The 57,671-nt window shown below is 29.2% G+C and carries 51 protein-coding genes, 10 tRNA genes, 1 rRNA gene and 2 other annotated features (1 of these 64 running past the window's edge); of the genes, 55 read left to right on the top strand and 7 right to left on the bottom strand.

The annotated features are described in order from the left end of the window. From ACYUEX_RS12485 to hypE, 11 genes are all read left to right on the top strand, one after another. Nucleotides 1-375 carry the 3' portion of a leucyl aminopeptidase gene (locus tag ACYUEX_RS12485; protein WP_460288499.1) on the top strand. The gene continues 1,101 nt to the left of window position 1, outside the view, so the window shows 375 of its 1,476 coding nt (coding positions 1,102-1,476); its start codon lies off the left edge, out of view; it ends in the stop codon at nucleotides 373-375. A 264-nt stretch (nucleotides 376-639) separates the two neighbouring features. Further along, the gene (locus ACYUEX_RS12480; RefSeq protein ID WP_460288498.1) at nucleotides 640-1,707 is read left to right on the top strand and encodes an SIR2 family protein; all 1,068 of its coding nucleotides are present in this window, start codon (nucleotides 640-642) and stop codon (nucleotides 1,705-1,707) included. 263 nt (nucleotides 1,708-1,970) lie between these two features. Then, the gene (locus ACYUEX_RS12475) at nucleotides 1,971-2,786 is read left to right on the top strand and encodes a hydrogenase small subunit (RefSeq protein ID WP_460288604.1); all 816 of its coding nucleotides are present in this window, start codon (nucleotides 1,971-1,973) and stop codon (nucleotides 2,784-2,786) included. Between the two features lie 15 nt (nucleotides 2,787-2,801). After that, entirely contained in the window at nucleotides 2,802-4,208 is a 1,407-nt protein-coding gene (locus ACYUEX_RS12470; protein ID WP_460288497.1) for a nickel-dependent hydrogenase large subunit, read from the top strand. Beyond that, nucleotides 4,208-4,687 carry a hydrogenase maturation protease gene (locus tag ACYUEX_RS12465; RefSeq protein ID WP_460288496.1) on the top strand — a complete coding sequence of 160 codons (480 nt, stop codon included), beginning with the start codon at nucleotides 4,208-4,210 and terminating at the stop codon, nucleotides 4,685-4,687. Before ACYUEX_RS12470 ends, ACYUEX_RS12465 begins: the two co-directional genes overlap by 1 nt. Beyond that, nucleotides 4,680-4,964, top strand: a complete 285-nt coding sequence (locus tag ACYUEX_RS12460) for a hydrogenase maturation nickel metallochaperone HypA/HybF (RefSeq protein ID WP_460288495.1) — start codon at nucleotides 4,680-4,682, stop codon at nucleotides 4,962-4,964. Before ACYUEX_RS12465 ends, ACYUEX_RS12460 begins: the two co-directional genes overlap by 8 nt. Beyond that, entirely contained in the window at nucleotides 4,924-5,589 is a 666-nt protein-coding gene (gene hypB / locus ACYUEX_RS12455; RefSeq protein WP_460288494.1) for a hydrogenase nickel incorporation protein HypB, read from the top strand. Before ACYUEX_RS12460 ends, hypB begins: the two co-directional genes overlap by 41 nt. An 8-nt stretch (nucleotides 5,590-5,597) precedes the next feature. After that, nucleotides 5,598-7,880, top strand: coding sequence for a carbamoyltransferase HypF (gene hypF, locus ACYUEX_RS12450; RefSeq protein WP_460288493.1), 2,283 nt, complete (start codon nucleotides 5,598-5,600; stop codon nucleotides 7,878-7,880). 4 nt (nucleotides 7,881-7,884) lie between these two features. After that, nucleotides 7,885-8,118 (top strand): HypC/HybG/HupF family hydrogenase formation chaperone, encoded by a 234-nt coding sequence (locus tag ACYUEX_RS12445; RefSeq protein ID WP_460288492.1) that lies wholly within the window; start codon nucleotides 7,885-7,887, stop codon nucleotides 8,116-8,118. Then, a complete protein-coding gene (gene hypD, locus ACYUEX_RS12440; protein WP_460288491.1) occupies nucleotides 8,115-9,143 on the top strand; it encodes a hydrogenase formation protein HypD in 1,029 nt (342 codons plus the stop codon). Before ACYUEX_RS12445 ends, hypD begins: the two co-directional genes overlap by 4 nt. 21 nt (nucleotides 9,144-9,164) lie before the next feature. Continuing rightward, the gene (gene hypE / locus ACYUEX_RS12435) at nucleotides 9,165-10,169 is read left to right on the top strand and encodes a hydrogenase expression/formation protein HypE (protein WP_460288490.1); all 1,005 of its coding nucleotides are present in this window, start codon (nucleotides 9,165-9,167) and stop codon (nucleotides 10,167-10,169) included. A 34-nt stretch (nucleotides 10,170-10,203) separates the two neighbouring features. Here the strand turns inward: hypE and ACYUEX_RS12430 are convergent, their stop codons facing one another. Beyond that, complete coding sequence (locus tag ACYUEX_RS12430) at nucleotides 10,204-10,332, bottom strand: hypothetical protein (protein WP_460288489.1); 129 nt, start codon at nucleotides 10,330-10,332, stop codon at nucleotides 10,204-10,206. Between the two features lie 196 nt (nucleotides 10,333-10,528). On the opposite strand from ACYUEX_RS12430, the gene ACYUEX_RS12425 reads away from it, so the two are divergent. Beyond that, a complete protein-coding gene (locus tag ACYUEX_RS12425; RefSeq protein WP_460288487.1) occupies nucleotides 10,529-11,221 on the top strand; it encodes a CDGSH iron-sulfur domain-containing protein in 693 nt (230 codons plus the stop codon). A 104-nt stretch (nucleotides 11,222-11,325) separates the two neighbouring features. Here ACYUEX_RS12425 and asnS read toward each other — a convergent pair whose 3' ends face one another. Beyond that, nucleotides 11,326-12,720 carry an asparagine--tRNA ligase gene (gene asnS, locus ACYUEX_RS12420; RefSeq protein WP_460288485.1) on the bottom strand — a complete coding sequence of 465 codons (1,395 nt, stop codon included), beginning with the start codon at nucleotides 12,718-12,720 and terminating at the stop codon, nucleotides 11,326-11,328. 53 nt (nucleotides 12,721-12,773) lie between these two features. Next, nucleotides 12,774-13,079: a binding site (T-box leader), on the bottom strand. 93 nt (nucleotides 13,080-13,172) lie between these two features. On the opposite strand from asnS, the gene ACYUEX_RS12415 reads away from it, so the two are divergent. Then, complete coding sequence (locus tag ACYUEX_RS12415; protein WP_460288483.1) at nucleotides 13,173-13,583, top strand: cytochrome b5 domain-containing protein; 411 nt, start codon at nucleotides 13,173-13,175, stop codon at nucleotides 13,581-13,583. A 61-nt stretch (nucleotides 13,584-13,644) separates the two neighbouring features. On the opposite strand, the gene ACYUEX_RS12410 is transcribed toward ACYUEX_RS12415, so the two are convergent. Further along, on the bottom strand, nucleotides 13,645-14,343 hold the full coding sequence (locus ACYUEX_RS12410) for a metallophosphoesterase family protein (RefSeq protein ID WP_460288481.1): 699 nt from the start codon (nucleotides 14,341-14,343) through the stop codon (nucleotides 13,645-13,647). 144 nt (nucleotides 14,344-14,487) lie between these two features. On the opposite strand from ACYUEX_RS12410, the gene ACYUEX_RS12405 reads away from it, so the two are divergent. Further along, nucleotides 14,488-15,564 carry a M24 family metallopeptidase gene (locus ACYUEX_RS12405; RefSeq protein WP_460288479.1) on the top strand — a complete coding sequence of 359 codons (1,077 nt, stop codon included), beginning with the start codon at nucleotides 14,488-14,490 and terminating at the stop codon, nucleotides 15,562-15,564. A gap of 83 nt (nucleotides 15,565-15,647) precedes the next feature. Here ACYUEX_RS12405 and ACYUEX_RS12400 read toward each other — a convergent pair whose 3' ends face one another. The 3 genes from ACYUEX_RS12400 to murC all read right to left on the bottom strand — a co-directional run bounded on the left by ACYUEX_RS12400 (nucleotide 15,648) and on the right by murC (nucleotide 19,395). Continuing rightward, on the bottom strand, nucleotides 15,648-16,868 hold the full coding sequence (locus ACYUEX_RS12400) for a NupC/NupG family nucleoside CNT transporter (protein WP_411169461.1): 1,221 nt from the start codon (nucleotides 16,866-16,868) through the stop codon (nucleotides 15,648-15,650). A 56-nt stretch (nucleotides 16,869-16,924) separates the two neighbouring features. Next, entirely contained in the window at nucleotides 16,925-17,743 is an 819-nt protein-coding gene (locus tag ACYUEX_RS12395) for a purine-nucleoside phosphorylase (RefSeq protein WP_411169462.1), read from the bottom strand. A gap of 278 nt (nucleotides 17,744-18,021) precedes the next feature. Beyond that, the gene (murC, locus tag ACYUEX_RS12390) at nucleotides 18,022-19,395 is read right to left on the bottom strand and encodes a UDP-N-acetylmuramate--L-alanine ligase (protein WP_460288476.1); all 1,374 of its coding nucleotides are present in this window, start codon (nucleotides 19,393-19,395) and stop codon (nucleotides 18,022-18,024) included. A 279-nt stretch (nucleotides 19,396-19,674) separates the two neighbouring features. Here murC and purR point away from each other — a divergent pair, with 279 nt between their 5' ends. The 40 genes from purR (at nucleotide 19,675) to murD (ending at nucleotide 56,075) form a co-directional block, all read left to right on the top strand. Beyond that, nucleotides 19,675-20,490 (top strand): pur operon repressor, encoded by an 816-nt coding sequence (gene purR, locus ACYUEX_RS12385; RefSeq protein WP_460288475.1) that lies wholly within the window; start codon nucleotides 19,675-19,677, stop codon nucleotides 20,488-20,490. 132 nt (nucleotides 20,491-20,622) lie between these two features. Next, nucleotides 20,623-20,907, top strand: a complete 285-nt coding sequence (gene spoVG / locus ACYUEX_RS12380) for a septation regulator SpoVG (RefSeq protein ID WP_322459703.1) — start codon at nucleotides 20,623-20,625, stop codon at nucleotides 20,905-20,907. Between the two features lie 233 nt (nucleotides 20,908-21,140). Then, a complete protein-coding gene (gene glmU / locus ACYUEX_RS12375) occupies nucleotides 21,141-22,511 on the top strand; it encodes a bifunctional UDP-N-acetylglucosamine diphosphorylase/glucosamine-1-phosphate N-acetyltransferase GlmU (RefSeq protein ID WP_460288472.1) in 1,371 nt (456 codons plus the stop codon). A 48-nt stretch (nucleotides 22,512-22,559) separates the two neighbouring features. Further along, nucleotides 22,560-23,519, top strand: coding sequence for a ribose-phosphate diphosphokinase (locus ACYUEX_RS12370; RefSeq protein WP_411169466.1), 960 nt, complete (start codon nucleotides 22,560-22,562; stop codon nucleotides 23,517-23,519). 168 nt (nucleotides 23,520-23,687) lie between these two features. Beyond that, nucleotides 23,688-24,374 (top strand): response regulator, encoded by a 687-nt coding sequence (locus tag ACYUEX_RS12365; protein WP_460288470.1) that lies wholly within the window; start codon nucleotides 23,688-23,690, stop codon nucleotides 24,372-24,374. Next, a complete protein-coding gene (locus ACYUEX_RS12360) occupies nucleotides 24,374-25,795 on the top strand; it encodes a sensor histidine kinase (protein WP_460288468.1) in 1,422 nt (473 codons plus the stop codon). Before ACYUEX_RS12365 ends, ACYUEX_RS12360 begins: the two co-directional genes overlap by 1 nt. A 29-nt stretch (nucleotides 25,796-25,824) precedes the next feature. Continuing rightward, nucleotides 25,825-26,964, top strand: a complete 1,140-nt coding sequence (locus ACYUEX_RS12355; protein WP_460288466.1) for a S1C family serine protease — start codon at nucleotides 25,825-25,827, stop codon at nucleotides 26,962-26,964. A 117-nt stretch (nucleotides 26,965-27,081) separates the two neighbouring features. Next, complete coding sequence (gene pth, locus ACYUEX_RS12350; RefSeq protein ID WP_411169470.1) at nucleotides 27,082-27,657, top strand: aminoacyl-tRNA hydrolase; 576 nt, start codon at nucleotides 27,082-27,084, stop codon at nucleotides 27,655-27,657. 20 nt (nucleotides 27,658-27,677) lie between these two features. Further along, nucleotides 27,678-31,184 carry a transcription-repair coupling factor gene (gene mfd, locus ACYUEX_RS12345; protein ID WP_460288464.1) on the top strand — a complete coding sequence of 1,169 codons (3,507 nt, stop codon included), beginning with the start codon at nucleotides 27,678-27,680 and terminating at the stop codon, nucleotides 31,182-31,184. A gap of 75 nt (nucleotides 31,185-31,259) precedes the next feature. Beyond that, entirely contained in the window at nucleotides 31,260-32,261 is a 1,002-nt protein-coding gene (locus ACYUEX_RS12340; protein ID WP_460288462.1) for a peptidylprolyl isomerase, read from the top strand. A 171-nt stretch (nucleotides 32,262-32,432) separates the two neighbouring features. After that, the gene (gene spoVT / locus ACYUEX_RS12335; RefSeq protein WP_411169473.1) at nucleotides 32,433-32,981 is read left to right on the top strand and encodes a stage V sporulation protein T; all 549 of its coding nucleotides are present in this window, start codon (nucleotides 32,433-32,435) and stop codon (nucleotides 32,979-32,981) included. A 107-nt stretch (nucleotides 32,982-33,088) separates the two neighbouring features. Next, nucleotides 33,089-34,627, top strand: a complete 1,539-nt coding sequence (locus ACYUEX_RS12330) for a putative polysaccharide biosynthesis protein (RefSeq protein WP_460288460.1) — start codon at nucleotides 33,089-33,091, stop codon at nucleotides 34,625-34,627. A 15-nt stretch (nucleotides 34,628-34,642) separates the two neighbouring features. After that, nucleotides 34,643-36,115, top strand: a complete 1,473-nt coding sequence (gene yabN / locus ACYUEX_RS12325) for a bifunctional methyltransferase/pyrophosphohydrolase YabN (protein ID WP_460288458.1) — start codon at nucleotides 34,643-34,645, stop codon at nucleotides 36,113-36,115. Between the two features lie 204 nt (nucleotides 36,116-36,319). Further along, nucleotides 36,320-36,595 (top strand): HU family DNA-binding protein, encoded by a 276-nt coding sequence (locus ACYUEX_RS12320; RefSeq protein WP_016206851.1) that lies wholly within the window; start codon nucleotides 36,320-36,322, stop codon nucleotides 36,593-36,595. A gap of 62 nt (nucleotides 36,596-36,657) precedes the next feature. Then, the gene (locus tag ACYUEX_RS12315) at nucleotides 36,658-36,918 is read left to right on the top strand and encodes an RNA-binding S4 domain-containing protein (protein ID WP_460288455.1); all 261 of its coding nucleotides are present in this window, start codon (nucleotides 36,658-36,660) and stop codon (nucleotides 36,916-36,918) included. A 51-nt stretch (nucleotides 36,919-36,969) separates the two neighbouring features. Then, nucleotides 36,970-37,263 (top strand): sporulation protein YabP, encoded by a 294-nt coding sequence (gene yabP, locus ACYUEX_RS12310; RefSeq protein ID WP_411169477.1) that lies wholly within the window; start codon nucleotides 36,970-36,972, stop codon nucleotides 37,261-37,263. Nucleotides 37,264-37,271: 8 nt separating this feature from the next. After that, the gene (gene yabQ / locus ACYUEX_RS12305) at nucleotides 37,272-37,661 is read left to right on the top strand and encodes a spore cortex biosynthesis protein YabQ (protein WP_411169478.1); all 390 of its coding nucleotides are present in this window, start codon (nucleotides 37,272-37,274) and stop codon (nucleotides 37,659-37,661) included. 83 nt (nucleotides 37,662-37,744) lie between these two features. Next, the gene (locus ACYUEX_RS12300; RefSeq protein ID WP_322379399.1) at nucleotides 37,745-38,029 is read left to right on the top strand and encodes an FtsB family cell division protein; all 285 of its coding nucleotides are present in this window, start codon (nucleotides 37,745-37,747) and stop codon (nucleotides 38,027-38,029) included. An 82-nt stretch (nucleotides 38,030-38,111) separates the two neighbouring features. Next, a complete protein-coding gene (locus ACYUEX_RS12295) occupies nucleotides 38,112-38,522 on the top strand; it encodes a S1 domain-containing RNA-binding protein (protein WP_460288453.1) in 411 nt (136 codons plus the stop codon). A gap of 187 nt (nucleotides 38,523-38,709) precedes the next feature. Next, nucleotides 38,710-38,796 (top strand) — tRNA-Leu (locus ACYUEX_RS12290). Nucleotides 38,797-38,818: 22 nt separating this feature from the next. Continuing rightward, nucleotides 38,819-38,894, top strand: a tRNA-Met gene (locus ACYUEX_RS12285). A gap of 6 nt (nucleotides 38,895-38,900) precedes the next feature. Further along, a tRNA-Met gene (locus tag ACYUEX_RS12280) sits at nucleotides 38,901-38,977 on the top strand. A gap of 5 nt (nucleotides 38,978-38,982) precedes the next feature. Next, nucleotides 38,983-39,069 (top strand) — tRNA-Leu (locus ACYUEX_RS12275). Nucleotides 39,070-39,091: 22 nt separating this feature from the next. After that, nucleotides 39,092-39,167, top strand: a tRNA-Met gene (locus tag ACYUEX_RS12270). Between the two features lie 6 nt (nucleotides 39,168-39,173). After that, nucleotides 39,174-39,250 (top strand) — tRNA-Met (locus ACYUEX_RS12265). 5 nt (nucleotides 39,251-39,255) lie between these two features. Beyond that, nucleotides 39,256-39,342 (top strand) — tRNA-Leu (locus ACYUEX_RS12260). A 503-nt stretch (nucleotides 39,343-39,845) separates the two neighbouring features. Continuing rightward, complete coding sequence (gene spoIIE, locus ACYUEX_RS12255) at nucleotides 39,846-42,230, top strand: stage II sporulation protein E (RefSeq protein ID WP_460288452.1); 2,385 nt, start codon at nucleotides 39,846-39,848, stop codon at nucleotides 42,228-42,230. 158 nt (nucleotides 42,231-42,388) lie between these two features. Then, the gene (gene tilS, locus ACYUEX_RS12250; protein ID WP_460288451.1) at nucleotides 42,389-43,783 is read left to right on the top strand and encodes a tRNA lysidine(34) synthetase TilS; all 1,395 of its coding nucleotides are present in this window, start codon (nucleotides 42,389-42,391) and stop codon (nucleotides 43,781-43,783) included. A 4-nt stretch (nucleotides 43,784-43,787) separates the two neighbouring features. Further along, entirely contained in the window at nucleotides 43,788-44,327 is a 540-nt protein-coding gene (gene hpt / locus ACYUEX_RS12245) for a hypoxanthine phosphoribosyltransferase (protein WP_411169482.1), read from the top strand. Nucleotides 44,328-44,375: 48 nt separating this feature from the next. Further along, nucleotides 44,376-46,178 carry an ATP-dependent zinc metalloprotease FtsH gene (gene ftsH, locus ACYUEX_RS12240; RefSeq protein ID WP_411169483.1) on the top strand — a complete coding sequence of 601 codons (1,803 nt, stop codon included), beginning with the start codon at nucleotides 44,376-44,378 and terminating at the stop codon, nucleotides 46,176-46,178. Between the two features lie 337 nt (nucleotides 46,179-46,515). Continuing rightward, the gene (locus ACYUEX_RS12235; protein ID WP_460288449.1) at nucleotides 46,516-48,186 is read left to right on the top strand and encodes a formate--tetrahydrofolate ligase; all 1,671 of its coding nucleotides are present in this window, start codon (nucleotides 46,516-46,518) and stop codon (nucleotides 48,184-48,186) included. Nucleotides 48,187-48,319: 133 nt separating this feature from the next. Then, nucleotides 48,320-49,099: a type III pantothenate kinase gene (locus ACYUEX_RS12230; RefSeq protein WP_411169485.1), complete on the top strand. Its 780-nt coding sequence runs from the start codon at nucleotides 48,320-48,322 to the stop codon at nucleotides 49,097-49,099. A 6-nt stretch (nucleotides 49,100-49,105) separates the two neighbouring features. Next, nucleotides 49,106-50,083 (top strand): tRNA dihydrouridine synthase DusB, encoded by a 978-nt coding sequence (gene dusB, locus ACYUEX_RS12225; RefSeq protein WP_460288448.1) that lies wholly within the window; start codon nucleotides 49,106-49,108, stop codon nucleotides 50,081-50,083. Between the two features lie 208 nt (nucleotides 50,084-50,291). Further along, entirely contained in the window at nucleotides 50,292-50,774 is a 483-nt protein-coding gene (greA, locus tag ACYUEX_RS12220) for a transcription elongation factor GreA (RefSeq protein WP_411169487.1), read from the top strand. A 14-nt stretch (nucleotides 50,775-50,788) separates the two neighbouring features. Continuing rightward, nucleotides 50,789-52,294, top strand: coding sequence for a lysine--tRNA ligase (gene lysS, locus ACYUEX_RS12215; RefSeq protein ID WP_460288447.1), 1,506 nt, complete (start codon nucleotides 50,789-50,791; stop codon nucleotides 52,292-52,294). A 138-nt stretch (nucleotides 52,295-52,432) separates the two neighbouring features. Further along, nucleotides 52,433-52,507 (top strand) — tRNA-Asn (locus ACYUEX_RS12210). A gap of 31 nt (nucleotides 52,508-52,538) precedes the next feature. Next, a tRNA-Asn gene (locus ACYUEX_RS12205) sits at nucleotides 52,539-52,613 on the top strand. Nucleotides 52,614-52,644: 31 nt separating this feature from the next. Further along, a tRNA-Asn gene (locus ACYUEX_RS12200) sits at nucleotides 52,645-52,719 on the top strand. Nucleotides 52,720-52,821: 102 nt separating this feature from the next. Next, nucleotides 52,822-52,988, top strand: a binding site (T-box leader). A 43-nt stretch (nucleotides 52,989-53,031) separates the two neighbouring features. After that, complete coding sequence (locus tag ACYUEX_RS12195) at nucleotides 53,032-54,423, top strand: glycine--tRNA ligase (RefSeq protein ID WP_460288445.1); 1,392 nt, start codon at nucleotides 53,032-53,034, stop codon at nucleotides 54,421-54,423. A 272-nt stretch (nucleotides 54,424-54,695) separates the two neighbouring features. Then, nucleotides 54,696-56,075, top strand: a complete 1,380-nt coding sequence (murD, locus tag ACYUEX_RS12190) for a UDP-N-acetylmuramoyl-L-alanine--D-glutamate ligase (protein WP_460288442.1) — start codon at nucleotides 54,696-54,698, stop codon at nucleotides 56,073-56,075. Between the two features lie 29 nt (nucleotides 56,076-56,104). Here the strand turns inward: murD and ACYUEX_RS12185 are convergent, their stop codons facing one another. Beyond that, on the bottom strand, nucleotides 56,105-57,106 hold the full coding sequence (locus ACYUEX_RS12185; protein ID WP_460288440.1) for a DUF5050 domain-containing protein: 1,002 nt from the start codon (nucleotides 57,104-57,106) through the stop codon (nucleotides 56,105-56,107). A gap of 496 nt (nucleotides 57,107-57,602) precedes the next feature. Here ACYUEX_RS12185 and ACYUEX_RS12180 point away from each other — a divergent pair. Further along, nucleotides 57,603-57,671 (top strand): 16S ribosomal RNA (locus ACYUEX_RS12180); the annotation flags it as partial.

Below are 57,671 nucleotides of genomic sequence, written 5' to 3'. Positions count from 1 at the left end.
ACATTAACAGGTGCTGCATTAGTTGCTCTAGGTGAAACTACAACAGCAGTTGTTACAAATAATGATGAATTCTATGGAGAGCTTAAATCTGCTTCAGAATACACTGGAGAAAAGATTTGGCAATTACCAGCTTTTGATGAATATAAAAAAATAATTAAATCTGATATAGCAGATTTAAAAAATAGTGGTGGAAGATTTGCAGGAACAATAACAGCTGGGTTATTTATAGAAGCATTTGTTCAAGACAAACCTTGGTTACACTTAGATATAGCTGGAACAGCTTGGGCATCAAAAAACAGTGATTTAGGAGTAAAAGGTGGAACAGGAACTCCAGTTCATACATTATATGAATTAATAAAGAGAAGAAGTAAGTAATTATAATTGAGAATCACTATAAAATAGAGATTTTGGCAAGTTAAAAAAACTCTATAGAACAGACTATTTTAAAAAGTCTACTCTATAGAGTTTTTTATATTTAGAAGTTTAATCTAAAGATTTTGTTATAATAATTAATAGAAAAATTAATATAGCTAATAAAGTGATTAGTACTTAGAAAATCTAAATCTAATAAATTATAATATATTAAATAATAAAATATAGATGCTTAATAAAATTACGAAAGGAGGGTTTGATAGAAAAATGGATAATGAAAATAAAAGTACGTTTAATAATAAAGAGTTAACTAATAGTGGGAATTATTTTGAGTCATTAGTTTTAAATGCTATATTAAGTGAAAATAATGATAATTGGAAAAAAGTAAGAGAAGAAAGGATCAAAGAGCTTAAGGATATTTATAAAAGAGATAAATTGGTATTATTCCTGGGAGCAGGAATATCTAAAGAAGCTGGAATAAGCGATTGGAATGATTTGATGTCAGACTTATTAATATTTATGATAATGAATAAGTTAAAAGAAAAAAATATTAAAATTTCTCCTGAAGAAGCAGATTTTCTTATAAAAAAAATGAAAGAAACAAATAATAAATCACCTTTATTACAATCAGCATTTATAAAGGCTGCATTAGGAGATTCCTTTGAAGAAAATTTAGCTAACTTACTTTATAAAAATATTAATAATGGAAAGGGAACTTCAGAACTATTAAATAGTATTTCAAGGTTATGTTTAACAAGGAAAAATGGAACTGGAATAAAAGCTATTGTTACATATAATTTTGATGATTTATTAGAAGAAAACTTTAACAAATATAATATACAATATGACTCATTATATAGTGAATTAGATTATACAACTTCATATAAATTGGGAATTTATCATGTACATGGGTTCTTACCTCGTAATCCTAATAAATATCAGCGACTATATGAAGGATTATTGGTATTTTCAGAAGATAGATATCATAGCCTTTATAATGATCCTTATTCATGGACTAATATAACACAATTAAACTTTTTAAGGGAAAACACTACATTAATGCTTGGGCTATCCTTAACTGATCCTAATTTAAGAAGACTTTTATCAATAAGCAATAGAAAGAATAAGATGAAAAAGCATTATGCAATTATGAGAAAAAAAGATTTTAAGAAATCTCCAGAGGATGATAATATAAAAGGCGATATTCTTAAATCGTTTAATATTATAAATAATGATTTATATGAAAAATCCTTTGAGCAATTAGGAATAAGTATTATATGGGTAGAAGATCATGATGATATACCTGCTATAATAGATAGCATTAGATCTGTGTAGAATAAAACTAGGTAAAATATATCTTTATGATTTATTGTTAAATAAACTAAGAATTAATTATAATAATGCATAATTTAATATTTGTAAGTATAGTAGGAAGATTTACACTTGTAAGGTCTTCTTATTTTTTATTAAAAATAAAGTTATCTTGAATTTAGCCGTATAAAGTATAGTCATAAAATTATTAAAATAGGAATAAAGTTTATAAAACAATAAATATAGAAGGTGTGACATTGGCGAAGAAAAGATGTCCAAGAGAAGTAATAGCTTCAACTTTAAGTAGAATACAAGATAATAGCTTAAAAAAGATAAATCTTATTTGGTTAGAGGCTTGTGGCTGCTCAGGAAATATTATTTCACTTTTAGATGCTAATACTCCAGATATACCGTATTTATTAACTCAGATAGTAAATATGACTTACAATAATAGTATTATGGGAGCAGAAGGGCAGAGAGCTTTTGAGAAATTTCTTGAAACATTAGACACTGAATTTATTTTAGTTGTAGAAGGAGCTGTAACATCAAGAGATAATGGGTTTTATAATATAATAGCTCAATATAATGGGAAAGTTATTTCAGGGGCAGAGGCTATAACACTTGCAGCGGGAAAAGCAAAGCACGTTTTAGCTGTTGGTACATGTGCATCATATGGTGGTATATCTTCAGCAAATTCCAACCCGTCTTTAAGCAAAAGCGTCTCAGATTTTTTAACTAGGGAAGTTATAAGAATTCCTGGTTGCCCTGCTAATCCTCAGTGGGTAATAAGTACTATAGCTCATCTAATTTCATATGGATTGCCAGAATTGGATTCAGAGGGTCGCCCTTTATTTTTATACGAAGAAACTATACACACTTATTGTTCTAGAAGATCATTTTTTGATAAAGGAAATTTTGCTACAAAGCTGGGGGATAAGGAGTGTATGTTTCAATTAGGGTGCAGAGGTCCAATTACAAAGACAAATTGTCCACTTAGAAAATGGAATGATAGGGTAAATTGGCCTATAGAGGATAATACACCTTGTATTGGTTGCGCAAATGAGGGGTTCCCTGACAAAATTGAGCCCTTTATAAATTTTTAGTTGTGGAGAAAATATATGAGTGAAAAGATTATAATAAATCCAATTACAAGAATAAGTGGTTTTTTGCAAATAGAGGTTACTATAGAAAAAAATATAGTAACAAATGCTAGAAATACTGGATTTCTTTTTAGAGGATTTGAAGAAATGCTAAAGGGGAGATCACCATTTGACGCCATTTATTTCACTGAGAGAATATGTGGTATATGTTCAACAGCACATGGGTTTGTATCAACAGTTTCTTTAGAAAATGCTTTAAACATTACCCCAAATGAGAATGGAAGTATATTGAGACAAATAATGCATGCATGTGAGTTTTTACAAAATCATATAAGACATTTTTATCAATTTGCAATACCTGATTATGTACAAATAGATATTAAACCTGGAAATAATACTGAAGGAAGAAAATATAAATTACCAAAAGATATTAATGATAGATTGAATAATCATTATATTGAAGCTTTTAAATATAGTAGAGATGCCCATAAGATGTTAGCCATATTAGGAGGAAAGGCTCCACATAATCATGGAATTTTTGTTGGAGGTGCAACAGTTAATATCGATGTAGCAAAAGTGGTTGAACTTAAATCTATATTATATTCAATTAGAAATTTTGTTAATAATGTAATGATTGAGGATATAAATATAATTTCTAAATACTATCCTGAGGATTTTAAAAATGGAGGGGGATATGGTAACTTTTTAAGTTATGGAGCATTTGATAGTGATTTTAATGAGCCTAACGGCTATGTAAAAAGCGGAGTTATTATAAATAATTTGAGAGAGAAATTTGATATAAATAATATAAGTGAAGATATTGTCTACTCTTACTACTCAGATTCTAAGAATGTTTTAACACAGGAAGATAGAAATTGGAAACCAGACACAAATAAAAAGAATGCTTATAGCTGGGTTAAGGCAGCAAGATATAAGGGTCTTCCTATGGAAGTAGGACCACTTGCTAGACTATGGCTAAATGGGGAATATACTAAAGGAATATCTACTTTAGATAGAACTATGGCCAGAGTTATTGAAGCTAAAAGAATATGTGATATAATCGAAGATCTTTTAAATAAAGTTAAGCTTGAACCATCTGTACAAAAACAATGGGAAATACCAGAATATGCAAATGGAGTTGGAGTGAGTGATACCACGAGAGGAGCTTTGGGACATTGGGTGACAATTAAAGAAAAGAAAATTGAAAGTTATAACATAATAACACCATCATCTTGGAATATATCACCTGAAGACTCTGTAGGAAATAAAGGAGTTGTAGAGAAGGCATTAATAGGAACTTATATAGAGGATATAAAAAATCCTTCTGAAGTTGGGAGAATAATAAGATCTTTTGACCCTTGTGTTTCCTGTGCAACTCATATTATAAGTGATAAATTTAGGGATTTTAGTATGAGGGTTGTTTAATGATTAAGGTTATTGGAATAGGGAACCTATTAATGGGTGATGATAGTATATCACTTAAGATAATTGATTCAATAGAAGAAGAATTAAAGAAATTAAATTTAAGTATAGAGTGTATAAAAGCAGAAACTGATTTTAATTATGCTTTAGATAATATACAAAATGGTGACCTTCTATTTATTTTAGATAGCACACTATTAGGATTAGAATGTGGACAAATAACTAAAATTTCATTAAATGAAGCCGAAAAATATTCAAGTAATTTACTATCAATACATGGTATGAGCCTACTTTCACTAATTAATTATTCCAATACTGAAATCGAAGGTTTCATTTTAGGAATTGAGGTAATAGAAGTAGGTTTTAGTTTAGAGATTACTAATGAGTTAAAGACAAAATTTAAAGAAATATGTAGTGAAGTCTATAAAATTATTAAAGATAATAGCTTAGAGTATATGGAAAAGGGTGAAACTAGTGCATGAATCATCAATAGCATTTGAGATATATAGCATAGTAGATGAAAATATCAAGAGATACAAGCTTAAAAATGTAAGCCTAATAATTATTAAAGTTGGTAGTTTTAATGGAATAGATGAGGAATCTCTTAAATTTGCTTTTAGAGCACTAAGTAAAGGAACAAAGTGTGAAGGTGCAGCAATAATTATAGAGGTAGTAGGGGGATTTGAACTACTTGTTGAAAGGATAGAGGGGGAAGAGGATGAAGAGTATATCAATACAAAGAAGGATACTACAATCTAATACTGAATTTGCAGAAAAAAATAGAAAGCTTCTAAAAGAAAAAGATATATTCACTATAAATATATTTGGATCTCCGGGGGCAGGAAAAACTTCAATTCTTGAAAAGATAATAAAAAATATGAAAGATACAATTTCTATTGGGGTAATAGAAGGAGATTTATATACTACAAAAGATGGAGAAAGAATAGAAGGGCAAGGTATACCTGTTGTTCAAATAAATACCTGTGGTGCATGTCACTTAGATGCTGCTATGATAGAAAATTCTATTGAAAATATGGATTTAGAAGATTTAGATTTAATTTTTATAGAAAACATAGGAAATTTAGTATGTCCTGCTTCCTATGATTTAGGAGAAGACTGTAGAATAACAGTTTTAAGTATTACAGAAGGAAATGATAAGCCACTTAAATACCCTTTTATATTCCAACAATCAGAAGCAGTTGTTTTAAATAAAATAGATATTATAAATTTTACAGACTTTAATATAGATGAGTTTTATGAAGATATTTACTCTTTAAATAAGGATATTAAGGTGTTCGTTATATCAGCTCGCAATGGGAAGGGAATAGAAGAATTATGTCATTACTTAATAGATAAGATTAATGTCAGAAGGGAGCTTTCTTAGAGAATACTATGATTAGAAAATATATATTGGTAAAGGGATTAGTACAAGGTATAGGGTTTAGACCTTTCGTATATAAAATAGCATTAAAAAATCATGTAAATGGATTTATAAAAAATAGTAGCACAGGTGTAATTATAGATGTTGAAGGAAATAAAAAATCTATATATAACTTTATAAATGATTTAAAAAATCCATCCTTAGAGCTTTTAAATATTGAGAAATTTATAATAGAAGATAGAGAATTAGTGAACTATAAAGCTTTTAATATAGAAGGAAGTATTAATGAAAGCAAGGGAATGACATTTATTACACATGATTTAGGGATTTGTAAAGATTGCTATAAAGATATTATAGATAAAAAAAGTAACAGATATTTATATCCTTTTACTAACTGTACAAACTGTGGACCAAGGTATTCAATAATAAAGTCACTTCCTTATGATAGATCATCAACAACTATGAATGATTTCAAAATGTGTAAATCTTGTAATGAAGAATATAATAATGTATTTAGCAGAAGATTTCATGCACAGCCTAATTGTTGTTATAAATGTGGACCAGAATTAGAGCTAGTTGATAAAAAAGGAAACAAAGTAGATACAGAAAATCCAATTAAAGAAACTATTAAGCTAATAAAGGAAGGGAAAATATTATCCATTAAAGGTATAGGAGGATTTCATTTAGTTTGTGATGGTAAAAATGAATATATAATAAATAACCTTAGAAAGAAAAAGAATAGATTAACGAAGCCATTTGCTTTAATGATGAAAGATATTGGAACTGTAAAAAAATATTGTTTTTTATCTATAGATGAAGAAAAAATATTGTTGAGTAATAAAAAACCTATATTGATTCTTAATAAAAAGGAAGAAATATTACCTTACAATATAGCTCTAGGTAACAAGACCTTAGGTATTATGCTTCCCTACACTCCATTGCACTATCTTCTCTTTGATGAAGATTTAGATACACTTATTATGACAAGTGCAAATATTAATGGGATGCCAATAATTTATGATAACAAAAAAGCTATAGTAGAGTTAAGTAGCATAGTAGATTATCATCTTATTAACAATAGAGATATTTACACTTCAGTAGATGACTCTGTAACTAGATTTATTTTAGAAGGGGAAAGGGTTGTTAGACTAGGAAGAGGTTATTCACCGTTATATTTAAAGGGAGAAAATTTTAAAGAAAGCCTAAGTCTTGGTTCGCATTTAAAAAATACATTTTGTTTTTGTAAGGATGAAAATATAATTTTAAGCCAATACATAGGTGATTTAGAAAATTTAGAAACCTTAAATAGATATGACGAGGCTATAGATACACTAAAAAATATTTATAATATAAATCCAAGGTTAGTAGCTTATGATTTTCATCCCAATATTTTTTCATCTGAATATCTAAAAAAATTTAAGGGGAAAAAGATAGGTGTCTACCATCATCATGCTCACATTGTTAGTGTTTTATTTGAGAATAAAATAAAAAATAAAGTTATTGGTGTTGCTTACGATGGAGCAGGTTATGGGAATGATGGAACTATATGGGGAGGGGAATTTTTATTAGCTAATTGTAAGGATTTTAAAAGAGGTGGACATTTAAATTTAGTAGCTATGCCTGGAGGAGATATAGCAGCTAGAAATCCTATTAGAATGGCTATTTCTTATCTTTACAAGACTTATGGGGATAAGGTAAAGGAAAATTTAAAAGAGATATGTAATTTAAATTATAATAAAACGTCATCTATAGAAGAAAAAGAAATTGAAATATGTATTGATATGATTAAAAAAGATATAAATTCTCCAAAAACATCAAGTATGGGACGATTGTTTGATGCAGTTGCTTATATTCTAGGTTTTAACAAAAGAGTGACCTTTGAGGGGGAAGCTGCTATTTATTTAGAAAATATAGCTTCAGGTAATAATGTAGGTAGCTATAAGTTTAGTATAGATTTTATAAATGAAAACTATATTATAAACACAGATAATATAATTACTGGAATAATTGCAGATTTAAAAAAACAAACTTCAAAGGAAGTTATTTCTATGCGCTTTCATAATACTATAATTAATTTTACATTAGATGTTTGTGAAAAGTTATCAAAGGATTATGGAATTAAAAAAGTTGCACTTAGTGGAGGAGTATTTCAAAATAAAATTCTTCTTAATGGAATATATAATGCTTTAAGAAAAAGGTCCTTTAGTGTTTATATAAATAAACAAATACCTTGTAACGATCAAGGTATTTCATTAGGTCAGCTAGTAATAGCAAATGAAAGGGAGATGAATTAAAAACATGTGTATTGCAGTTCCGCTTGAGGTTATTGAAATATATAATGAGGAAGCAATGGTACATTATAATGGTGTTAGGATGAAGGTGAATATAGCTCTTTTAGATGATGTGGATATAGGAGACTACCTTCTTGTTCATTCAGGTTGTGCAATAGAAAAATTAGATAGAGAACAAGGAAAAATTACACAAGAATTATTTGATAAATTATTTAGTTCTGAATATGAAGGTGAAATATGAAAGGTTTAGAAATAGATAGGGAAATAAGAATAATGGAGATTTGCGGAACTCACACTATGTCAATTTTAAGAAGTGGAATAAAGAACATTTTACCTAATAATATAAAATTAATTAGTGGTCCAGGATGTCCTGTATGTGTAACAAGTCAAGGCTATATAGATGCAGCTATAAAGTTAAGTGAAAGAAAAGATATAATAATAACAACATTTGGGGATATGATCAATACTCCAGGAACTAATGGTTCTCTAAATCTTCAGAAAGCTTTAGGTATGGATATAAGAGTAATATATTCGCCATTAGAAGCAGTAAATGTTGCTAGAAAAAACCCTGATAATGAAGTTGTATTTTTAGCAATAGGATTTGAAACCACAGCACCAACTATTGCTCTTGCTATAGAAAAGGCTTATATGAGAAATTTAAGAAACTTTAGTGTGTTTAGTGCTTTAAAAACTATGCCTCAAGCTATTAAATATTTAATTAGTGATAAGGATGTCAAGGTAGATGGTATCATTTGTCCAGGGAATGTAGGTACTATTATTGGTGAAAGAGACTTTAGTTTTATTAGCGAAGAACTAAAAATACCATCAGTTATAGCTGGTTTTGATGACCAGGATGTTATGGCAGCCATTTATTTATTAGTAGATATGATAAGGGAAAATCAGATTAATTTAAGGAATATTTACGGCAGATTTGTTAGATATGAAGGAAATAAAAAAGCTAAAGAGTTGATGAATAAGGTTTTTGATAATTATAATGGCAACTGGAGAGGTCTTGGATTCATTGAAAATAGTGGATTACAGATTAATAGTGAATATAGTGACTATGATGCAGAAGTTAAGTTTAATATAAAAGTTAAAGAGAGTAAGGCTTTAAAAGGATGTATTTGTGAATACATAATACAGGGAAAGAAAGCTCCAGAGGATTGTAAATTTTTTTGTAATAAATGTACTCCTTCTAATCCTGTAGGAGTTTGTATGGTGTCTAGAGAGGGAACTTGTAGAATACATTATATGTATTTAAACTAATAATAAAAGAGGTTGTTGAATATGGATATTATTACTTTATCTCATGGAAGTGGTGGAAGGAAAACTAATGAACTTATTAATAAAATTTTTTATAAACATTTTAATAATGAAATACTTCTAGAGCAAGGAGATTCTAGTATAATTAAAAATTTAGATGAGAAAATTGCTATAACAACTGATTCATATGTAATAAATCCAATATTTTTTCCAGGAGGAGATATAGGTAAATTATCCATATGTGGGACAGTAAATGATTTAGCTGTCAGTGGGGCAAAACCTCTTTATATTACAGTTGGATTTATAATTGAAGAAGGGTTAAGAATTAGTGATTTAGAGAGAATTGTTAAATCCATGGCTAAAACTGCAAAGCAATGTTGTGTTAAAATAGTTGCAGGGGATACCAAGGTAGTGGAAAGAGGTAAGGGAGATAAGGTTTATATTAATACTACAGGCATAGGCGTATTTGAAAATAATTTAAATCTATCTAGTCAAAGGATTGAAGAAGGAGATAAGGTTATTGCAAGTGGTACATTAGGAGATCATGGAATAACTATACTATGTGCGAGGGAGGAGCTAAATCTAGAGTCTGAAATACAAAGTGATTGCAATGCACTACATTTACTAGTTAGAGATATTTTAAAGGCTAGTAAAAAAGTTAAATTTATTAGGGATATTACAAGAGGTGGACTTGCTACAACTTTAAATGAAGTAATAGAAGAAAAGAGCATAAGTATATTATTAAATCAAAACTCTATCCCAGTAAGAGAGGATGTTAGCGCTATTTGTGAAATATTAGGAGTCGATCCATTATATATAGCAAATGAGGGCAAAATCGTATTGATCGTTTCAAAGGAAGATTCAGAGGGGGTTATTAAAGTCATGAAAAATAATCCTTTAGGAAAAAATGCAGCTTTAATAGGAGAAGTAGTAAAGGATGACCGAGGAAAGGTGTATTTAAAAACTAAAATTAATGGTACAAGAATATTAGGTATGTTGGAGGAAGATATTATACCTAGAATATGCTAACCCCTAGCTTGCTATAAATAAACTAGTAGGTTAATTATAATACTGATAATGTAGTACCTACCATTAAAAGAGATGCCAATGTAATAGTTAATATTTCTAGATCAAATTGTTGTTTAAAGGATATTTCAACATAAAATTCTAAGTTTGTGTTAAAGTTATGCAAAATAGTATAAAACTTTATGAATCCTTGACAACCACAGATATTTTTCAATATAATGTTAAAAATATCAAATAATATAAGACTCTTCTTAAAAACTCATGACTTCAATTTCATGACAAATAACATTATGTAGTATTTTAAAATTGTAAAATACAAATTTACTTTTAACCATTAATTATGATATAAAAGGAGTTTTTTAATGAATTATTATGAAAGAATAGAAGAAAATTTAAATAAAATTTGTTTAGAATGTAAATTTTACAACACAAACCAATGTATACCATTCAAGTGCAATATAGGATTTGCTAAAAATGCTGTAGAAGCTACCAAGAAAAATGGATTGAAGATAATTAGTGATGGGATTAAATTAATACCTAAAAATGACATAAAAGTATATAACGAAAATCTGACTGCTAAAAGCATAGCAAGTGTATGCAGGTTGTGTAAAGAATGCAAGCAAGATCATGATGAAAATTGTATAATATCATTAAGTAGAAAATCATTAGAAAGTACATATTTTAAAGATGATGTTATTTATCCCGGAAATATATTAATGTATCTAGTTAATGTAGCTAAGCAGGATCAAAAGCTTGCTAATAAAATAAAGGCTGAATATGATGAAATTATTAAAGAACATTCACAAGAAATCGTTATGGACAAGTCTTTAATAGCGAAAAAGCATCCTATTTTAGTGGAGTTAAAAGAAGATCAAACATACTTTTGGTGCACATGTGGAAAAAGTTCAAGTATACCATTTTGTAATGGTGCACATGTAGGTACATCATTTACACCTTTAACTTTTATTGCTAAAAAAAGTGAGAAGGCGCATTTATGCGCTTGTAATCACACTAAAAATCCACCATTTTGTGATGGATCACATTTAAAACTTTAAGTGTAAAAATAACACAATAAACTTTATGTAATAAAAATGTTTCTAAATTGATTAACTTAATTAAACAAACCTAGTAAGCAAGCTGTTTACTAGGTTTTGTTTTATTAGAAATCAGATTGTCCTGTAGTTCTTGGGAATGGTATTACGTCTCTGATGTTTGACATTCCTGTAATGTACATTATTAGTCTTTCAAAACCTAATCCAAATCCAGCGTGCTTAGTTTCTCCGTATTTTCTAAGCTCTAAATACCACCAGTAATCTTCTTCTTTAAGTCCAAGTTCAGCCATTCTCTTAATTAAGATGTCTAACCTCTCTTCTCTTTGGCTACCACCTATAAGTTCTCCTATACCTGGAACTAAAAGGTCTGTTGCAGCAACTGTGTTTCCATCATCATTCAGCCTCATATAGAATGCTTTTATATCCTTTGGATAATCAGTCACAAATACAGGTCTTTTAAAATGTTCTTCAGTAAGATATCTTTCGTGTTCTGTTTGTAAGTCAATTCCCCATTCAACAGGGTATTCAAACTTCTTATCAGCTTTCTTTAGTATTTCAACTGCATCTGTATAAGTTACTTTACCAAAGTCAGATGAAATTACATGATTTAATCTATCTAGTATTCCTTTATCAACAAATTGATTAAAGAATGCCATTTCTTCTGGACATTCAGCTAAAACATATTCTAAAACATACTTAAGCATATCTTCAGCTAATTCCATATCATCTTGTAAATCAGCAAATGCTATTTCAGGTTCTATCATCCAGAACTCTGCAGCATGTCTTGCTGTATTTGAGTTTTCAGCTCTAAAAGTAGGTCCAAAAGTATAAATGTTTCTAAATGCTAATGCATAGCATTCACCATTTAATTGGCCTGATACTGTAAGATTACTTTCTTTACCAAAGAAGTCTTGTTTAAAATCTATAGCGCCTTCTTCAGTTTTTGGAACGTTGTGTAAGTCTAGAGTTGTAACTTTAAACATTTCACCGGCACCTTCAGCATCACTTCCAGTAATTAAAGGTGTGTGAGTATAAACAAAACCTCTTTCTTGGAAGAATTTGTGTATAGCATAAGCAGCTACTGAACGTACTCTAAATACAGCTGAAAATGCATTGCTTCTAGGTCTTAAATGAGCTATTGTTCTAAGGTATTCAAAACTATGTCTTTTCTTTTGAAGAGGGTAATCTGATTGAGACATACCTTCTATAACTATTTCATTAGCTTGAATTTCAAAAGGTTGCTTAGCTTCTGGAGTAGCAACTAAAGTACCTATAACAGTTATTGATGAACTAATAGGTAGTTTTGATACTTCCTTAAAATTAGCAAGTTTATTATCAAAAACAACTTGAACATTCTTAAAGAATGTACCATCATTTACTTCAATAAATCCAAAAGCATTTGACGCTCTTAAAGTTTTTATCCAACCAGAAATTTTTATTTCTTTAGATAAATATTCATCTTGATTTCTGTAAAGTGATTTTACTAAACTAACTTTATCCATTATTGTTCCTCCTAAGATAAATTTTTATAAAATAAAAAAACCTCTCATCCCTAAAAAGGGACGAAAGGATAATTTCGCGGTACCACCCAAATTGCTATAAATAGCCACTCAATTGACACAGATAATGCCATTCAAATTATAACGGTTTGACTCCGTCTAAGTCTACTTAAGTGAGACTAAAAATTTTAATTTTGTTAGTCGAACTTACACCTTTAACATAAGGAAAAGGTGATCATTTTTCACTTGTTCGGTTAGAAACTCAGAGATGTTCTTCACTAAAGGCTTCGTATAAGGCTTACACCATTCCTTACTCGCTAAGACTACTTCCGTATAGCTACTCTTCTCATCACAGTAATAAAATTATAATGTTTATTACGATTTTACACCAATTCGCTAACATTTGCAACTTTAAATCATAAGATAATTTGAGGAAGCATTTTATGGAGGATTATATGAGCAATAGAGGTTTCTTAGAAGAAAAATTTATTGAATTAAATAAACTAAAAAGCATGCTAGTAACATATCCTGAAGAATACAAGGAAAATATATTACAAGTTATGGACAAGGTTTGCAATCAAATAAATTCTTATTTGAATGAAGTTACATTTCACAATAAGAAAAGAGATAATGGATTACTTGAATTAACTATAGAAGAATTAGCTAAATATAATGGGAAAAATGGAATACCAGCTTATGTTGCTATAAATGGTACTATATATGATGTTAGTGCTATACCACAATGGAAAAGTGGAGTACATTTTGGAGTTAAAGCAGGACTAGATAACACAGATGCTTTTAAAAAGTGTCATAGCATTAGGAGATTAAATAAACTTCCTATAGTAGGATATATAAAGGATGAATAAAAGGCGACCTTTGGTTAAGAATTAAAATTGCTACGATTTATTATTAACCGTAGCAATTTTTTTACTCATTTCCACTTTCATAGGATGAAATTAACTGTGGAGGAAAGTTAAGCATTTTAGAGTCCTTGACTATTCTTTTAAATTCATATTCTAATTCTCTAAATTTAACATCTATATTTTTATTTTCATCAATATTAATTAAGCAATATGTAGCGTTAGGTCTTCCTATTTTAGGCTTACCAACACTTCCAACGTTAATAAAGGTTTTTTGGTCGAATTTTTTGTAAGAAGGAATATGTGTATGAGCACAAACTAACACATCTTCTTTAAGATTTTTCATTATATCTTCTGTATTTTGCCCATCTTGGAAAAGATATTCATTTATTATATTAGGACTACCATGGGTAAATTTAATTTTTACTCCATTTATATCATAGTCTAAAAATGTTGGCAGTTGTGATAAATAATATTTATTTGAGGCTCTAACTTCTTCACATGCCCAAGGAAGTGCAAATGAATTAACTGAATTATCTCTTATAAAAGTAAAGCCTTCATCTACTACTGATGCATCATAGTTTCCCTTTAGACAGGGGATTTCTCTTCTTTTTATTAAAGCAATAACCTCATTTGGATGAGGACCATAGCCAACTAAATCACCAAGGCAAACTATTAAGTCAACTCTTTGTTCATCTATATCCTCTAGTACCTTAAGTAGTGAGTAAATATTTCCGTGTATATCCGAAATTGCAGCTATTTTCATAAGTATATCCTCCTAAATAATATATTTTATATTATATCACTTAAAATATTTAGGATAAATAATTTTAATATGATTATAATAAATAGATATTATTTCATCCATAAGGTATATTATATTTATAGGTTAAAAAAAGGAGGTACAGATATGAAGCTAAATAGAGTACAAAATGTATTAAAAGCTATGGAGGAACAAGGATTAAATCAAATAATAGTATCATCTCCACCAGCAATTTTTTACTTAACAGGAAAGTGGATTTCACCAGGTGAGAGAATGATTGCTTTATATTTAAACACAAATGGTAATCATAAATTTATAGTTAATAAATTATTTCCTATATATGAGGATTTGGGTGTAGATTTGATTTGGTATTCAGATATAGAGGATCCAATAAACATATTATGCACAGTTGTGGACAAAGAAAAGACCTTAGGTGTGGATAAAAATTGGCCAGCACATTTTTTAATAAAGCTTATGAATAATAATGGGGCAAAAGCTTTTGTTAATTCATCACCTATAATAGATAGATTAAGAATGATAAAAGACCAAGAGGAAATAGCCTTAATGAAAAAGTCTTCTGAAATTAATGATAAGGTTATGCTTGAACTTTGGGATAACTTAAAAGAAGGAAAAACAGAAAAATATTATGCTAACCTTTTAACTGAATTATATGAAAGTTATGGAGTAAATGAGTTTTCATTTTCACCTATAATTGCTGTTAGTCCTAATGGAGCCGACCCGCATCATCATTCTAGTAATGATACTATAAAGAAAGGGCATAGTATAGTTCTAGATATTGGTGGTGTGTACAATTCATATTGTTCAGATATGACAAGAACAGTATTTTTTGGTGAAGCACCTAATGAAAGGCATGCAAAGATTTATAATACAGTTAAGGAAGCAAATCAAAGTGCTATAAGAAAAGTAAAAGAAGGAATGAAATTCTCTGATATAGATAAAGCAGCTAGATCTTATATAGAAGCAGCTGGATATGGTGAATATTTTACTCATAGAACAGGTCATAGTATAGGAATAGAAGACCATGATTTTGGAGACGTTAGTTCTGTAAATAATGAGGAAATAAAAGCAGGTATGATATTTTCTATAGAACCTGGAATATACCTAAAAGATGACTTTGGTGTAAGAATAGAAGATTTAGTATTAGTAACTAAGGATGGGTGCGAAGTATTAAACTCTGTAAGTAAGGAGATAACTATAATTTAAAAATAAGGCTGAGTTTTAGATATTATCTAAAACTCAGCCTTATTATATTTAAAGAAAATTATAATAAATTTTTTAGCTAAATACTAAAATAGTACACCAGCTATTGTTGCTGTTAAGCAGGTTGCTAATACACCACCTATAAGAGCTTTAAAGCCTAGTTTAGCAATAGTAGATTTCTTTTCAGGTGCTAGACCACCTATACCTGCTATTTGAATTGCAATAGAGCTAAAGTTAGCAAATCCACATAAAGCATATGTTAACATCATCACAGTCTTTGGCTGTAGTACATTAGCTGCTATTAATTTTCCAAGCTCAGAGTATGCAACAAATTCATTTAATATTATTTTTTGACCAAGTAAACTACCAGCAGCTGAAATATCTGATAAAGGTACTCCCATAACAAATGCTAATGGAGAGAATAATTTTCCTAAAATCCATTGAAAACTTAACTCAGGAAATCCAAATAAACCCCCTATAGCACCTATTAAGAAATTAACTAAAGCTAATAAGGCTATAAATGCTAGTAACATAGCACCAACATTTAATGCTAATCCTAAGCCATCACTTGCTCCATTTGCAGCAGCTTCAACTAAGTTAGATGAAGTATTTTCAACTACTATATCAGAAGAATTTTTAGTTTTACTTTCTTCTGTTTCTGGGATTATAATTTTTGCTAAAACTAATCCAGCAGGAGCAGCCATTATGCTTGCAGCTAAAAGGTGACCAGCATTAACTCCCATTGCTACATAACCAGCCATTACACCACCAGCAACAGTTGCCATTCCACCTATCATTATAGCTAAAAGTTCAGACCTAGTCATATCCTTTACAAAAGGCTTAACAAGAAGTGGAGCTTCAGTTTGACCTAAAAATATGTTTCCAACTGCACTTAATGTTTCAGAACCACTAGTTCCAAGTAACTTAGCTATAAACTTAGCTATAAATTTAACTATAAATTGCATTATTCCAAGATAGTATAACACTCCCATTAATGCTGAAAAGAATATTATTGTAGGTAAAATTTGAACTACCCACACAAATCCTATTCCACTTACATCGGCAAGTGGTCCAAATAAGAAGTTTGTACCCTCTTTAGTAAAGTCTAGTAGTTTTGTTATTGCACTACTAGCACTTTCAAATACTCTTCTACCAACTGGAACTTTTAATATTAATATAGCAAATATTATTTGTAATCCTAAACCAGATACAACTAAACGCCAATTGATTTTCTTTTTGTTTTCTGAAAGTAAAAAAGCTATTCCTAATATAACAATAATTCCTAGTATTCCAACAAATCTTTCCAAGTTTAATTTCTCCTTCGTTTGGTTATAAAATTTTCTTTAGTAAAATAGTTAAATAATTAAATAACTTCAATTATTTTATTCATAAATGAAGTGAATTTCTCTTTTACCATATTAGAAGTTTCTACTACTTCTTCGTGGTTTAAAGGTTGCTCTAAAATTCCAGCAGCCATATTAGTTAAACATGATATTCCTAATACCTTCATTCCTGAATGATTTGCAATTATTACTTCTGGAGCTGTAGACATACCTACTGCATCACCACCAAGTATTCTTGCCATTCTAACTTCAGCAGGAGTTTCGTAAGTAGGACCACTAAACATCATATATACTCCTTGCTTAATATCAATGTTTAGATCTTTTGCAACTTCTAAAGCCTTACTTCTAAGCTCTGGATCGTAGGCAGTAGACATATCTGGAAATCTAGGTCCAAACTCTTTAAGGTTTCTACCTATTAGAGGGTTATCTCCAGAGAAGTTTATGTGATCAGTTATAAGCATTAAATCCCCAGGTTTAAAGCTTGTGTTAGCAGCTCCAGCAGCGTTAGTAACGATTAATTTATTAACTCCAATTAATTTCATTACTCTAACTGGGAAAGTTACTTCGTTATAGCAGTATCCCTCATAGTAATGGAATCTACCTTGCATTGCAACAACACATTTTCCATTTAACATACCTATAACTAATCTTCCAGCATGACCTTCAACAGTTGATATTGGAAAGTGTGGAAGGTCTTCATAAGGGTAAAATTCAGGATTTTCTATAGAGTCAGCTAATGATCCTAATCCAGATCCTAAAATTAAACCGATTTCAGGTTTGTATTTAGATTTTTGTAATATAAAATCTGCAGCACTTTGAATTTTGTTTGATAATTCCATGAAATCACCTCTACTCTAAAATTTGTATTTTATATAATTTTAAATATATAAGAATATTATATAAAAATACTTATAGTTCTCGTAAATTATAAAATAAACCTAGATAAAAATAAATATAAAAAGCAAACAATATCAATATTATTAGGATATTAGTCAAAAGAAAACAAAATAAATACTATAAGGAAATAGAACAATACCAAATAATATTAGCATATAAGTTCTATGTCCATATAGTATTTACTAATAAAGTAATAATATAAGTAAAAATTTGATATCTATTATTTTAAAATTAAGTCGGCAACTTTAACTACATCTCCAGCACCAATAGTTAAAACAATGTCATCTTTAGTGATTTTACTTTTTAAATAATTAGCAGCTTCTTTGTGACTGTGAACATTAATACACTTTATACCTTTAGCTCTTATTGCATCTCCAAGATCATTAGAGCTTACAATTCCAGTATCTTTTTCTCTTGCTGCATATATATCCATAAGTAGCAGTTCATCTGAGTTAGAAAAGCATTCAGTAAAATCATTAAATAATGTTTTTGTTCTTGTATAAGTATGAGGTTGAAATACTGCATAAATATTTTTGTGTGGAATTATATTAGCAGTATCTAAAGTAGCTTTAATTTCTACTGGATGATGTGCATAGTCATCTATTATAGTTGAGCCATTAAATTCCCCTTTGTATTCAAATCTTTTATGAGCTCCCTTACATTCAGCTAATCCTTCAATTATTGAAGAATGAGGTAAGTTAAATATTAATCCAACACAAATAGTTGATAAGGCATTTAATATATTGTGTTTACCTGTAGTATTTAGTGTAATATCAAATAACTCTATGTTATCTCTGCACACAGTAAAACTAGCACAGCCTTTATTATTAAAGGAAATATTTTTAGCTGTTACATCACCTTTATTTATTCCGTAGCTAATAGTATTACAATGAGCTTTATTTAATATTTCATTTACATTTTCATCTTCACAATATCCGATTAAATATCCATCAGAAGGAATTATATTAGAGAACTTTTCAAAAGTCTCTTTTATATGATTTAGATCTCTGTAGTAATCTAAATGATCTGCATCTATATTTAAAATTATTCCTATATAAGGATAGAATTTTAAAAATGATTCTTTATATTCACAAGCTTCTGTTAAGAAGTACTCACTGTTTCCAATTTTAAAGTTTCCATCTATTACATCTAAATCTCCACCAACTAGTATAGTGGGATCTAAATTTGCTTTTAAGGTTATATGAGAAAGCATGGATGTACAAGTTGTCTTTCCATGAGTACCGGAAACAGCAACATTATATTTATGTCCATTCATAATTAAACCTAAAAATTCTGCTCTGTCCATCATCTCTATTTCTTTTTCCTTAGCCTCTAATATCTCAGGGTTATCTGATGGAATAGCAGCTGTATAAACTACTAAGTCAACATTTTTCAAGTTATTTCTATTATGACCTATGTAAATTTCAGCACCTTCAGATTTTAATTTATTAGTAATGCCAGATTCTTTCGAATCAGAACCGGATACCTTAAACCCCTTAGTTAATAAAACAGCAGCAAGACCACTCATGCTAACTCCGCCAATACCTATAAAATGAACCTTCTTATTTAAATCTTTGTTAAGATCAAAAGACAAAAAAATCAACCCCTTTATTATTAAGAATTCTTTACAAATTTATTGTAAATAGTTTTCACCTTATAATTATATACAAATTTAAGAAAATGAACACATAAAAAAGCAGTATATTAAATAATTTAGTGAAAAACATTAAAAAAAGTGACAATTATAAATAAATTTAGAGAGATAACTGTTTAAAATGTATTGATATTGAGAAGGATATAGAATAAAATATGAATATTAGATGCTTGAAATTAACGAATAATTCGGAAAAAATAAAGATGTGGGTGATATATTTTGGAAAAGTTAAGCAGAAATAGTAGAGTAGTAGCTATTACAAAAATTTTAACTGAAAATCCCAATAAGGTTATAGGATTAAATAAATTTTCAGATTTATTAAATGCAGCAAAGTCGACTATAAGTGAAGATATAGTGATAGTTAGAGAAGTTTTAGAAAAATTAGAAATGGGAAGAGTTGAAACTATATCAGGTGCAGCAGGGGGAATAAAATATATTCCTGGAATAGAAACTGAAAGCAGAAAAAAATTTGCAGAGGATATTTGTGAACTTTTAAAGGATGAGAGTAGAATAGTTCCAGGGAATTTTATATACATGACAGATTTAATGTATAATCCTCAAATAATAAGTAAGGCCGGAGTTATTTTATCTACAGAATTTTATGATAAGGAAGTAGATTATGTAGTAACAGTAGAAACAAAAGGTATTCCACTTGCTTATGAAGTTGCAAGGAATTTAGGTATTCCATTAGTTATAATAAGAAGAGATAGCAAAGTAACAGAGGGATCTACTGTTACAATAAATTATGTATCAGGTACTAGTGGAAGAATTCAACAGATGTCACTTTCAAAGAAGTCTATGAAAGCTAAAAGTAAATGTATATTTATAGATGACTTCTTAAGAGGTGGTGGTACAGCTCAAGGAATAAAGGATTTATTAAAAGAGTTTGAAAGTGAGTTAATAGGAATAGGAGTGTTAGTAGATAATATAGGTGTATTACAAAAGAGAGTTTCAGATTATATATCTATAGTTGAACTTAAACATTTAGGGGAGTCAAAAGATTTAGAGGTTAGGCCTTCAAATATTATTATATAAAAATATATTCTTTGCTAATATAGATGGAAAATTGTAAAATTTGAAAAAATTTAAAAAATTTAAAAATAAAAAAAGGATTTTTATGTTTTTTATAGAATTTATTATCTATCAGAGCAACGGAGGTGTAGTGCAATGACAATAACTGATGTAAGAATTAGAAAGATAGCTTCAGATGGAAAGATGAAAGCTATAGTTTCTGTTACATTTGACAACGAATTTGTAGTTCATGACATCAAGGTAATCGAAGGACAAAATGGATTATTTATAGCTATGCCAAGTAGAAAGACACCAGATGGAGAGTTTAAGGATATAGCGCATCCTATTAACACAGACACTAGAGAAAAGATTCAGACGTCAATACTTGAAGCTTATGAAAAAGCTAGAGTTGAAGATGAAGCTGAAGTTATAGTTGGCTAATTTATATTGTTTAAAAATAAAAGGGGTATGCCCTTTTATTTTTTTTGTCATATTTTAGAGAAGTGTTTGTATATTAAATTGTATTTTAGCAATAAATTGATATAAAGATATGTAATGGGATAAATAAGGTTGAAATACTTATTCTAATACAATATAATATAATGAGATGTTTACGAATGTTTTTTAAATTAATTATAAATTTGTCCTTAACATTTTATAGTGAGGTGTTTTTTATGTATAAGTGTGCATTAATTTTAGCAGCTGGTCAAGGAACAAGAATAAAATCCGACTTACCAAAGGTTCTACATAAAGTTTGTGGAAAAGAGATGGTAAATCATGTTATAGATACTATGAGAAAAGCTAACATAGAAGATATAGATGTAATTGTTGGAAAGGGAGCAGAGTTAGTAAAAGAAAAAACTGCTTTAAAAAATGTTAGTTATTCATTACAAGAAGAGCAATTAGGTACAGGTCATGCTGTAAAATGTGCTATTGAATTTTTAAAAGGAAAAAAAGGTGTTGTAGGTGTTTTTTGCGGAGATGCACCTTTAATTAAGCCAGAAACAGTTGAAAGTTTATTTAAAACACATATAGAAAATAATAATAGTGCTACATTATTAAGTTCAATAGTTGATGATCCAACTGGTTATGGAAGAGTTGTAAGAGAAAATGACGAGGTTTTAAAAATCGTTGAGCATAAAGATTGCACTGAAGAAGAATTAAAAATAAATGAAATGAATGCGGCTATATATTGCTTTGATATAGAATTATTACTAAATTCTTTAGATAAATTATCAAATAATAATAATCAAGGTGAATACTATTTAACAGATGTTATTGGAATTTTAAAAGAAGAAGGTAAAAAGGTTGGGGCTGTTGTAATAGACTATGAGGAAACTATAGGTGTTAATTCAAGGGCTCAACTAGCGCAAGCAGAAGAAATTTTAAGAAAAAGAATAAATTTAAGACACATGATAAATGGTGTAACGTTAATAGATCCAAATTCTACATATATAGGTGATGATGTTGAGATTGAAAGAGATACTATAATATATCCAGGTAATGTTATAGAAGGAAATACTAAAATTGGAGAAGGTGTTATATTATATCCAAACTCAAGAATTTCCAATAGTATTATTTCAAATAATGTTGAAATACAATCGTCAGTTATTATAGATAGTAAAATTGGGGAAAGAACAACTGTTGGTCCGTTTGCATACATAAGACCAGAATCAGTAATTGGAAGTGGTGCTAGAATAGGTGATTTTGTAGAGATTAAAAAATCAACTATAGGTGACAATACAAAAGTATCACATTTAACTTACATAGGAGATGCTTCAGTAGGTAAAAACTGTAATTTTGGTTGTGGAACAGTAGTTGTTAATTATGATGGACAAAAGAAACATAAAACAGAAATAGGGAATAACAGTTTTATAGGTTGTAATGCAAATTTAGTATCACCAGTTAAAGTAGAAGATAATACCTATATAGCAGCAGGATCAACTATAACTAACGATGTAAAAGAAGGAGAACTTGCAGTTGCAAGAGCGAAACAAAGAAATATCGAAGGTTGGGTTGATAAAAAAGGTCTTACTAACAAATAGTTATTTAGATAAACAAAAGTGCCAAAAATTTAAGGAGGTCTTCACACAATGATAACCCATGGAAAAAATATTAAAATATTTACTGGAAACTCACATCCAGAATTAGCAAAAGAAATTGCAGATATTTTAGGATTGCCACTAGGTAAAGCTAAAGTTTCAACATTTAGTGATGGAGAAATATCAGTTGATATAGCAGAAACTGTAAGAGGAACAGATGTATTTTTAGTACAATCAACTAGCTCACCTGTTAATAATAATTTAATGGAGCTTTTAATAATGATAGATGCATTTAAGAGAGCTTCAGCTGGAAGAATTACAGTTGTTATGCCTTACTATGGATATGCAAGACAAGATAGAAAGGCTAAGTCAAGAGATCCAATAACAGCTAAACTAGTTGCAGATTTATTAACAGCAGCAGGAGCTCACAGAGTGTTAACTATGGATTTACATGCAGCACAAATACAAGGATACTTTAATATACCAGTTGATCATCTATTAGGATCACCAATTTTAGCAAAATACTTTGTAGAAAAAGGATTTGATGATAGAGATGATGTTGTAGTTGTTTCACCTGATTTAGGAAGTGTGACTAGAGCTAGAAAGTTTGCAGACAGATTACATGCACCAATAGCAATTATAGATAAGAGAAGACCAAAGGCAAATGTATCAGAAATAATGAACATAATAGGTGACATTGAAGGCAAGAAATGTATATTAATAGATGATATGATAGATACTGCAGGAACTATTGCAAATGCGGCAAATGCTTTAAAGGATTTAGGAGCAACAAATGTATATGCATGCTGCACTCATGGAGTTTTATCAGGTCCTGCCTTTGAAAGAATAAATGACTCTTCTATAGAAGAATTAGTTATGCTAAATACAGTTAAATTACCTGAAAAAGATAATTTAGTAAAGTTTAAGGCGTTATCAGTTGCACCATTATTTGCAGAAGCAATAAAAAGAATATATGATGATGAACCGATAAGTAAACTATTTGAAGTTTAATACATAATAGGATAAAAGCCCTCTAAGAAGCACAAACTTTTTAGGGGCTTTTTAATTACAAATAATAGTTAATAAATTGTTACAATTATTAATTATTATTTATAATTAATGTAAAAAGCTAAAAATAAGATATAAATCAATTATAATAAAAATAAGGAGAGTGTTATTATGGATAATAGATTAGGTAGAGTATTAATTGTAGATGATGATGAAAATATATGTGAAGTTATAAATATGTATTTATTAAGTTCTGGGTATGAAACAAGAATTTGTCATAATGGAAGAGAAGCTAGTAGTGTTTTTGATGAGTTTGAGCCAGATTTAGTGCTTTTAGATATTATGTTACCAGGTATGGATGGAATAGAAGTTTTAAAGTGGATTAGAAAGTTTAGTCAAATACCTGTAATTATGTTAACTGCGAAAGGAGATACTTTTGATAAGGTTTTAGCCTTAGAATTAGGAGCAGATGACTATGTAGTAAAGCCTTTTGAGCCGAAAGAGTTGTTAGCAAGAGTTAAAGCAGTTATGAGGAGATATAACTATGATGAAAAAGACACTGAGGTAGTTAATTATCCTGACTTAGTTGTAGATTCAGCTTCTTATAATGTTATATATAAAGATGTAGAAATAAAAATGCCTCCTAAAGAATTTGAATTACTTCATTATTTAGCAAGTAATAAAAATAAAGTCTTCACAAGAGAACAATTGCTTTGCGAGGTTTGGGGGTATGATTATCCAGGTGATTCTAGGACGGTGGATGTTCATATTAAAAGATTAAGAGAAAAAATTAGTGGTGGAGATAACTGGCAAATAGAGACAGTTTGGGGAGTTGGATATAAATTTGAGGTGAAATAATGAAGAGAAAAAGTGTTATATACAAAATTTTAATTGCTTTTTCATCTATTACTTCAATAATACTAATATTAGTGGGAATGATTCTATCAGCATTTATTAATAGAGAATATTCAAATAAAAGAACTGAGCTTGCAAATAAGTATATAGAGTTAATTCAAGATTCTACATTAGAATATTTAAATCAGAATAATGAAACTTCATATGATGATTTAAGAAATACAATGAAGATGGTTAAAATATCAGTTAATATGGACTCTATAATTTTAGATAATCAAGGTTATGTATATGCTGTATCTAATGATAACCTTTCTTATTTAAAATATAGTAAGCTAAGTATATCAGATTCAGAGATGAAGCTATTAAAATCTGGACAAATGATAGAAAAAGAGTTTTTTGATAAGGATAACAAAAAACTTAAAGCATACTCAAAACCATTATTTAATGAAGAGAATTTTAATGGATCAGTAGTTCTTATAGAAAATAATCAAAATATTAGTGAATCAAAAAAAATATATATTATAATTTGGATATCTGTAATAGTTGCAGTTATCTTGTCTAGCATAGTAACTTATTACTTCGCTCAGAAAATATTAATAAATCCTTTATCTGAAATAAATAATGCTGCAAAAAGGTTAGCTAAAGGAGAAGTTGAAAAGAGAGTTTATATAGATTCTCAAGACGAGATAGGTGAGCTAGCTAATTCATTTAACATAATGGCAGAATCTTTAGAGAAAGTAGATAACATAAGGAGAGAATTTATTTCAAATGTATCTCATGAATTAAGGTCACCTATAACATCTATTAAGGGTTTTATAACAGGGATTATAGATGGAGTTATTCCTAAAGATAAAGAAAACTACTATTTAAATATAGTAAATGATGAAGTTTGCAGACTATCAAGACTTGTGAATGATCTTTTAGATATATCATCTATGGAGTCAGGAAAATTTAATTTGAATATTGTTAAATTAGATATAAATGAAATTATCACTTTATGTACCTTAAATTTAGAAGGAAAGATAAAGCAAAAGAAAATTAATGTTGAAGTAATATTTAATAATAGTCATGAGTATTGTATTGCAGATAGAGATAGAATAATACAAGTTGTAACTAATCTTCTTGAAAATGCAATAAAGTATGGAATAGAAAGTGGAAAAATTCAAATAGAAACATATGCTAAAGGTGAATTGGTTTATGTAAGTATATTTAATAGTGGACCTAATATTTCTAAAGAAGATATAAATAAAATATGGGATAGATTCTATAAAAGGGATAAGTCCAGAACAAACAAAGTAAGTACTGGCCTAGGATTGCCTATTGTTAGATTAATATTATCACAGCATAATCAGGATATTTGGGTTAATAATATTCCTGATAAAGGTGTTAAATTTACATTTACTCTTAGAAGACAGGTTAAGTAGAGAGACAAAGTATAGGAGGAATGAAATCTATGAATAAAAATATAAAAGACAAACAAAATAAAGAAAAATTTATGGATGAAAGTTTTCCTTCAATACAGTTTAAAAGGAAAAAAATAAAATCTAACATTAAGATAGGTGGCAAGATTATATGTTTATTTATTATAGCTGGATTATCAGGGGTATTGTTTTCTAATTTAATTATAGAAAAAAAATATAAAGATATGTCTAATAAAATAAATAAAAATATAGAAAATGGTGATTCTTCTATAGATTACTCTAGATTGGCAGAAAAGTTAAAAAAGTCATTAGTTACAATAAGTGATAGTAAAGAGCATTTAACTGAAAACTTATATTTTGATAATAATTCAACAGGAATAATAATAGATAATGATGGCAAAATACTAACGAATTATTCCAAGGTAAAAGATTTAAGACAAATATATGTTAAGTTATCATCAATGGATAGCGATCCAATTAGTGCAGAATTTATTGTAGGAAATGAAGAACTTGATATGGCAATAATACAAGTCAATTATAGTGATGAATTAGTACCAATTAAATTTGCTCCAAAAGCAGAGAAATTTGAAGGACAAAGAATTGCTCTTATCAGCAATTCGGTGGGTGATGACTATATAGATAATATAATACCAGGGATTATTACATCAACTAATAGAAATTTAAAAGTAAAAGATAATACTTATGAATTATTGGAGCTTAATACACCGATAACACCTATAAATACAGGTGGAATAATAAGTAATTTAAATGGAGAGCTTATAGGAATTGCTAGCTATAAGATAACTAGTGATATGAAACAAAACGGATTATATTATGCTGTTGATGTAAGCTCCTTAGAGGAGATAATAAATTCTACAAATGAAGTTAAAGATATACTTGGTGTTTTAGAAGGTGGCTTTATTAATGGAAAAGATAAATTTACTGTAGTTGGTTTTTATGTAGCGCGTATAAAGCGTGATAGCAATTCATATAAATCAGGGCTAAGGCCTACTGATATAATATTTAATATAGATGGAAATGAAATAACAAGTATAAGTCAAGTATCTAAAATACTAAAAAATAAAAAAAATGGAGATACTTTAAATTGTAAGGTAATGAGAGCGGGGGAAGTTAGAAATCTACAAATAAAACTAGATAGTATTAGCCAATAGATGTATAATAGTTGCAACTCAATTAAAGGGTTGCAATTTTATTTTAAAGGACTTTTATTATTGTAAAAAAATAGTATAATAATAAATATGCCGATAGTAATTAGGAGGTTTCAGGATATGTTTTTAATTGTTGGACTAGGAAATCCAGGAAAGGAATACGAAGGCACTAGACATAATATAGGATTTGAAGCTATAGATTATATTTCAAATAAGTATAATATAGATATAAATAGGATAAAATTTAAAGGGGTATACGGTGAAGGCTTTATAAATAATAATAAAGTTATTTTATTAAAACCTACTACATATATGAATTTAAGTGGAGAAAGTATAAGAGAAGTTATGAATTTCTATAAACTAAAAGATGATGAAGTTATAGTGATTTATGATGATATTAGTTTAGAGATTGGAAAACTAAGAATTAGAGAAAAGGGAAGTGCAGGGGGGCACAATGGCATTAAAAGTATAATAGCTAACATAGGTGGAGATGTTTTCCCAAGGATTAAGATAGGCGTAGGACAACCTAATGGTGATTTAGTTTCGCATGTTTTAGGTAGGTTTAGTAAGGAAGAATCAGAAGTCTTAATGGAAGTTATAGAAGCTTCTTTAATTGGTGTAGAAGGAATAATTAAAGATGGAACTAAGGAAGCAATGAATAAATTAAATGGTTTTAAAGCATCAAAAAAACAATAGATTAAGGACGGTGTAGATTAATGAGATTAAAGGGGGTATTGCAGCCTTTAAGGGACAGCTCTGCTTTTAATGAAATAATATCAAGTATTAAGAAAAAAAGATACCCAATTAATATAAATGGATTATCAGATTCAGGAAAAAGCTATAGTATTTATGGAATATACGAAAACTTAGAATCATCCATGATAATACTTACTCATAGTGATATGGAAGCTAAAAATATATATGAAGATTTGAGCTTTTATACAAATGATATTTACTACTTTCCTGCAAAAGAAGTAGTTTTTTATAATATAGACGCTATTTCAGGAGATTTAAGATGGGCTAGGTTAAAAGTAATTAAGGAAATTTTAAATAACAAAAATAAAATAATAGTAACATCTATAGACTCACTAACCTCTATTTATACTCCAAAGGAATTATTTTTAGAGTACACTTTTAAACTTGAGGTTGATAATGAGGTTAACTTTAAGGAGTTATCTAAAAAGCTAGTAGAAAGTGGTTATGAAAGAGTAGAGGCAGTAGAAGGAAAAGGTGAATTTTCTTTAAGAGGAGGAATACTAGATGTATTTCCACCAACTTCTACTTACCCATATAGAATAGAGCTTTTTGGAGATTTTATAGAATCTATAAGAACTTTTAATACAGAATCTCAAAGAAGTATTGAGAAGGTTAACAGTGTAGAGATATTTCCAGCTAAAGAAGTTATCTTAAGTGAAGAATCTTTAAGCAGAGGAAAAGAAAATATGCTTAGAGAATTAGAAGTTATTAAAGCTTCTTCTAATGAAAAGGATGAAAGAATTCAAAAGTTGGAATCTATAGTAAATGCTAATATAGAATCACTAATTGAAACTTTAACATTTGAAACTTTAGATAGTTATTTACCTTATTTTTATGATAAGCCAGATAGCTTTTTTAACTATGTAAAAGACTATACATATATAGTGGATGATGTTAAAAAATGTGAAGGAAAGTTAGAAAGCTGCTATTTTGAATTTAATGAAAACTATGAAGCCTTTTTGCAAAGAGGTGGTATTTTACCTTCACAAAATAGGCTTTTAATAGAAAAAGAAAAATTAACTGAAAAGCTAGAAACACAAAAAGTTATAACTTTAGATGTATTTGCAGTTAATACCAAGATGTTAAATCCAATAGACAGATATTCAATTAAGGAAATTACACTTAATAGTTATCAAGGTCAATTAGACTTATTAATAGAGGATATTAAAGATAAGAAGTCAAAGGGATACAAAACAATAATATTATCAGGAACAAGAACAAGAGGAGAGAGACTTGTAAATACATTAAGAGATAGAGAGATAGAAAGTTCATATAGAGAGGATATAAAATCAATAGAATTTGGGGAGGTTGTAATAACTTTTGGAAACTTACTAAAAGGATTCGAATACCCAGATTTAAAGTTATGCATAATTTCTGATAAAGATGTTTTTGGAGAAGCTAAAAGAAAAATATCCCAAAAGGCAAGTACACGAAAAGGTATAGCAAAGATAAAAAGTTTTGCAGAACTTAAACTTGGAGATTATGTTGTTCATGCTAATCATGGTGTGGGTGTCTATAAAGGTATAAAGCAAATTGAAGTAGGAGGCCATAAGAGGGACTACTTAGATATTATCTATGATAAAGGTGATAAGTTATATGTGCCTGTTGATCAACTTGACTTAGTTCAAAAATATATAGGGAGTGAAGGTAAGACTCCTAAGGTAAATAAACTTGGAAGTAATGAGTGGAACAAGGCAAAGGCAAAAGTTAAAAAGTCAATAAATGAAATAGCAGAAGACTTAGTAAAGCTTTATGCAGCAAGAGCCACATTAAAGGGACATAAATTTAGAAAAGATACAGAATGGCAAAAACAATTTGAAGATGAATTTCCATTTGAAGAAACACCAGACCAACTAACATCTCTGGAAGAAATAAAGGTAGATATGGAATCAGATAAGCCTATGGACAGACTTTTGTGTGGTGATGTTGGTTATGGAAAAACGGAAGTAGCTATTAGAGCAGCATTTAAGGCTGTTATGGATGGAAAGCAAGTGGCATTTTTAGTTCCTACCACTATATTAGCGGAGCAGCATTATAAAAATATGACAAAAAGATTTTCAGATTTCCCAATAAAAATAGATATGATAAGTAGATTCAGAAGTGCAAAAGAACAAAAGAGTACACTTCAATCTGCTAAAGAAGGAAATGTTGACTTATTAATAGGAACACATAGACTTGTTTCTAAAGATATTGTATTTAAAGATTTAGGTCTTTTAATAATAGATGAGGAACAAAGATTTGGAGTTGCTCAAAAGGAAAAGATAAAGAGCCTAAAGAAAAATGTAGATGTGTTAACTTTAAGTGCAACGCCAATACCTAGAACTTTGCATATGTCATTAACAGGAGCAAGAGATATATCTGTAATAGAAACTCCACCTGAAGAAAGATATCCAATTCAAACTTATGTAGTTGAGCAAAATGATCAACTGGTAAGAGATGCAATATTAAGAGAAGTAAATAGAAGTGGCCAAGTTTACTATGTATATAACAGAGTTGAAAGTATAGAAGGAATGGCTAAATATATAAGTGAGCTAGTACCTGAATGCAAGGTTGGAATTATACATGGGCAAATGACAGAAAGACAGTTAGAAAAAGAAATGGTAAGTTTCATGAATAGGGAATATGATATATTAGTTTGTACTACAATTATAGAAACTGGTATAGATATACCAAATGTTAATACTATGATAATTCATGATTCAGATAAGATGGGATTATCACAGCTTTATCAATTAAGAGGTAGAGTAGGAAGATCAAATAGAATAGCATATGCATATTTTATGTACACAAAAGATAAAATTTTAACAGAAGTAGCTGAAAAGAGATTGAAGGCACTTAAGGATTTTACAGAACTAGGATCTGGATTCAAGATAGCTATGAGAGATTTAGAGATTAGAGGAGCAGGGAATATGATGGGCTCGTCTCAACATGGACATATGGCTGCGATAGGGTATGATTTATATTGTAGAATGCTAGAAGATACAATAAAAATTATAAAGGGAGAAATAGAAAAGGAACCTATTGAAACAACAGTTGATATAAAAGTAGATGCATATATACCAGGAACTTATATTGAAGATGAAATACAAAAGATAGAGGTTTATAAAAAGATTGCTGCAATAGATGGATTAGAGGACTACATGGATATAAAATCTGAATTAGAAGATAGATATTCAGAAGTTCCAGAACCTGTTTATAATTTAATGGATATAGCTTATATAAAGAGTAGAGCTAAAATTCTTTCTATAGAAGAAATAAAAGAAACGCCAAAAGAGGTTAAATTTATATTTGCAGAGGGAATTAGAGATTTAAACAGTATATATAAGTATTTACTAGAAAACTACAAAGATAAAGTGTTCTTAATGTTTGGTGAAAAACCTTATTTTGCAGTAAGAGATTCAGAGATTAAGAAAACTTCTTTAGCATTTTATAAAGAAATGTTGGATAATTTAACAAAAAATATGTAAAGATATTTTTATAAATTGAATAACTGTCACAATATTGATATACTAATTAAGTATAATGGTATTGAAACAAATTAAATGAGAAATGAGGGAACATCATTGATTAAAATTAAAAAAATTATAGCTGCAGGAGCTTTAAGTATATTTGCTTTTTCAGCAGTTGGATGTGAAATGATACAAAAGACACCAGAAGCAATTAAAAACACAGTTGTAGCAAAGGTGGGGAATACTAAGATTACAAAGGGAGATGTAGATGAAATTGTAAATCCATATATGGAACAACAATATGGAAAAGATTTTGAAAAAAATGCTCAGCTTGCAGAACAAATAAAAACTGTGAAAACTCAAGCTTTAAACATGTTAGTTGACGAAAAAATCATGACGAAAAAAGCTGAAGACCTAGGTCTAGCTCCAACTCAAGAAGAAGTTGATACTGAAACTAAAAAGTATATTGATAGTATAAAGGCAAATTATGGCGGAGAAGAAGGATTGAATAAAGCTCTTGAAGCTACTGGTATGACATTAGATGAATATACTACTAAGCTTAGTGAAGGTATGAAAAATCAATTAATATCAACTAAGGTGGCAGAAGAGATATTTAAAGATATAAATATATCTGATGAAGATATAAAAACATATTACGATGAAAATAAAGATAGTTTCGGGGAGGCTAATGTAGCCCATATATTAATATCTGATGAAGCAAAGGCTAAAGAAATAAGAGAAAGAGCTGCAAAGGGTGAAGATTTTGCTGCATTAGCAAAAGAATTTTCAGAAGATCCAGGAACAAAAGATGCTGGTGGAAGTTTAGGAGTTGTACCTTATAATTCAACTCAATATGTTGCAGAATTCGTGGCTGGCGTTAAAAACCTTAAAGAGGGAGAAATATCAGAACCAGTAAAGAGTAAGTTTGGATATCATATAATTAAAGCAACAGATGTAAAACAAAAGACTTTTGATGAATCAAAAGACTCTATAAAAACTACTTTAGAGAATCAAAAGAAGAATGAAGTGTATAAAGATTCGCTTGAACAATGGAAAAAAGATTATAAGGTAAAGACATACGAAGATAAACTTTAGTAAACTAAATAAGCCTAGCTAATTTATATAAAAATTAGCTGGGCTTATTTTTATATAAACTTTCAAATATTGAATTTTATAAAATTTGGTTATATGGGTATAAAATTTCTAAGAAGTCAAATAATAATATTGCAACTAATTATTATTAATAAAAGGAGGTATCTCACAATAATGAAGGCAACAGGAATTGTTAGACGTATTGATGACTTAGGCAGAGTTGTTATACCAAAAGAAATAAGAAGAACTTTAAGAATTAGAGAAGGTGATCCGCTAGAGATTTTCACTGATAGAGAAGGTGGGGTTATTTTAAAAAAATATTCACCGATTGGAGAATTAACAGATTTCTCTAAAGAATATGCAGAAAGCTTACAACAAGCAATTGGACATATTGTTTTAATAGCAGACAAAGATGCATTTATATCAGTTAGCGGTGCTCCTAAGCGAGATTATATGGAAAGAAAGGTTAGCGTAGAACTAGAAAAAATAATGGAAGATAGAAGAGCTATACTTATAACAGAACAATCAAAAACTATTCCATTACATAATGATGATGAAGCAGGAAAATATGCTAGCCAAGTAATATCTCCAATAATAGCAGAAGGCGATGCAATTGGAGCAGTAATAATATTATCTAAAGAATCTGGAGAAAAACTGGGAGAAGTAGAATTAAAGTTATCTGAAACAGCTTCAGCTTTCTTAGGTAAGCAAATGGAACAATAAAAATAAATATTTAATCAAATATAAAGTTATCAATAAAATAAAGTAATAATACCTCTAAACTTACAATACAAATTTACTAAAGCCTATTTGAAGTTTGGAGGTATTTTATGAGAAAACAATCATTAATTAAAGCAAGTTTAGTACTTGGAATAGCTGGAATAGTTGCAAGATTTCTAGGATTATTTTTTAGATGGCCATTAATAATGCTTATAGGAGACGAAGGTGTTGGATACTATCAAATGTCATATCCGCTATATATGTTTTTCGTTGCTATGGCATCAGGAGTACCAGTAGCTATTTCAAAAATGATATCAGAAAAAAAAGCAAAGGGAGATATACAAGGAGTCTTTGAAATTGTAAAGGAATCAACAATTTTAATGATGTTTTTAGGTGTTGGTACAACCCTTATATTATTCTTTTTTGCTAAACCTATTATTAATTTTGTTCAATGGGATGCAAAATCATATTATGCATTACTTGGAATCTCCTTTGCACCATTTATAATATCTATAATGACAATATATAGAGGTTTTTTTCAAGGATTACAAAATATGACTCCGTCGGGAGTATCCCAAATACTTGAACAAATAGGAAGAGTTATAATAGGAGTTGGACTTGCCATATTACTTTTACCAAAGGGAATAGAATATGCAGCAGGGGGAGCAGCCTTTGGTGCAGCAGCAGGAGGAGTAATAGGAGCAACATATCTTTATGAAAAATACAAAAAAGTAAAGAAACAAATGTGGAATAAAAAAGTTAAAAGCAATCCAGAAGTATTGACTTCTATATTAAGGATAGCATTACCTATTTCTGTAGGTACAACTGTTGGAACAATTATGAGTTTAATTGACTCTATATTAGTTCCTCAAAAGCTTTTACAAGCAGGATTAACCTCAGAAGGAGCAACGATTTTATATGCTCAATTAACAGGGAAAGCAAATGTAATAACCAATATACCACTAACATTATCTATGGCATTAGGAACTTCTTTAATTCCTATAATAGCAGAAAATTATATAATGAATAAAAGAAAGGATTTAGAATCAAAAGTTCAATTGTCATTAAAATTATCTATGTTAATAGCAATGCCTTGTACTATGGGATTGTTTTTCTTAGCAGGACCTATAATGAAAGTTATATTCCCTGGAAAGTGGGATGGCATATTAATACTTAAGTATTTATCTTTATCTGTTCCTTTTATAATAATAACTCAAACAACAACATCTATTATGCAAGGAATAGGTCATTATATAAGACCTATAATAAATTTGTTTATAGGATGTATAGTAAAGGTTATATTAACCTTTACACTAGTACCAATGGCTAATATTAATATATATGGAGCTGTAATAGCAAGCATATCAGCATACCTAGTATCAACTATACTAAATTTAGTATCACTAAAAAAGAGATTGAAACTAAGGTTAAGTATATATCAAACATTTATTAAGCCAATTATTGCTTCCTTAGCTATGATAGCTGGCGTATTAGCCACATATTTATTTTTATTTAATAAGACATCTAGCAATGGATTTTCTTGCTTAGTAGCTATATTTTTGGGTATTATTATATATATGGTATTAATACTAATATTAAAAGTATTTAGTATAGATGAAATAAAAAGTAAAGTCATAAAAATTAATTAGTAAGGAGAGGACCTAATGATAAAGATAATAGGGTTGGGACCAGGAGCACCAGAAGCCTTAACAATAGGAGCAGTTAAAGCTTTAGAAGAAGGAAAGAATATATACTTTAGAACAGAAAAACATCCTACAGTAGATTATTTAAAAGGAAAGATAAAAGAGTTTAAAACATATGATAATTATTATGAAATATCTGATAGCTTTGATGAGGTGTATGAAAATATAGCAAAGGATATAGTAAGTAAATATTTAGATACTAAAGAAATGATATATGCAGTTCCAGGACATCCTTTAGTAGCAGAAAAATCGGTTTTTAATCTTATAAATTTATGTGAAGAAAAAGGGATAGAATATACTATATTACCAGCCGTAAGTTTTATAGATGCTATGATGGATGTATTAAAAATAGATCCTATAGAAGGGTTAAAGGTTATAGATGCATTTGATATGAAAAATCAAATTTTAGATAAGAGAATAGGAACTATAATAACTCAAGTATATAACCCATTAATAGCCTCTGAGGTAAAGTTAAAATTATTAGAATATTATAATGATGATACTGAGATATATTATGTTAGAGCAGCTGGAATAGTTTCAGAAGAATCTATAAGAAAAATTCCAATATATGAGTTAGATATGCAAGATGATATAGATTATTTAACATCTATATATATACCTAAAGATATTAATAATAAAAAAGATTTTAATGATTTAGTTGAAATAATAGATACTTTAAGAGGAGAAAATGGGTGTCCTTGGGATATAGAGCAAACTCATGAAAGCATAAAAAATCAACTTTTAGAAGAAGCATATGAAGTTATAGATAGCATAAATAATGATGATATAGATGGTATGATTGAGGAATTAGGAGATGTTTTATTGCATGTAGTATTTCATGGATCTATAGGAAAGGATGACGGATACTTTAACGTTTATGATATAATTGAATCTATATGCAATAAGATGATATATAGGCATCCTCATGTATTCGGTGAAGGTAAGGCTGATAATAGTGGTGAGGTTCTTAGCAACTGGGAAGAGCTTAAGAAAATGGAAAAGAGCTTTACTACAGTAACGGAAGAAATGAATGCTATAGCTAATGCACTACCATCTTTAATTAGGGCACATAAGGTGCAAAAAAAGGCTTCTAAGGTAGGTTTTGATTGGGATAATGTAGAAGATGCAGCTTTAAAAGTAAAAGAAGAATTAAAAGAGGTATTAGATGTATATAAATCCAATAATAAGGAAAAAATAAAAGATGAAGTAGGAGACTTAATATTCGCATGTGTTAATGTAGCCAGAATACTAAATGTTGATGAAGAGGAAGCAGTTAATTCAACTATACAAAAATTCATAAAACGATTTTCATTTATAGAAGAAACAGCTTTAAAATCTAATAAAATTTTAAGTGAAATGACATTAGAAGAAATGGATGAACTATGGAATAAGGCAAAAAGTAAAGAATTTTACGAAAATAAGAAGGATTTATAAGATGTTTGAAGAATAATATATAATGGTTTATACTATACTATAAATAACTTATTGTAATAAATAGCTTTTATAACAAAAAAATCATAATCTTATAGACTAGTATTAAAAGACGATATATAATAAGAGAATGTAGTTATAGTACATATTAACAGAAATAGTTAACTACTAAAAATATATAACGGGTTATTTAAGGAGGATGTAATTGTGAATAAAGCAGAATTAATCACTAGCATGTCAGAAAAAAGTAAATTAACTAAAAAGGATGCTGAGTTAGCTCTAAAAGCATTTATAGAAAGCGTTGAAGAAGCTTTAGAAAAAGGTGAGAAAGTTCAATTAGTTGGATTCGGAACTTTCGAAACAAGAGAAAGAGCTGCAAGAGAAGGAAGAAATCCAAGAACTAAAGAAACTATAAACATTCCAGCTTCAACAGTTCCAGTATTTAAAGCTGGTAAAGAATTTAAAGAAAAAGTTAATAAATAGTATAATAGGACCCGAGATTTCTCGGGTTCTTTTAATAATATAAATTAATAAGGAGATTAACTATGAGGTTAGATAAATATCTTAAAGTTTCAAGAATAATAAAAAGAAGAACAGTAGCAAAGGAAGTATGTGAGGGTGGGAGAGTTTCTATTAATGATAAGGTAGCTAAGCCATCTACAGTTGTAAAAGAAGGTGATATAATAGAAATTCAATTTGCTAATAGATCATTAAAAGCTAGAATAATAAATATTGTAGAGCATGTTAAAAAAGAAAATGCAAAAGAAATGTACGAGATACTAGAAGGAGAAGAAGATAAAGAATAAAAATACTATCTCATTCATATATTTTTATAAAGAATATGTGGAGGAGATAAAATGGAAAAGAAGAATGAAAATAAGTTAGAAGAGCCAAGGGGTAATATAACTTTAGAGAATAGAAAAAAATTAATACTTACTGGAGTAGAAGAAGTAATAAGTTTCGATGATGAAAAGATATTATTAAATACAAAATTAGGGTTTTTAACAATCAAGGGATCGGAATTGAAAATGAATAAGCTAGATGTGCAAAATGGTGATGTTATAATTATAGGAAATATATCCTCTATAGTATATAGTAGTAAAGAAGTTAAAAAAGAAAAAGAAAATATAATTTCTAAGTTATTTAAGTAGGAGATTATATGCCTTTATCAATAGAAGCTCAATTTGACATAGTTATGTATTCAATTATTTCCGGAATATTAATAGGAATTATGTTTGATCTTTACAACATAATAAGAGGAGTAAAAATACCTAAGATAATAATTATCATACAAGATATATTATTTTGGATATTAACTGCTATTATAGTGTTTACTTTTTTACTATACACCAATTATGCCTTCTTAGGACCATATGTATATATTTTCATGACTATAACTTTGATTATTTACTTAAGATTTGTTAGTCCTATAGTTTTAAAATTAGAGAGAAGTATAATAGATAAATTAAGTAGAGTTATAAGAGTAATTTTAAAAAATTTAATTTATCCTATAAAAATTATATATTCTAATATTTCAGGAAAAAAATAAGGAAAAAGTGTGAACATAAAAAAATAGCTTGAATAAAATATATATAGTGTTTAAAATATAATATATAATATATTTTAAAGAGGGTGAGAGCAATTAAAAAGCAATTAACTCTTAAAAGATTAGTTATAGTTTTTATTTTTGCAATTTTTATATTTAATTATATTAAACAGGAAATTACAATGAAAAGAATTCAAGAGGATATTTCTATTAGTCAAAAACAATTAGAGGAGCTTAAAGATAAAAATAGTAAATTAGAGGCTGATTTAAAAAAAGTCGAATCTGATGAATATATAGAAAAGCTTATTAGAGAAAGATTAGGAATGACAAAAGAAGGAGAAAAAGTTGTAAATTCCCAGAAGCAAAATTAAAGAATATGTTTTAAAATTATAGAAAAAGGTTATTATTATAATAACATATATTATTTAATTTTTAAGGAGGAATCTTTGTAAAATGACCTTAATGGCAGGAAACATATTAGAGGGTACAGTAGTTAATATTACTAGTTTTGGAGCTTTCGTAGAAATTGAGGGTAAAACAGGATTAGTTCATATTTCAGAAGTGGCAGATTCATTTGTAAAAGATATTAGACAACATCTTAATGAACAAGATAAGGTTAAGGTAAAAGTAATATCAATCGATGATAATGGAAAAATAAGCTTATCAATAAAGCAAGCTAATGTTCAAAAAAAATCAATTAAGCCTGTCGAAATAGATTGGGCTTCAGAGAACAAAAAAACTAGTTCTAATGCAGGAAATTTTGAAGATATAATGTCAAGATTTTTAAAAGATAGCGAAGAAAGAATGCAAGATGTTAAGAAGAATCAAGATTTTAAATCTAAAAGTGGAAGAAAAAGCTTTTAGTTAAATAGTTAGAGACATCATATAAATTTAATATATAAATCTATATAAAAGGCTAAGTGCTTTATGCATAATAGCCTTTTATAATGTAAATTACATAATGTTAGTATAAAAAAACAAAAAATATGTTGACACTATATAAAACATAATATATAATTAATTTTGTCGTTGAAGGACGGCGAAAAAATATGCTGAAGTGGCGGAACAGGCAGACGCACAGGACTTAAAATCCTGCGGTAGCGATACCGTACCGGTTCGATTCCGGTCTTCAGCACCAAGCTAAATTCAACTTATAATATCGCGGGGTGGAGCAGTTGGCAGCTCGTCGGGCTCATAACCCGAAGGTCGTAGGTTCAAGTCCTGCCCCCGCAACCATAATATGGCGGAATAGCTCAGCTGGCTAGAGCACTCGGTTCATACCCGGGGTGTCGTAGGTTCAAGTCCTATTTCCGCTACCATATATGCTGGAGTGGCGGAACAGGCAGACGCACAGGACTTAAAATCCTGCGGTAGCGATACCGTACCGGTTCGATTCCGGTCTTCAGCACCAAGTTGAATTTAGCTTATAATATCGCGGGGTGGAGCAGTTGGCAGCTCGTCGGGCTCATAACCCGAAGGTCGTAGGTTCAAGTCCTGCCCCCGCAACCATAATATGGCGGAATAGCTCAGCTGGCTAGAGCACTCGGTTCATACCCGAGGTGTCGTAGGTTCAAGTCCTATTTCCGCTACCATATATGCTGGAGTGGCGGAACAGGCAGACGCACAGGACTTAAAATCCTGCGGTAGCGATACCGTACCGGTTCGATTCCGGTCTTCAGCACCAAAGCACTTAAGAATATTCTTAAGTGCTTTTTTTATATTTGTTTTATACTTTCCTTACCTTCAGTTTGTAGGTGGACATATGTAAATTTGCGTTGACTTGGAGCGGAGCGACGGAATAAGTAAATTTACATATGTCTACTTTTTTATAATGAGTGATAAGTGTAAAATAAATTATATGATAACTAAAATATATTTATTAATATTTTTGAAATGTTTATTCTTCATAAAAATAGCTATAGTGACAAATTTATATTGAAAAAAGTTTATATAAATACAAAGGCTATTTTATTTAAAATAAACGTAATGCTTTACAATATATAGATTTTTAGAATGTATATATTAATTTTAAATATATATACATATAGAAATTATTTATCTATGTATAAGGAATTTTATACATTATTGTCCAACGAAAAAAAGTAATAGGGTACATCATATGACATATATTTCTACAATGCAATGATATAATTTTAATTACATTTTATGGAAGTTGGAGGTAAATATATGCAATACGGAGTGGATATATCAACATACAAGAGATTGGAGAATAGAAGCAATAAAAAAGAATTAAGGTTACAAAGAACACCGATTAAATCAATTGCATTTTTTATAATGGGTTTTTTACTGAGTAGAGTTTTATTATCTGTAACAATAGAAATGGGAATAGCACCTTTTGGAATTGCATATCTTATAGGAATAAAAAAAGAAAAGAGCAAAGATATACTTTTATCACTATTAGGAATTATAATGGGTTATTTATCTATATATAGAAGTTTAGAAGGGGCTATAGCATACTGTATAGTAGCTGTAATTGTAATGGGTTATATTGAAATATGTAACAATTTAGAGTTAAAGCAAAGAGATGTAATAACATTTGGATCAATATTTTTAACGTTTTTTATATATAATTGGGCTACATATAGTCAACCTGTAGGTGTAAATTTAACATTTTCTGCTTTAAAGGTATTAAGTATAATACCAGTAAAATATATACTTAATTATGCGTTTAACTGTATAGATGAATTAGAAAGTAATTATTTTTTCTCAACAGAAGAATTAATAAGTATAGGAATACTAGTATGTTTATTAATTTCGGGAGTAGGTAATGTAAGTATTTTAGGGATTTATATTAGAAATATATTTGCATTATTTACAATAGCTATTTTTTCATATGTAGGAGGCGTTGGATTAGGATCTGCAATAGGAATTTCAATGGGATTTGTAATAGGAATAACTAATAATGATATAGTTACATCCATTAGTTTATATAGCTTATGTGGACTTATTGTTGGAGTGTTTAAGGATACTGGGAGAGTATTTTCTTCACTAGCATATTTCGTTAGTTACTTTATAATATCCATGTATTCTAATAGGCTTACTATCAATGGAGGTCTAGAAGTTTTATTTGCTTTATGTATATTTATTGCTATTCCTAAAATGATTATAGAATCTATAAGTAAGGAGTTTAATCAAGAGAAAAAGGCTGAGGTTATTAACGATATACACTTAAATGGTGTGAAAAATGAATTTGTAGATAGATTAAATTCTATGAAATCTATATTATCAAGTCTATCTGCTTCTGTATTAAATTTAGGTGAAAATGATATATTATCTCTAAATAATAAAGGAACTGCTATGGTGGAAAGTTTAGCAGATAGAGTATGTTATAATTGTGAGCTTAAGCAAAGATGTTGGGATAGAAATTTACATTCTACGTTTGAGGGATTTTCAGAACTTATAAGTAGTTGTGAAAATAATGATGTATATTTTCCTCAGGATTTAGAGAAAAAATGTGTTAAAAAAAGAAGTTTAATTAAAAACGCTCAAGAGATTGTAAATAATTATACTGTAAATGAGGCTTTGAAGACTAGATTAAGTGAAGGTAGAAATTTAATAGCAAATCATATAAATAATATATCATCTACCATGGGTGATATGATTAGAGATTTTGAAAAAGATATATCTGTTTGTTCAGAAATAGATAAGGTTTTAAGAAAGGCTTTAAATAAAAATAAAATAGAATATAAAGATGTATTTTGTTATCTTGATAGAAAAGGAAGAATGAAAATAAAAATTACTTTAAGTAATTGTGAAGGTGGAAATTACTGCAGTAAAAATATTCTATCTGTTATAAATGGTTTAGTTAGAGTTCCTGTATCTATATCTAGCGAAGGATGTAGAATTAATCCTGATACAGATGAATGCTCAATTATAATAGAGGAAACTCCTAAATATCACATGTCTTCATATGCAGCTATTAGGGCTAAGGAGGGGGAAACTTCTACAGGAGACAGCTACAGTTTTTCTAAGAACACTGATGGAACTTATTTAACTATAGTTAGTGATGGTATGGGATCAGGACCAGAAGCTGGAGTAGAAAGTGGGCTAGCTGTAGATTTAATTGAGAAATTCACAGAAAATGGATTTAGCGAAAAAACAGCTATAAATACAGTAAACTCTATAATGGCAATGAAATTTAATGAAGATGAAAAATTTACAACAATGGATTTAAATATAATAGATTTGTATACGGGAGAAGCAGAATTTATAAAAATTGGTGGGGTTGTTAGCTTTATAAAGAGTGGAGAAGAAGTAAAAGTTATAAAATCTAACAGTTTACCTTTTGGTATATTGGATAGTGTTGACGTAAGTTCAAACAAAATGAAATTAAAGCATGGTGATATAATAGTTTCTATTAGTGATGGTGTATTAGATATAGATAAAAATAATGTTGGTAGCTATTCTTGGTTAGAAGAGTACTTGAGATATTCAGACACTAATCCATCGGCGTTATCTAGAGATATTCTTGAAAAGGCTGTAGTTTTAAGTGGTGGAAAAGTATGGGATGACATGACTGTACTAGTATCTAAGATGTATTCTGTATATTAATGAAAGATTTGAAAGTAAAGAGGATGGGAACTGATTTTAGTGTCTCATCTTCTTCAATTTTAAATGTTGTAAAAATTAACTAATTATAAATATTTACATATATAGATGTTAAGGTTATTATATTATATATTAAAATAATTATACTAAGGAGTTTTGATGTGATAAACAAAGTAAAAGATTTTATCTTACAAAACAATCTTATAGATAAAAATGATAAAGTATTAGTTGCTTTATCTGGAGGGCCTGATTCAGTTTGTTTACTTCATGTACTTTACAAAATTAAAGATAGCCTAAATATAGAAATTGGTGCAGCCCATGTAAATCATATGCTAAGAGGTGAAGAGGCTTTAAAAGATGAAGCTTACGCAGAAAGTTTATGTAAGAACATGGGAATACAGTTCTATTCTACGAGAGTAGATATAAATTCTATAGCAAAAGAAAAAAATATATCTCATGAAATGGCAGGTAGAGATGAACGATATAAATTTTTTAATGACATAAAATATACACATAATTATAGTAAAATTGCAGTAGCTCATAATTCTAATGATCAAGCTGAAACAGTGCTTATGAATATGATGAGAGGTACTGGAATAGAGGGCCTTTGTGGAATTAGGAGCAAAAGAAATAATGGTATAATAAGACCTATATTGTGTCTTTCAAGAAGTGAAATAGAAAATTATTGCAAAGAAAACAATTTAAATCCTAGAATAGATAAAACTAATTTAGAAAAGATATATAGTAGAAACAAAGTTAGGTTAGATATATTACCATATATGCAAGAAAATTTTAACGAAGATATTATAGATACAATAAATAGAATGTCAAGATTATTACAAATAGATAATGACTTTATAGAAAAACAATGTAATAATAGTTATAAAAAGTATTGTATAACTAAAAATAAATTTATAGTTATATCAAAAGATGCCTTTTTGCTAGATAAAGCAATATTGACAAGGCTTATAAAGAAATCATTTATAGAATTTACAGGAAAGCACAACAACTTTGAAATGAAACATATTTATGAAGTTATTGATTTATCTAAAAATACGACTAATAAAAAGATAGATTTGCCTAATGGCATAATGGCAGAAAATATTTATGGTGATATATATTTAAAAAATAAAGAATATAACCATGAAAAATACGAAGATATAGAAGTCTTAATAAATAAAGATAAGTTAGATAAATATTCTTTTGATTATAATAATTGCAAGGTTCATTTTGAAGTCATAAAAGACAAAAATAATATAGAATTTTCTAATAATGTATTAATAAAATATTTCGATTATGATAATATAAAAGAAGGGCTAGTTATTAGAAAAAGAAAAAATGGGGATAAAATCACTCCTTTAGGAATGAAAGGCAATAAGAAATTAAAAGATATATTTATAGACTTAAAAGTGCCTGTGGAATTAAGAGATCAAATTCCTATTTTATGTTTTGATGATGAAATAGCTTGGATAGTAGGGTATAAGGTTTCGGATAAATTTAAAATAACCAATGAAACAAAAAAGATAATAAAAATTACTTTTACTAGAAAGGAATAAAGGAATGATAAGAGACATAAAAAAAATATTAATAAGTGAAGAGGAAATATTAAAAAAAGTTAAAGATTTAGGAAGTAAAATTAGTGAGGATTATAAAGAAAAAGACTTATTAATTGTAGGAATTTTAAAAGGGTCAGTAGTATTTACATCTGATCTTATTAAGAATATAACTATACCATGTGAAATTGATTTTATGGCTGTATCTAGTTATGGAAGTTCTTCAGAAACTTCTGGTGTTGTTAGAATATTAAAGGATTTAGATCATGGCATTGAAGGAAAAGACATAATTATAGTAGAAGATATAATAGATAGTGGAGTAACATTAGATTATCTATTGAAATATCTAAAAACTAGAAAGGCTAATAGTATAGAAATAATATCTTTACTAACTAAGCCATCTAGAAGAAGAGTTGATATAAATGTTAAATATTGTGGATTTGAAGTTCCTGATGAGTTCCTAGTTGGTTATGGGTTAGATTATTCAGAGAAATATAGAAACTTACCTTTTATAGGTATATTGAAAGAAGAAATATATATAAATTAAAAGAAAATGCAATATAATAAAAAAACTAGAAGAAAGGGGGGCTCTTGAATGAAAAAATATTCAAGTGCAACAGTATGGATATTTGTAATTTTAATACTTTTCTTATCTGCAACATTCCTATGGAATAGCGGTAAGATGGCAGATGAAATATCATACAGTGATTTCCAACAAAAATGGGTTAATGATGAGATTGAGAGTGTTATGGTTCATCCTGATAAAATGATAATTTCAGGAAAAACTACATCCAATAAACAGTTTACTACATATGCACCAAGTGAAATGGTACAAATGTTAATGACTCAAAATCCTAAAGACAATATAAAGATAGAATTCAAACAACCTTCAAATAGTAGTATATGGATTAGTATAATTCCTACATTAATGTTAATGGTTTTAGTTTTTGTGTTCTTCTTTATGATGACACAGCAGTCACAAGGCGGCGGTGGAGGAAGAGGTGTTATGAACTTTGGAAAAAGTAGAGCCAAAATAATGCCTCCAGATGCAAAGAGAGTTACATTTGATGATGTAGCAGGAGCTGATGAAGAGAAGCAAGAACTAGAAGAAATAGTTGATTTCTTAAAGCAACCATCAAGATATACTGAAATGGGAGCTAGAATACCTAAAGGTGTTTTATTAGTTGGTCCTCCAGGAACGGGAAAAACTTTATTAGCAAAAGCGATAGCTGGTGAAGCTGGTGTTCCTTTTTATAGTATATCAGGATCAGATTTTGTTGAGATGTTCGTTGGGGTTGGTGCTTCAAGAGTTAGAGACCTTTTTGAGCAAGCTAAGAAAAGTGCACCATCACTTGTGTTTATAGATGAAATTGATGCTGTAGGTAGACAAAGAGGAGCAGGTCTTGGTGGAGGCCATGATGAAAGAGAACAAACATTAAATCAACTATTAGTTGAAATGGATGGATTTGGAGCAAATGAAGGAATAATAATGATTGCAGCAACTAATAGACCAGATATATTAGATCCAGCTTTATTAAGACCTGGAAGATTTGATAGACAAATAGTTGTTGGAGCTCCTGATGTAAAAGGAAGAGAAGAAATATTAAAGGTTCATACTAAAAAGAAACCTTTATCCGAAGATGTAGAACTAAAAGTTTTAGCTAAGAGAACCCCTGGGTTTAGTGGAGCAGACTTAGAGAATTTAGCAAATGAAGCAGCTCTTTTAGCTGTTAGAAAAAATGAAAAGCTAATAGGAATGCTGGATTTTGAAGAAGCTATAACAAGAGTAATAGCTGGTCCTGAAAAGAAGAGTAGAGCAATAAGTGAACACGATAGAAAATTAACTGCTTATCATGAAGCAGGGCATGCAGTTGTAATGAAGCTATTAGAACATGCCGACCCAGTACATGAAATAAGTATAATACCAAGAGGAATGGCCGGTGGATATACAATGCACTTGCCTAGGGAAGATAGGGCTTACACTTCAAAGGAAAAGTTAAGAGATGATATGGTAGGGTTACTTGGAGGAAGATTAGCTGAAAAGATAATACTATCAGATATAAGTACTGGTGCTAAGAATGATATTGATAGAGCTAGTGCTATTGCAAGAGCTATGGTAATGGAGTATGGAATGAGCGAAAAGCTTGGAACTATTTCTTATGGAAATGATAATAATGAAGTGTTTATAGGTAGGAACTTAGGAAGAAGTAGAAACTTCAGTGAAGAAGTTGGAGCTGAAATTGATAAAGAAGTTAAGAGATTTATTGATGAGGCATATGAGAGAGCACAAACATTATTAAGCCAAAATATAAGTAAATTACATGCAGTAGCAGAAACTTTATTAGAAAAAGAAAAAATAGATGGAGAAGAATTCGAAAGAATTTTTAGCCAAAGTTAATAAAGAGCAGTCTATAGACTGCTCTTTTTCATATATAAAAAAGTATAAAAGTTTAAAGTTTTGAAAATGTGATTATATAATATTTTTAATAATCGAATGTGGAAAAGTATATTTATTTTATGCTTATAAAAGATTTCTAAGAATTAAACAATATAAAATACGAACTATATATAATAATGAAGCTAGACAATTGCGAAAACAGTAAAATATACGAAGGATTATTGATATAAAAATATAAACGTTCGAATTAATATTTGAATGTTATAGATTAGATGATATAATTTATGTATAAAATAACAATAGAAAATAATTTTAAAAGAAGTGGGAGTGTATTGGTATGAAGAGTGATATACAAATAGCTCAAGAAGCTAAGATGGAGCATATAACTAAAATTGCTCAAAAGCTAAACTTAACAGAAGATGATATAGAACAATATGGAAAGTATAAATGCAAATTATCATTAGATATATTTGAAAAAAACAAGAACAAAGAAAATGGAAAGTTAGTATTAGTAACAGCTATAAATCCTACACCAGCAGGAGAAGGTAAATCAACAGTTACAGTTGGGTTAGGGCAAGCACTTTGCAAAATGGGTAAAAATGCAGTTATCGCTTTAAGAGAACCTTCACTTGGACCGGTTTTTGGGATAAAGGGTGGAGCAGCTGGTGGTGGATATGCTCAAGTAGTACCTATGGAAGATATAAATTTACATTTCACAGGGGATATGCATGCTATTACTAGTGCTAATAATTTATTGGCGGCAGCGATCGATAATCATATACATCAAGGAAATGATTTAAGAATTGATTCAAGAAGAATAATATTTAAGAGAGTTATAGATATAAATGATAGGTCTCTTAGAAATATAGTTGTGGGGTTAGGTGGAAAACTTAATGGATTCTTAAGAGAAGACGGTTTTATGATAACTGTAGCATCAGAAATAATGGCTATATTATGCTTAGCAAATAGTTTATCAGATCTTAAAGAAAGAATGGGGAATATATTAATAGCCTATGATTTAGATGGCAACCCAGTATATGCAAAGAAGTTAGATATACAAGGAGCGATGGCATTACTTATGAAGGATGCTATAAAGCCTAACTTGGTTCAAACATTAGAAAATACACCTGCAATAATACATGGTGGACCTTTTGCTAATATAGCACATGGATGTAATTCAATAATAGCAACTAAGATGGCTCTTAAATTAGGTGATATAGTTGTAACAGAAGCTGGGTTTGGAGCAGATTTAGGTGCGGAAAAGTTCTTAAATATTAAGTGTAGATATGGAGAGTTAAGCCCAGATTGTGTTGTTATTGTTGCAACAGTAAGAGCATTAAAAAATCATGGAGGAGTAAATAAGGAACAGTTAAATATACCTAATGTAGAAGCTTTATCAAAAGGAATTTCAAACTTAGAAAAGCAAATTGAAAATATTAAGAAGTTTAATGTTCCAGTTGTCGTAGCTATTAATAAATTCTCAACAGACTCTGATGAAGAAGTTAAATTTATAAAAGAGTACTGCAATAATCTTGGAGTAAAGGTTGCTTTATCAGATGTATGGTCTAAAGGTGGAGAAGGTGGAGTGGAACTTGGTGAGATAGTATGTGATACACTAGAAAAAGATGAGGCTAAATACAAGCCGATTTACGATTTGAATGATAGTATAGAAAATAAAATACTTACAATAGCTAAAGAAATATATGGAGCTAAAGGTATAGTTATTACACCTAATGCTAAAAAGCAGATAAAAGAGCTAGAAAAGTTCAACTTAGATAAATTACCTATTTGCATGGCAAAAACACAATATTCACTTTCTGATAATCCAGCGTTATTGGGTAGACCAGAAAATTTTGATATAACAGTAAAGGAAGTAAGAATATCTAATGGAGCAGGGTTTATAGTGGCATTAAATGGCGATATAATGACAATGCCGGGACTTCCAAAGGTACCAGCGGCTAACAAAATGGATATATTAGATAATGGAGAAATAATAGGATTATTTTAATATATGGAATTTACAACACTTGACAAATACTCTGTAATTGTTAAAATTAAATTGTTAAATTTATTGTGATTATATTTATTTAAATAAAGGCAGCTTTCAAAGCTGCTTTTAATTGTATTAAGGTGGTGCTTGTATGATTTTAGTGGTAGATGTAGGTAATACCAATATAGTCTTGGGTGTATATAATAATTCTGAAAATATTGCTGGCTGGAGAATTTCTACTGATGCAAAAAAAACATCTGATGAATACTCTATTCAAGTTATGCAACTTTTTATTCAAAGTAACTTAAATCCGAAGGAAGTAAAGGGAATAATAATTTCATCCGTTGTTCCAAATATAATGCATTCATTAGAAAATATGATAAAAAAGAGTTTTGGAATAAATCCTTTGATTGTAGGACCTGGAGTTAAAACAGGAATAAACATAAAATATGATAATCCAAAAGAAGTTGGAGCCGATAGAATTGTAAATGCTGTAGCTGCACATGATAAATACAAGAGAGATCTTATAATAATAGATTTTGGAACAGCTACTACCTTCTGTTCGCTAACTAAAGATGCCAACTATCTTGGAGGGTGCATTACTCCAGGTATAAGAATAGCATCAGATGCTTTATTTGATAGAGCTGCAAAGTTACCAAGAGTAGAATTAGAAGTACCCAAAAATATAATATGTAAAAATACTATATCTAGCATGCAATCAGGTATAATTTATGGATATATAGGGCAGGTAGAATATATAGTAAACAAGATAAAAAAAGAAATGATAGATCTTGGTTCTGATGAGCCTTTAGTTATAGCAACAGGTGGATTGGCTAATTTAATAGCTAAAGAAACTAAAGTTATAGATAAGGTAGATTCTAGTTTAACATTAGAGGGGTTAAGAATAATATACGAAAAAAATAAGGAGTAGTATAATATGAAGATTGGAAACCTAGAATTTGAAAATAATGTTTTTCTAGCACCTATGGCAGGAGTAACAGATATATCTTTTAGAGGGTTATGTAAGGAAATGGGATGTGGACTAGTTTATACAGAAATGGTAAGTGCAAAGGCACTTTATTATGGTAACGAAAATACAAAGTCATTACTTAGAATAGCTGATGAAGAGATGCCTGTTGCTGCACAAATATTTGGAAATGATCCTAAAATAATGGCAGAAGTAGTACAAAGACATTTTAATGATAGAGAAGATGTTTGTATAGTAGATATAAATATGGGATGCCCTGTAAATAAAATTACTAAAAATGGAGAAGGATCAGCTTTATTAAAGAATCCAGAATTAGCTGCCAATATAGTAAAAGAAATAAAAAAAGTATCAAATAAACCAGTAACAGTTAAATTCAGAAAAGGTTGGGATGAAAATAATATAAATGCTGTTGAATTTGCAAAAAGGCTTGAAGATGCTGGAGTAGATGCTGTTACAGTTCATGGAAGAACAAAAGAGCAGATGTATGAAGGTAAAGCAGATTGGGGTATAATAGGAGCAGTAAAAGACGCTATATCAATTCCTGTACTAGGAAATGGAGATGTATTTACAGCTGAAGATGCGCTAGAGTTAAAGGAAAGAGCTAACTGTGATGGAATAATGGTTGCAAGGGGAAGTATGGGAAATCCTTGGATATTCAAACAAATTCAACATAAACTAAAAGGAGAACCACCTTTAGAAATAACATATTTAGATAGAATAGATATGTGCTTAAGACACTATGAACTAGCTCTTAAGTATGATGGAGAACATAAATCAGTAAGAGAAATGAGAAAGCATGCTTCGTGGTATCTTAAAGGATTACCAAAGAGCAATGATATAAGAGGAGTAATGAATACCCTAGATGAAAGCAATGCTGTTATCCAATTACTTAATAATTATAAAGAAGAGTTAAGAAGAATTTATTAGATTATGTAATTAATAGGTTTTATAAGGAATAAATATATTAAAAGCGAGAATAATATATATCTGTTAAAATAATATTATATATTTATTTATAATATTGGTGAGTTGACAGATAATACTTGCTGATTTATAATGTTTAAAATGATTTGGAGAATATCAGACCTAGTGTTAGGTATTTAAATAAAGTAGTAATTTTGAAGGGGAGAAAATCATGAGTGAAACAAAAAAATTCGTAATGACATACGAAGGTGTTAAAAAGCTAGAAGATGAATTAGAATTCTTGAAGACTGTTAAAAGAAAAGAAATAACTGAAAAAATAAAAGTTGCATTAGGATATGGGGATTTAAGCGAAAACTCAGAGTATGATGAAGCTAAAAATGAACAAGCGTTTACAGAAGGTAGAATTATTCAATTAGAAAATATGTTGAAAAATGCCAGTGTTGTTGACGAATCAGAAATTCCAACAGACAAAGTTTCAGTAGGAACAATTGTTAAGGTTAAGGATTATGAATTTGATGAAGAAGTTGAGTATTTTATTGTAGGTTCAGCAGAAGCAGATCCTATGAACTTTAAAATATCAAATGAATCACCAGTAGGAGCAGCTTTACTAGGTAAAAAGGTTGGAGAAATAGTTGAAGTATCAGTACCTAATGGAGTGAATAAATTCGAAATACTAGGAATAAGAAGAGAGTAACGGAGGGATATTTAATGTCAACTGAGGAAATGAATATACAAGAGTTAGAATCTCAGTTTAGTGAGCAAGAAGCATTAAGAAGAGAGAAGTTAGTAGAACTACAAAATCAAGGAAAAGATCCATTTGACGTATACAAAGTTGAAAAAACACATATGTCAGAGGCTGTTAAAAATGATTTTGAAAATTTAGAAGGAACTGTAGTTACAGTAGCTGGAAGAATTATGTCCAAAAGAGGGCAAGGTAAAGTTGTATTCTCAGATGTACAAGATAGAGACGGGAAAATTCAATTATTTATAAAAATAGATGAAGTAGGAGAAGAAGCTTTAAAATCATATAAAACTTATGATTTAGGAGATTGGGTTGTTGCTACAGGAGAAGTATTTAAAACTAAAACTGGAGAAGTATCAATTAAAGTTAAAAGTTTTGAGTTAATATGTAAATCATTAAAACCGTTACCAGAAAAATGGCATGGATTAAAAGATCCAGATTTGAGATATAGACAAAGAGAAGTGGATATGATTTCTAACCCAGAAGTAAAAACTAACTTTATTAAGAGAGCTGGAATTGTAAAAGGAATAAGAGAATTCTTAGATAATAGAGGATTTATAGAGGTTGAAACTCCAATGCTTGCACCAATTGCAGGAGGAGCATCAGCTAGACCTTTTATTACTCATCATAATACATTAGATTTAGATATGTATTTAAGAATAGCACCGGAATTATATTTAAAAAGATGTATAGTTGCTGGTTTAGAAAAAGTATATGATATGGGAAGAACCTTTAGAAATGAAGGTATGTCAGTAAGACATAACCCGGAATTTACAATGATAGAGTTATATGAAGCTTTTGCTGATTACAATGATATGATGGAAATAGCAGAAAACATGATTGCATCTGTATGTGAGAAAGTAAATGGAACAACTAAAGTTAATTACCAAGGCACAGAAATTGATTTTGCACCACCTTGGAGAAGGATAACTATGGTTGATGCAGTTAAAGAACATACAGGAATAGATTTTAATGAAATAAAATCTGATGAAGAAGCTCAAGCTATAGCTAAAGAAAAACACTTAGAATTTAAAAAAGATATTAAGCATGTAACTAAAGGTGAAGTGTTAAATATCTTATTTGAAGAGTATGCAGAACAACATATGATACAACCAACATTTATTTGTGATTACCCAGTAGAAATATCACCTTTAACTAAGAAAAAGAGAGGAAATGATAAATTTACTGAAAGATTTGAAGGATTTGTATTTGGAAGAGAAATCTGTAATGCTTATTCAGAATTAAATGATCCTATAGTTCAAAGAGAAAGATTTAATCAACAAGAGAAAGAAAGAGAATTAGGCGATGATGAAGCATACATGATAGATGAAGAATTCATGAGTGCTTTAGAAACAGGTATGCCTCCAACAGGTGGATTGGGTATAGGTATAGATAGAGTTATAATGTTCTTGACAGATTCTGCATCAATAAGAGACGTTATAATGTTTCCAACAATGAAACCACAAAAATAGATTTTTTATAAGGGAATGGGATTTCTATTCCCTTATCTAAATAAATTATATAGTGTATAAATAATAAAATTTTAAAAAGTATAAAAAAACACTTGCATTATTAATAAAAATTGTTATAATAACTAATGTAACTAATATTCCGCGATAGCTCAATGGTGGAGCACTCGGCTGTTAACCGATAGGTTGGAGGTTCGAATCCTCTTCGCGGAGCCATTTTAATTTTAAAATTAATTTATAGGAATATTCCGTGGTAGCTCAATGGTGGAGCACTCGGCTGTTAACCGATAGGTTGGAGGTTCGAATCCTCTCCACGGAGCCATTTAAATTTTAAAATTAATTTATAAAAATATTCCGTGGTAGCTCAATGGTGGAGCACTCGGCTGTTAACCGATAGGTTGGAGGTTCGAATCCTCTCCACGGAGCCATTTTTAAAAGAGTTTTATAAGAGTAGATAAATTATCTATTGTTATAAAACTCTTTTTTACTTGACATATATAAGTCTTTTGGTAAAATTAATATATAATTTAATAAATACTATGAGAAAGAGGAGTAGACTTAGTATTTCTTTTAGAGAGACAATGGTTGGTGAAAATTGTTATTAATTTAAGTTGAAGGGCGCTTTTGAGTATTAATATGGAAAGTTGGGCTAAAGCCAAGAAGGGTGGAACCGCGGAATTTAAATTTCGTCCCTTTAGGTTTGAGGCCTTTTTTATTTATAAAAAATTGGAGGTATTAAAATGGCGGTAGAAAAAACTATGGAAAAAATTGTTGCTCTTTGTAAAAATAGAGGCTTTGTATTTCCAGGATCAGAAATATACGGAGGATTAGCAAACTCTTGGGATTATGGTCCATTAGGTGTTGAATTTAAAAATAATGTTAAAAAAGCTTGGTGGAAGAGATTTGTTCAAGAAAGTCCTTATAATGTAGGTGTAGATTGTGCTATATTAATGAATCCAGAAGTGTGGGTTGCATCAGGACATGTTGGTGGATTTTCAGATCCGTTAATGGATTGCAAAGAATGCAAAGCTAGATTCAGAGCAGATAAAATAGTTGAAGATCATATGACTGAAAATGGAGCAGAAGTTGCTAGTGCAGATGGATGGAGTAATGAGCAATTAAAAGATTATATTGAAAAAAATAATATAGTATGTCCTAAGTGTGGAAAATTAAATTATACAGATATAAGAAAGTTTAATTTAATGTTTAAAACATTCCAAGGAATAACAGATGATTCTGCTAGTACAATATATTTAAGACCAGAAACAGCTCAAGGTATATTTGTAAACTTTAAATCAGTTCAAAGAACTTCAAGAAAGAAAGTTCCTTTTGGTATAGCTCAAATAGGGAAATCTTTTAGAAATGAAATAACTCCAGGAAACTTTACATTTAGAACAAGAGAGTTTGAACAAATGGAATTAGAGTTTTTCTGTAAGCCAGGAACAGATTTAGAATGGTTTAAATATTGGAAAGATTACTGTTGGAACTTCTTATTAAATTTAGGAGTTCAGCAAGATAATCTAAGAATGAGAGATCATGGAGAAGAAGAATTATCATTTTATTCAAATGCAACATCAGATATAGAATATTTATTCCCATTTGGTTGGGGTGAGTTATGGGGAATAGCTGACAGAACAGATTATGACTTAACAAAGCATCAAGACCATTCAGGTCAAGATATGAGCTATTTAGATCCAACAACTAATGAAAAATATGTTCCTTATGTTATTGAACCGTCTTTAGGTGCTGATAGAGTTGCATTAGCTTTCTTAGTAGATGCATATGATGAAGAAGAATTAGAAGGTGGAGATACTAGAACAGTTATGCACTTACATCCGTCTTTAGCTCCATATAAAGCTGCTATATTACCACTTTCAAAGAAGCTTTCTGAAAAAGCTTTAGATGTATATGCAGATTTAAGCAAGAAGTTTAACATAGAATACGATGAAGCTGGAAGCATAGGGAAGAGATATAGAAGACAAGATGAAATAGGAACTCCATTCTGTATAACAATAGATTTTGATACTCTAGAAGATGAAGCTGTTACTATTAGAAATAGAGACACTATGGAACAAGAAAGAGTGAAGATTGCAGATTTAGAATCTTATATAGAAAAAAGTTTAGAGTTTTAATTTAAAAGAGAGGAGTGTATAATAAAATTCTCCTCTCTTTTTTGAGTTTGGATATCTTAAATGTTATAATTAGAAAGAATTGGGACAGACTTAAAGATAAGTGAGCCTACAAATTTCACATTTGGAAAGGCGAACTTACTCATTCGAACGCATGTGAGAAGGAGTTACATAAAACGCCTCCAAATTTTATATTTGGCAAGGTGAACTTACTCATTCGAACGTAGTAAGAGGAGTTTCATATAATATCTTATATATGGTTTTGGAGGAAAGCTATGAAAAAACAATTTAGTGAATTCAAAGAGTTTATAAAAGACAAAAATGTTGCTGTTGTTGGTATTGGGGTGAGCAATATACCACTTATAAGATTTTTGGTTAAGCTTGGAGCAAAAGTAACTGCATTTGATAAAAAAAATAGAGAAGAATTAGTTGATATATCAAAAGAGTTTAATGAATTATCTGTTGCTTTAGAACTAGGTGAAGGATACTTAGATAAATTATCAGGGTTCGATGTTGTATTTAAGACTCCATCAATGAGAATAGATTGTGATGCTTTGCTAAAAGTAAAAAACGAAGGTGCATATATAACATCAGAAATGGAAGAGTTCGTTAGATATTGCAAAGGAAAAGTATATGGCATAACAGGAAGTGATGGTAAAACAACAACAACAACAATTATATCTAGGCTTCTAAAAGAAGCAGGGTATAAAACTTGGGTTGGAGGAAACATAGGTACACCTTTATTTTCTAACATAGAAGAAATAAAAGAAGATGATAAAGTTGTTTTAGAGTTATCTAGTTTTCAACTTATGACTATGAATACACCTATAGATGTTGCTGTAGTAACTAATTTAGCACCTAATCACCTTGATATGCATTTAGATATGCAAGAATATATAGATGCAAAGAAAAATATATTCTTGTATCAAGAAAAAAGTGGAGTTTTAGTTTTAAATAAAGAAAATGAAATAACTCATAGTTTCACATCTGAGGCTAGGGGAGAGGTTAGAGAGTTTAGCTCTAAGAGAGAAGTTGAAAATGGCACATATTTTAAAGACAGTATACTATATTTAAATAACAAAGAAGTATGTAAAAAGCATAATATAATGATTAAGGGTATCCACAATATAGAAAACTATTTAGCTGCTTTTTTAGCAACGAAAGATGATGTATCTATAGATGTTATGAAAAAAGTTGCTGAAACCTTTGGTGGAGTTGAACATAGATGCGAGTTTGTTAGAGAACTAGATGGAGTTAAATATTATAATGATTCTATAGCTTCAAGCCCAACAAGAACCTTAGCTGGATTATTTGCTTTTGAAAAGAAAGTTATTTTAATAGCTGGAGGGTATGATAAACATATTCCGTTTGAGCCTTTAGCAGAAGAAGGGTATCCTTATATAAAGGAGTTAATATTATTAGGAGTAACTAAGGATAAAATAAAAGAGTCTTTTGAAAAGCTTAAAAAAGAAAAAGGAATTGAAATTCCTATAACAATAGTAAATTCATTAGAGGAAGCTGTACTTAAAGCAAAAGATTTATCTAATAATGGAGATGTTGTGACACTTTCACCTGCATGTGCATCTTTTGATATGTTTGCTAACTTTGAAGTAAGAGGAAATAGGTTTAAAGAAATTGTAAATCAACTAAAATAAAAATAAAAGGCTGTATAGCCTTTTATTTTTTAGGTTGAATAAAGAATTTCTATTTCTTGTAAATTAGACGCTGGTTCTATAAAAATTCCTTTTTCAGTAGGAAAATATTCATTTGTGAAATCTGAAAATAATTTATTATATTCAAATTTATCGTTTTGTGTAGCTTGTGTAATAGTATAGATTGAATTTGGGTCATCATTATTAATAAAATAAATTTTATTCTCTAGTTGTTTCAAGTTGCTAGCATTAATATTTAAAACTTTCTTTATTTCTTTATTTGAAAGATTTAAAGAATATAGAGAATTATTATCAGAGGTATTTATAAATAATATTTCATTATTATAAGTTATAAAACTATCTACAGGCATATCAGTTAATTTTAAATTATTATCTTTACCATTATTATTATCTATTACTAAACAATATAATTTAGAGTTATCATCTAAATTTTTATAAAATATATTATTACTATTTAAAATGAAATTTCCTACTTTATTGTTTGATAATATAGTTTTAGACTTAGATTTAATATCATATGAGTACATATTATTAGTATTTAAATCAATATAATATAATTTTTCGTTTTGGTAGACTATTCCTTTAGGTGAATCATTATTAATCTTTACTATATCCTTTTTTTCATAATCTAATTTATAAAGCCCATGATCCTTAGATGTTGATGAAAAATATAATGTAGTATTATCTGAAGCTAAAGAATCTACTGAGTAATCAAATGAATCTATTATTATATCTTTTGTTATACTTACGCTATTCCCTGAGAGTTGAGCTACTGAAAGTTTATTATTGTTATTTGTATCAGGGAAAAATAGCAAATTACCTATATAAGCATATTTGTTATAGCTTAAGGTTTTACCAGAGAGAATAATGCTTTTGCTTGCATCAACATTTTTCTTAAAAGATGTTGACAATGAAGCGTTGTTTTGGGTTGCTTTGGTTTCTTTATTATCACTAGTACAACCTGTAAAAAATAATGTTGATATAATTAAAAAATAAAATATCCTTCTTATCATATAGACCTCCTAATAGTCGATTAATATCTTTATAATAATATATTAAATTAAAATTATAATTAAGTAAAACAAAACTATGAAAATATAGAAAATTTTGATAAAAAATAGCGTAAAACAGTTTAAATTTATAGGTATATAAGTTAACTTTACCTGGTGTATCATTATATAAAAAAGAAAGAATAAGTTAGAAATTAGTAGAATAATAAAAATAAAATCAACAAATAAGATTGTTTTATATTTGAATAAAATCATAATCGTGATAATATAAATAACGTCGTCGGGAGCGAAAAGCAGACAATAAATAATAAGAAAAATTGAAAACAAAAAAATGTTGACAATTAATTAATGAAATGTTATTATTATTAAGCAGTCGTTGAGACGGCAAAAGTTAGATCTTTGAAAATTGAACAGAATATAAGTTAAGTAAAAAACCAGCAATTCTTTTAGAYGTCTTAAAATTAAGACTCAAAGTAATTTGAGCAAAGAGATTAAACTTTTTATTGAGAGTTTGATCCTGGCTCAGGACGAACGCTGGCGGCGTGCCTAACACATGCAAGTCGAGCGA

The organism is Clostridium sp. CTA-7, from assembly GCF_054768095.1.
Note: the sequence above shows the minus strand (reverse complement) of the source record. Positions and strands in the feature narration are given on the sequence as shown.

Bases quoted from the DNA above. Each gene is read 5' to 3' on its own strand.
- ACYUEX_RS12480 (WP_460288498.1), top strand. From the start codon at position 640: ATGGATAATGAAAATAAAAGTACGTTTAATAATAAAGAGTTAACTAAT.
- ACYUEX_RS12470 (WP_460288497.1), top strand. From the start codon at position 2,802: ATGAGTGAAAAGATTATAATAAATCCAATTACAAGAATAAGTGGTTTT.
- ACYUEX_RS12465 (WP_460288496.1), top strand. From the start codon at position 4,208: ATGATTAAGGTTATTGGAATAGGGAACCTATTAATGGGTGATGATAGT.
- hypB (WP_460288494.1), top strand. From the start codon at position 4,924: ATGAAGAGTATATCAATACAAAGAAGGATACTACAATCTAATACTGAA.
- hypF (WP_460288493.1), top strand. From the start codon at position 5,598: ATGATTAGAAAATATATATTGGTAAAGGGATTAGTACAAGGTATAGGG.
- ACYUEX_RS12445 (WP_460288492.1), top strand. From the start codon at position 7,885: ATGTGTATTGCAGTTCCGCTTGAGGTTATTGAAATATATAATGAGGAA.
- hypD (WP_460288491.1), top strand. From the start codon at position 8,115: ATGAAAGGTTTAGAAATAGATAGGGAAATAAGAATAATGGAGATTTGC.
- hypE (WP_460288490.1), top strand. From the start codon at position 9,165: ATGGATATTATTACTTTATCTCATGGAAGTGGTGGAAGGAAAACTAAT.
- ACYUEX_RS12425 (WP_460288487.1), top strand. From the start codon at position 10,529: ATGAATTATTATGAAAGAATAGAAGAAAATTTAAATAAAATTTGTTTA.
- asnS (WP_460288485.1), bottom strand. From the start codon at position 12,720: ATGGATAAAGTTAGTTTAGTAAAATCACTTTACAGAAATCAAGATGAA.
- ACYUEX_RS12415 (WP_460288483.1), top strand. From the start codon at position 13,173: ATGAGCAATAGAGGTTTCTTAGAAGAAAAATTTATTGAATTAAATAAA.
- ACYUEX_RS12410 (WP_460288481.1), bottom strand. From the start codon at position 14,343: ATGAAAATAGCTGCAATTTCGGATATACACGGAAATATTTACTCACTA.
- ACYUEX_RS12405 (WP_460288479.1), top strand. From the start codon at position 14,488: ATGAAGCTAAATAGAGTACAAAATGTATTAAAAGCTATGGAGGAACAA.
- ACYUEX_RS12395 (WP_411169462.1), bottom strand. From the start codon at position 17,743: ATGGAATTATCAAACAAAATTCAAAGTGCTGCAGATTTTATATTACAA.
- spoVG (WP_322459703.1), top strand. From the start codon at position 20,623: ATGACAATAACTGATGTAAGAATTAGAAAGATAGCTTCAGATGGAAAG.
- glmU (WP_460288472.1), top strand. From the start codon at position 21,141: ATGTATAAGTGTGCATTAATTTTAGCAGCTGGTCAAGGAACAAGAATA.
- ACYUEX_RS12370 (WP_411169466.1), top strand. From the start codon at position 22,560: ATGATAACCCATGGAAAAAATATTAAAATATTTACTGGAAACTCACAT.
- ACYUEX_RS12365 (WP_460288470.1), top strand. From the start codon at position 23,688: ATGGATAATAGATTAGGTAGAGTATTAATTGTAGATGATGATGAAAAT.
- ACYUEX_RS12360 (WP_460288468.1), top strand. From the start codon at position 24,374: ATGAAGAGAAAAAGTGTTATATACAAAATTTTAATTGCTTTTTCATCT.
- ACYUEX_RS12355 (WP_460288466.1), top strand. From the start codon at position 25,825: ATGAATAAAAATATAAAAGACAAACAAAATAAAGAAAAATTTATGGAT.
- pth (WP_411169470.1), top strand. From the start codon at position 27,082: ATGTTTTTAATTGTTGGACTAGGAAATCCAGGAAAGGAATACGAAGGC.
- mfd (WP_460288464.1), top strand. From the start codon at position 27,678: ATGAGATTAAAGGGGGTATTGCAGCCTTTAAGGGACAGCTCTGCTTTT.
- ACYUEX_RS12340 (WP_460288462.1), top strand. From the start codon at position 31,260: ATGAGAAATGAGGGAACATCATTGATTAAAATTAAAAAAATTATAGCT.
- spoVT (WP_411169473.1), top strand. From the start codon at position 32,433: ATGAAGGCAACAGGAATTGTTAGACGTATTGATGACTTAGGCAGAGTT.
- ACYUEX_RS12330 (WP_460288460.1), top strand. From the start codon at position 33,089: ATGAGAAAACAATCATTAATTAAAGCAAGTTTAGTACTTGGAATAGCT.
- yabN (WP_460288458.1), top strand. From the start codon at position 34,643: ATGATAAAGATAATAGGGTTGGGACCAGGAGCACCAGAAGCCTTAACA.
- ACYUEX_RS12315 (WP_460288455.1), top strand. From the start codon at position 36,658: ATGAGGTTAGATAAATATCTTAAAGTTTCAAGAATAATAAAAAGAAGA.
- yabP (WP_411169477.1), top strand. From the start codon at position 36,970: ATGGAAAAGAAGAATGAAAATAAGTTAGAAGAGCCAAGGGGTAATATA.
- yabQ (WP_411169478.1), top strand. From the start codon at position 37,272: ATGCCTTTATCAATAGAAGCTCAATTTGACATAGTTATGTATTCAATT.
- ACYUEX_RS12295 (WP_460288453.1), top strand. From the start codon at position 38,112: ATGACCTTAATGGCAGGAAACATATTAGAGGGTACAGTAGTTAATATT.
- spoIIE (WP_460288452.1), top strand. From the start codon at position 39,846: ATGCAATACGGAGTGGATATATCAACATACAAGAGATTGGAGAATAGA.
- hpt (WP_411169482.1), top strand. From the start codon at position 43,788: ATGATAAGAGACATAAAAAAAATATTAATAAGTGAAGAGGAAATATTA.
- ftsH (WP_411169483.1), top strand. From the start codon at position 44,376: ATGAAAAAATATTCAAGTGCAACAGTATGGATATTTGTAATTTTAATA.
- ACYUEX_RS12235 (WP_460288449.1), top strand. From the start codon at position 46,516: ATGAAGAGTGATATACAAATAGCTCAAGAAGCTAAGATGGAGCATATA.
- ACYUEX_RS12230 (WP_411169485.1), top strand. From the start codon at position 48,320: ATGATTTTAGTGGTAGATGTAGGTAATACCAATATAGTCTTGGGTGTA.
- dusB (WP_460288448.1), top strand. From the start codon at position 49,106: ATGAAGATTGGAAACCTAGAATTTGAAAATAATGTTTTTCTAGCACCT.
- greA (WP_411169487.1), top strand. From the start codon at position 50,292: ATGAGTGAAACAAAAAAATTCGTAATGACATACGAAGGTGTTAAAAAG.
- lysS (WP_460288447.1), top strand. From the start codon at position 50,789: ATGTCAACTGAGGAAATGAATATACAAGAGTTAGAATCTCAGTTTAGT.
- ACYUEX_RS12195 (WP_460288445.1), top strand. From the start codon at position 53,032: ATGGCGGTAGAAAAAACTATGGAAAAAATTGTTGCTCTTTGTAAAAAT.
- murD (WP_460288442.1), top strand. From the start codon at position 54,696: ATGAAAAAACAATTTAGTGAATTCAAAGAGTTTATAAAAGACAAAAAT.
- ACYUEX_RS12185 (WP_460288440.1), bottom strand. From the start codon at position 57,106: ATGATAAGAAGGATATTTTATTTTTTAATTATATCAACATTATTTTTT.